This is a genomic window from Mitsuokella sp. oral taxon 131 str. W9106, assembly GCF_000469545.1.
Taxonomy (GTDB): domain Bacteria; phylum Bacillota; class Negativicutes; order Selenomonadales; family Selenomonadaceae; genus AWVT01.
Genome location: NZ_KI273066.1, coordinates 5859 through 63529, shown reverse-complemented (window position 1 = coordinate 63529; position 57671 = coordinate 5859). Strand labels below are relative to the sequence as shown.

At 58.9% G+C, this 57671-nt stretch carries 47 protein-coding genes and 1 tRNA gene (1 of these 48 only partly in view); 42 read left to right on the top strand and 6 right to left on the bottom strand.

Features of this window, described 5'->3' with window-relative positions:
* Both HMPREF1985_RS09085 and HMPREF1985_RS09080 read right to left on the bottom strand, forming a co-directional pair.
* Window positions 1–425 carry the 5' end (the start) of a sensor histidine kinase gene (locus HMPREF1985_RS09085; RefSeq protein WP_021772308.1) on the bottom strand. 913 nt of this gene lie to the left of the window's left edge, so 425 of the gene's 1338 nt are visible here — the first part of the coding sequence; the start codon lies at window positions 423–425; its stop codon lies beyond the left edge, outside the window.
* Window positions 426–559: 134 nt separating this feature from the next.
* Window positions 560–1255 (bottom strand): aspartate/glutamate racemase family protein, encoded by a 696-nt coding sequence (locus HMPREF1985_RS09080; protein ID WP_021772307.1) that lies wholly within the window; start codon window positions 1253–1255, stop codon window positions 560–562.
* Between the two features lie 148 nt (window positions 1256–1403).
* Here HMPREF1985_RS09080 and HMPREF1985_RS09075 point away from each other — a divergent pair, with 148 nt between their 5' ends.
* The 4 genes from HMPREF1985_RS09075 (at window position 1404) to HMPREF1985_RS09060 (ending at window position 6591) form a co-directional block, all read left to right on the top strand.
* Window positions 1404–2369, top strand: coding sequence for a LysR family transcriptional regulator (locus tag HMPREF1985_RS09075; RefSeq protein ID WP_040637555.1), 966 nt, complete (start codon window positions 1404–1406; stop codon window positions 2367–2369).
* Between the two features lie 119 nt (window positions 2370–2488).
* The gene (locus HMPREF1985_RS09070; protein ID WP_051349102.1) at window positions 2489–3919 is read left to right on the top strand and encodes a DASS family sodium-coupled anion symporter; all 1431 of its coding nucleotides are present in this window, start codon (window positions 2489–2491) and stop codon (window positions 3917–3919) included.
* Between the two features lie 158 nt (window positions 3920–4077).
* Entirely contained in the window at window positions 4078–5466 is a 1389-nt protein-coding gene (locus HMPREF1985_RS09065) for an aspartate ammonia-lyase (protein ID WP_021772304.1), read from the top strand.
* Between the two features lie 522 nt (window positions 5467–5988).
* Window positions 5989–6591, top strand: a complete 603-nt coding sequence (locus tag HMPREF1985_RS09060) for a peptidoglycan-binding protein (protein WP_021772301.1) — start codon at window positions 5989–5991, stop codon at window positions 6589–6591.
* Between the two features lie 71 nt (window positions 6592–6662).
* Here the strand turns inward: HMPREF1985_RS09060 and rfbC are convergent, their stop codons facing one another.
* Window positions 6663–7223, bottom strand: a complete 561-nt coding sequence (rfbC, locus tag HMPREF1985_RS09055) for a dTDP-4-dehydrorhamnose 3,5-epimerase (protein ID WP_040637554.1) — start codon at window positions 7221–7223, stop codon at window positions 6663–6665.
* A 140-nt stretch (window positions 7224–7363) separates the two neighbouring features.
* On the opposite strand from rfbC, the gene HMPREF1985_RS09050 reads away from it, so the two are divergent.
* The 3 genes from HMPREF1985_RS09050 (at window position 7364) to HMPREF1985_RS09040 (ending at window position 11415) form a co-directional block, all read left to right on the top strand.
* On the top strand, window positions 7364–8581 hold the full coding sequence (locus HMPREF1985_RS09050; protein WP_051349101.1) for a multidrug effflux MFS transporter: 1218 nt from the start codon (window positions 7364–7366) through the stop codon (window positions 8579–8581).
* A gap of 175 nt (window positions 8582–8756) precedes the next feature.
* Window positions 8757–11021, top strand: coding sequence for an anaerobic ribonucleoside triphosphate reductase (locus HMPREF1985_RS09045; protein WP_040637553.1), 2265 nt, complete (start codon window positions 8757–8759; stop codon window positions 11019–11021).
* A gap of 19 nt (window positions 11022–11040) precedes the next feature.
* On the top strand, window positions 11041–11415 hold the full coding sequence (locus HMPREF1985_RS09040; RefSeq protein ID WP_021772297.1) for a RidA family protein: 375 nt from the start codon (window positions 11041–11043) through the stop codon (window positions 11413–11415).
* A 62-nt stretch (window positions 11416–11477) separates the two neighbouring features.
* On the opposite strand, the gene HMPREF1985_RS09035 is transcribed toward HMPREF1985_RS09040, so the two are convergent.
* On the bottom strand, window positions 11478–11804 hold the full coding sequence (locus HMPREF1985_RS09035) for a hypothetical protein (protein WP_021772296.1): 327 nt from the start codon (window positions 11802–11804) through the stop codon (window positions 11478–11480).
* Window positions 11805–11964: 160 nt separating this feature from the next.
* Between HMPREF1985_RS09035 and HMPREF1985_RS09030 the strand changes: the two genes are divergently transcribed.
* Genes HMPREF1985_RS09030 through ftsW form a run of 3 tightly spaced genes read left to right on the top strand, consistent with a single transcriptional unit; the run spans window position 11965 to window position 15752 of the window.
* The gene (locus HMPREF1985_RS09030; RefSeq protein ID WP_021772295.1) at window positions 11965–13896 is read left to right on the top strand and encodes a sigma-54-dependent Fis family transcriptional regulator; all 1932 of its coding nucleotides are present in this window, start codon (window positions 11965–11967) and stop codon (window positions 13894–13896) included.
* Entirely contained in the window at window positions 13887–14537 is a 651-nt protein-coding gene (trmB, locus tag HMPREF1985_RS09025; protein ID WP_021772294.1) for a tRNA (guanosine(46)-N7)-methyltransferase TrmB, read from the top strand. Before HMPREF1985_RS09030 ends, trmB begins: the two co-directional genes overlap by 10 nt.
* 12 nt (window positions 14538–14549) lie before the next feature.
* Window positions 14550–15752 (top strand): putative lipid II flippase FtsW, encoded by a 1203-nt coding sequence (gene ftsW / locus HMPREF1985_RS09020; RefSeq protein ID WP_021772293.1) that lies wholly within the window; start codon window positions 14550–14552, stop codon window positions 15750–15752.
* Window positions 15753–15797: 45 nt separating this feature from the next.
* On the opposite strand, the gene HMPREF1985_RS09015 is transcribed toward ftsW, so the two are convergent.
* Window positions 15798–16250 carry a nitrous oxide-stimulated promoter family protein gene (locus HMPREF1985_RS09015; protein WP_021772292.1) on the bottom strand — a complete coding sequence of 151 codons (453 nt, stop codon included), beginning with the start codon at window positions 16248–16250 and terminating at the stop codon, window positions 15798–15800.
* Window positions 16251–16406: 156 nt separating this feature from the next.
* On the opposite strand from HMPREF1985_RS09015, the gene HMPREF1985_RS09010 reads away from it, so the two are divergent.
* From HMPREF1985_RS09010 to HMPREF1985_RS08910, 21 genes are all read left to right on the top strand, one after another.
* Complete coding sequence (locus HMPREF1985_RS09010; protein WP_051349100.1) at window positions 16407–18197, top strand: DNA cytosine methyltransferase; 1791 nt, start codon at window positions 16407–16409, stop codon at window positions 18195–18197.
* Entirely contained in the window at window positions 18163–19143 is a 981-nt protein-coding gene (locus tag HMPREF1985_RS09005; RefSeq protein WP_021772290.1) for an HNH endonuclease, read from the top strand. Before HMPREF1985_RS09010 ends, HMPREF1985_RS09005 begins: the two co-directional genes overlap by 35 nt.
* 29 nt (window positions 19144–19172) lie before the next feature.
* Window positions 19173–19382, top strand: a complete 210-nt coding sequence (locus tag HMPREF1985_RS09000) for a hypothetical protein (RefSeq protein ID WP_021772289.1) — start codon at window positions 19173–19175, stop codon at window positions 19380–19382.
* Between the two features lie 16 nt (window positions 19383–19398).
* Window positions 19399–20700, top strand: a complete 1302-nt coding sequence (locus HMPREF1985_RS08995) for a sensor histidine kinase (RefSeq protein ID WP_021772288.1) — start codon at window positions 19399–19401, stop codon at window positions 20698–20700.
* Window positions 20697–22181: an aminotransferase class I/II-fold pyridoxal phosphate-dependent enzyme gene (locus HMPREF1985_RS08990; protein WP_021772287.1), complete on the top strand. Its 1485-nt coding sequence runs from the start codon at window positions 20697–20699 to the stop codon at window positions 22179–22181. Before HMPREF1985_RS08995 ends, HMPREF1985_RS08990 begins: the two co-directional genes overlap by 4 nt.
* Window positions 22182–22193: 12 nt before the next feature.
* A complete protein-coding gene (locus HMPREF1985_RS08985) occupies window positions 22194–22925 on the top strand; it encodes a dTMP kinase (protein WP_021772286.1) in 732 nt (243 codons plus the stop codon).
* Window positions 22922–23476 (top strand): ribonuclease M5, encoded by a 555-nt coding sequence (gene rnmV / locus HMPREF1985_RS08980; protein WP_021772285.1) that lies wholly within the window; start codon window positions 22922–22924, stop codon window positions 23474–23476. Before HMPREF1985_RS08985 ends, rnmV begins: the two co-directional genes overlap by 4 nt.
* The gene (rsmA, locus tag HMPREF1985_RS08975) at window positions 23466–24323 is read left to right on the top strand and encodes a 16S rRNA (adenine(1518)-N(6)/adenine(1519)-N(6))-dimethyltransferase RsmA (protein WP_021772284.1); all 858 of its coding nucleotides are present in this window, start codon (window positions 23466–23468) and stop codon (window positions 24321–24323) included. Before rnmV ends, rsmA begins: the two co-directional genes overlap by 11 nt.
* Window positions 24324–24385: 62 nt before the next feature.
* On the top strand, window positions 24386–25921 hold the full coding sequence (locus HMPREF1985_RS08970) for a Na+/H+ antiporter NhaC family protein (protein ID WP_021772283.1): 1536 nt from the start codon (window positions 24386–24388) through the stop codon (window positions 25919–25921).
* Window positions 25911–26687 carry a histidinol-phosphatase HisJ family protein gene (locus HMPREF1985_RS08965; protein WP_021772282.1) on the top strand — a complete coding sequence of 259 codons (777 nt, stop codon included), beginning with the start codon at window positions 25911–25913 and terminating at the stop codon, window positions 26685–26687. Before HMPREF1985_RS08970 ends, HMPREF1985_RS08965 begins: the two co-directional genes overlap by 11 nt.
* Before the next feature lie 17 nt (window positions 26688–26704).
* Window positions 26705–27703, top strand: a complete 999-nt coding sequence (gene cas1, locus HMPREF1985_RS08960; protein ID WP_021772281.1) for a CRISPR-associated endonuclease Cas1 — start codon at window positions 26705–26707, stop codon at window positions 27701–27703.
* A gap of 5 nt (window positions 27704–27708) precedes the next feature.
* On the top strand, window positions 27709–28023 hold the full coding sequence (cas2, locus tag HMPREF1985_RS08955; protein ID WP_021772280.1) for a CRISPR-associated endonuclease Cas2: 315 nt from the start codon (window positions 27709–27711) through the stop codon (window positions 28021–28023).
* A gap of 507 nt (window positions 28024–28530) precedes the next feature.
* Window positions 28531–30990 carry a type III-A CRISPR-associated protein Cas10/Csm1 gene (cas10, locus tag HMPREF1985_RS08950; protein ID WP_040637552.1) on the top strand — a complete coding sequence of 820 codons (2460 nt, stop codon included), beginning with the start codon at window positions 28531–28533 and terminating at the stop codon, window positions 30988–30990.
* Window positions 30987–31403, top strand: coding sequence for a type III-A CRISPR-associated protein Csm2 (gene csm2 / locus HMPREF1985_RS08945; protein ID WP_021772278.1), 417 nt, complete (start codon window positions 30987–30989; stop codon window positions 31401–31403). Before cas10 ends, csm2 begins: the two co-directional genes overlap by 4 nt.
* A 5-nt stretch (window positions 31404–31408) precedes the next feature.
* The gene (gene csm3, locus HMPREF1985_RS08940) at window positions 31409–32122 is read left to right on the top strand and encodes a type III-A CRISPR-associated RAMP protein Csm3 (protein WP_040637561.1); all 714 of its coding nucleotides are present in this window, start codon (window positions 31409–31411) and stop codon (window positions 32120–32122) included.
* Window positions 32119–33129: a type III-A CRISPR-associated RAMP protein Csm4 gene (locus tag HMPREF1985_RS08935; RefSeq protein WP_021772276.1), complete on the top strand. Its 1011-nt coding sequence runs from the start codon at window positions 32119–32121 to the stop codon at window positions 33127–33129. Before csm3 ends, HMPREF1985_RS08935 begins: the two co-directional genes overlap by 4 nt.
* Window positions 33126–34340, top strand: coding sequence for a type III-A CRISPR-associated RAMP protein Csm5 (csm5, locus tag HMPREF1985_RS08930; RefSeq protein ID WP_021772275.1), 1215 nt, complete (start codon window positions 33126–33128; stop codon window positions 34338–34340). The genes HMPREF1985_RS08935 and csm5 overlap by 4 nt, the downstream gene beginning before the upstream one ends.
* A complete protein-coding gene (gene cas6 / locus HMPREF1985_RS08925; RefSeq protein WP_021772274.1) occupies window positions 34334–35128 on the top strand; it encodes a CRISPR system precrRNA processing endoribonuclease RAMP protein Cas6 in 795 nt (264 codons plus the stop codon). The genes csm5 and cas6 overlap by 7 nt, the downstream gene beginning before the upstream one ends.
* Window positions 35129–35148: 20 nt before the next feature.
* Complete coding sequence (glf, locus tag HMPREF1985_RS08920) at window positions 35149–36255, top strand: UDP-galactopyranose mutase (protein WP_369758573.1); 1107 nt, start codon at window positions 35149–35151, stop codon at window positions 36253–36255.
* Window positions 36256–36346: 91 nt separating this feature from the next.
* On the top strand, window positions 36347–36706 hold the full coding sequence (locus HMPREF1985_RS08915; RefSeq protein WP_021772272.1) for a PTS glucitol/sorbitol transporter subunit IIA: 360 nt from the start codon (window positions 36347–36349) through the stop codon (window positions 36704–36706).
* A 72-nt stretch (window positions 36707–36778) separates the two neighbouring features.
* Window positions 36779–36854 (top strand) — tRNA-Gln (locus HMPREF1985_RS08910).
* Between the two features lie 227 nt (window positions 36855–37081).
* On the opposite strand, the gene HMPREF1985_RS11630 is transcribed toward HMPREF1985_RS08910, so the two are convergent.
* Window positions 37082–39004: a nicotinate-nucleotide--dimethylbenzimidazole phosphoribosyltransferase gene (locus HMPREF1985_RS11630; RefSeq protein ID WP_021772270.1), complete on the bottom strand. Its 1923-nt coding sequence runs from the start codon at window positions 39002–39004 to the stop codon at window positions 37082–37084.
* 233 nt (window positions 39005–39237) lie between these two features.
* Here HMPREF1985_RS11630 and HMPREF1985_RS08900 point away from each other — a divergent pair, with 233 nt between their 5' ends.
* The 11 genes from HMPREF1985_RS08900 to HMPREF1985_RS08845 form a co-directional block, all read left to right on the top strand.
* On the top strand, window positions 39238–39672 hold the full coding sequence (locus tag HMPREF1985_RS08900) for a Fur family transcriptional regulator (RefSeq protein WP_051349103.1): 435 nt from the start codon (window positions 39238–39240) through the stop codon (window positions 39670–39672).
* A gap of 200 nt (window positions 39673–39872) precedes the next feature.
* The gene (locus tag HMPREF1985_RS08895; RefSeq protein ID WP_021772267.1) at window positions 39873–40628 is read left to right on the top strand and encodes an MBL fold metallo-hydrolase; all 756 of its coding nucleotides are present in this window, start codon (window positions 39873–39875) and stop codon (window positions 40626–40628) included.
* A 47-nt stretch (window positions 40629–40675) separates the two neighbouring features.
* Window positions 40676–41809, top strand: coding sequence for a S1C family serine protease (locus HMPREF1985_RS08890; protein ID WP_051349099.1), 1134 nt, complete (start codon window positions 40676–40678; stop codon window positions 41807–41809).
* Window positions 41810–41812: 3 nt separating this feature from the next.
* On the top strand, window positions 41813–42292 hold the full coding sequence (gene rlmH, locus HMPREF1985_RS08885) for a 23S rRNA (pseudouridine(1915)-N(3))-methyltransferase RlmH (RefSeq protein WP_021772265.1): 480 nt from the start codon (window positions 41813–41815) through the stop codon (window positions 42290–42292).
* 124 nt (window positions 42293–42416) lie between these two features.
* The gene (locus tag HMPREF1985_RS08880; protein ID WP_040637558.1) at window positions 42417–44396 is read left to right on the top strand and encodes a penicillin-binding protein; all 1980 of its coding nucleotides are present in this window, start codon (window positions 42417–42419) and stop codon (window positions 44394–44396) included.
* A gap of 136 nt (window positions 44397–44532) precedes the next feature.
* Window positions 44533–44760, top strand: coding sequence for a preprotein translocase subunit SecG (gene secG, locus HMPREF1985_RS08875; RefSeq protein WP_021772263.1), 228 nt, complete (start codon window positions 44533–44535; stop codon window positions 44758–44760).
* Between the two features lie 154 nt (window positions 44761–44914).
* Window positions 44915–45661 carry an alpha/beta hydrolase gene (locus HMPREF1985_RS08870; protein WP_021772262.1) on the top strand — a complete coding sequence of 249 codons (747 nt, stop codon included), beginning with the start codon at window positions 44915–44917 and terminating at the stop codon, window positions 45659–45661.
* 208 nt (window positions 45662–45869) lie between these two features.
* The gene (gene rnr, locus HMPREF1985_RS08865; protein ID WP_196805389.1) at window positions 45870–48521 is read left to right on the top strand and encodes a ribonuclease R; all 2652 of its coding nucleotides are present in this window, start codon (window positions 45870–45872) and stop codon (window positions 48519–48521) included.
* A gap of 127 nt (window positions 48522–48648) precedes the next feature.
* Window positions 48649–49122 carry an SsrA-binding protein SmpB gene (gene smpB / locus HMPREF1985_RS08860; RefSeq protein ID WP_021772260.1) on the top strand — a complete coding sequence of 158 codons (474 nt, stop codon included), beginning with the start codon at window positions 48649–48651 and terminating at the stop codon, window positions 49120–49122.
* A 189-nt stretch (window positions 49123–49311) separates the two neighbouring features.
* Complete coding sequence (locus HMPREF1985_RS08850) at window positions 49312–50637, top strand: flagellin N-terminal helical domain-containing protein (protein ID WP_040637549.1); 1326 nt, start codon at window positions 49312–49314, stop codon at window positions 50635–50637.
* 257 nt (window positions 50638–50894) lie between these two features.
* On the top strand, window positions 50895–57671 hold a 6777-nt coding region (locus HMPREF1985_RS08845; protein ID WP_196805388.1), incomplete at its 3' end, for a YDG domain-containing protein.

Here is a 57671-nt window from a genome sequence, read left to right as displayed (position 1 = left end):
ACGGTGAGCTCGGAAAAGCTCGCGAGGATCTCGGCCAGGATCGCCCAAAACGCGACCGCGAGCGCCTGCTCGTAGACGTGCATGCCCGTGAGGCGCGGCGCGGCAAAGAAGAGCGCATAACATGCATAGTAGAAAAACGTCGCGCTGCGAAGGGAAAAAGCATCCGCCACCGGAATCCCTCGCATGGTATCCAGCGCCATGCGGAAGAGGACGACGGCAATGCCTGCCGCGCAGCCGAGAAGCACGCGCGGAAAGGAGCGGAGAAGCAGCAGGAACAGCAGGAAGAGCGGCGATCCGAAGCTCACGCGAAAGCTTGCGAAGTCGCCTCCAAACGGGTGGATCTTCGGTTCGCCCGCCAGCGGAATGAGAAGGAGCATGAGCAGGAATAGAAACCAATCCTGCCGCGAGGGGCGCGTGATCTGCATGATCGTTCCTTTCTGCTCTGCCGATGCATCGTAACACTATCGTGTTCCTGCTATGTCACTACGGTATATTGTATACATAATACAATATTATGAGGAAAATTACAAGCTTATGCCGCGAGGACAGGGAAGGGGCGTCATGCGCGAATCGCTGCACCCGCCAAACGAATGGCTTCTTTTGCCAGCACGTCGGTCGCGTCGATGAAATTGCCCTTTATATGGTACATGCGCACGGCGACGGGGATTTCGGTGCAGCCGAGCAGGAATGCTTCCGCTCCATCCGCCTTGATGGAGGCAAGAGCGCATTCGACCGCTGCCGTATCGTAGTTCTCTTTTCCCGCCTTGACCCCTTCGTAAATCATGTTGTGGATGGCAGATTCCTGTTCCCTGCCCGGCATGAGAACGGAAATGCCGGCTTTTTGGAGCGCCTTTTGATAGATGCCGCTCTTGCAGGTGCCGGCAGATGCAAGCAGGCCGATTTTGTGAAAGCCCTGGGATTGGCAGAACCGGACTGCCGTATCGATTATGCTCAGGAACGGGACAGTCAGATGGGGCAGCATGGCGGGCAGGAAATAGTGCGCCGTGTTGCAGCCCATGATGAGGAAGTCGGCGCCGGCCTCCGTGAGACGCTTGGCGGAGCGCAGCAGCTCAGGGACGGGGCTTTCGCCCTGCCCGAGAATGGCGGCGGTCCGATCGGGAATACGTGTGTTGTTGTCGACGAGGATGGGGATATGCTCCTGATCCTCATGGGCGTCGGTTTCCTGTATGATTTTTTCCATGAGGTCCACGGTCGCCATAGGACCCATTCCGCCGATGATGCCAATTGTTTTCATGGTCGCTCCTCCTGTTTTCTCCAAATGGTTTGATAGGCGAGGGAATTGCTTCTGTCCTATACGATAGCATGATGGCATGCTATAATCCAATACAGATAACTTTTTGATCTAGATAAAATTATCTTATCACATATTGGAGGAGATATTCATGTTAAAGGAGATGGAATACGTTTTGGCCGTATGGGAGGCGCGCAGCTTTTCCGCGGCAGCGCGGCAGCTTTTCGTATCCCAGCCCGCCTTGTCCGCTGCCGTGAAAAAGGTGGAAAGCGAGCTCGGCGTGCCGCTTTTTGACCGCGCCCGGAGTCCCTTGGGGCTTACCGATGCAGGGCGGGCGTACATGGAGGCGGCAGAGCGTGTGATACGGATCCGGCGGGATCTGAAACGGTATTGCGATGATCTTGCGGGGCTGCAGAGCGGCACGCTTGCCCTAGGCGGGACAAATTTTTTTGCCTCCTGCTTCCTGCCTCCTATGATTGAAGCATTCAGTCGAAAGTATCCGCAGATTCGCTTGTCGGTCATCGAGTCGGATTCGGCCGATCTCTACAATCGGCTCGCGGAGGGAAAACTGGATGTGATTGTGGACAGCGGCGTATACGATGCCACGCGCTGTGACAGCACGCCCTTTTATACGGATCATCTTCTGCTTGCCGTTCCTGCCGGCGCGCCGATCCATGCACGGTTTTCCGATGCGTGCATGACGCGGCAGGATGTGCTCGCGGGCCGCCATCTTTCCGCCGCGACGCCTGCCGTTTCGCTCGCGGCGTTTGCCGGGATGGATTTCCTGCTGCTCGGGCCGGGAAATGATATGTATCGGCGGGCAAAGGGCCTGTTTCAGACGGCAGGCTATGCGCCGCGCGTGCGCCTGTATCTGAATCAGCTCATGACGGCGTTCCATATGGCACGCCAGGGGCTTGGCGCGACCTTCCTGACGGATACGCTCGTGAGCCTGTCGCTTCCGACCAATGCGCTCTTTTTCTATCGGCTGGAGGGGGCGCTTGCGACGCGCAAGACATTCCTTGCCATGCAGCACAAGGGCTATCGGACAAGGGCTATCGAAGGATTTGTGCAGGTGGTGCTGGAGCTGTACCACATGGAAGATAAAAATTTTTTATGATAAAATTTGCGTAATAAATGGATCGGATCGTATAGAATCCTGTAGTCACACCTGTATATTGCATACAGGAAAGCAGACAGGCATGGACATGCCTGTTGTGAGAAATGGAGGAATGCTATATGTCCGAAAAAAAGAAAGGCCAGGGGCTGCCGCCTGTCGTGCGCGGTCTCATCTGCGTAGCGATCGGCATAGTCCTGTGGTTCATTCCTGCGCCTGCCGGCGTCTCGGCGCCGGCATGGGGGCTGCTCGCCGTGTTCGTCGCGACGATTGCGGGCTTCATCCTGCAGCCGATGCCGATCGGCGCCATCGCAATTCTCGCCTGTACGCTCCTGCCGCTCCTCGGCATCATGAAGGCGGGCGAAGCGCTCGCAGGGTTTTCCAACACGACGATTTGGCTCATCGTTTCCGCGTTCATGTTTGCGGAGGGCTTCATCAAGACGGGGCTTGGGAAGCGTATTTCCTACGCATTGCTCGCACGCTTCGGCAGCAGCACCTTGCGTGTCGCTTACGTAATGAGCGCGGCGGATTTCTGCATTGCGCCGTTTACGCCGTCGAACACGGCACGCGGCGGCGGCATCATCTACCCGATCGTCCGAAGCGTCGTCAATGCGGTCGGTGCAGAGCCGGAAAAGGAAGAGAACCGACGCACGGGCGCGTTCCTGATGTTTAGTGCCTATGCAGCAGTCATCACGTCGGCATGCATCTTCCTGACGGGCGCGTCGAACAATGTTCTCTGCAACACGCTTGCACAGGAGATATTCGGCACGTCGATCAGCTGGGGCTCGTGGTTCGCCGCCTGCATCGTGCCGGGGCTTTTGCTTACGATTGCGACGCCGTATTTGCTCTATCGGCTCATCGATCCCGAGCAGAAGAAGATGCCCGAGACGCAGCAGCTCGCGCGCAGGGAACTGCATGAGATGGGACCCATGTCGGGCAAAGAAAAGATTCTCTGTACGATCTTCGTCTTGGCGCTCATCCTTTGGGCGACGGGATCCATCCACCATATTGACTCGGCGTTTGTCGCGCTCATGGGGCTTTCCGCCATGCTCGTGACGCGCGTGCTCGACTGGTCGGACATTACGCGCCAGCACGGCGCATGGGATGTGCTCGTTTGGATGGGCGTGCTCGTCAATATGGCGGCATACCTTTCAAAGCTCGGCCTTATGAAGTGGTTTGCCGACGTGATGGCAGCGAAGTTCGGCGGCATGGAGTGGATGACGATGCTCGTCGTGCTTTGCCTCGTCTACACCTTTGCGCATTATCTGCTCGCGAGCAACAGCGCGCATATCATGGCGCTCTTCGCTGCTTTCGCGACCATCCTCGTCGCGGCCGGCGCGCCCGTGCTCGGCGTGCTCATCCTGCTCGGCGCGCTCTGCAACAGCGCCTCGTTTCTCACGCACTACGGCTGTGGCGTCACGCCGATCTTCTTCGGTGCGGGCTTCATGGGGCAGGGGCAATGGTGGAAGATCGGGTTTTTGGTCACGGTCATGCACGTCATCGTTTGGCTCGGCATTGGTTTGCCGTGGATGAAACTCCTCGGAATGTTTTGATCGGATTGGAGCCTGGATATGCGATGCGGTTTTGCAAAAAGGTTCGTGACGAGCGAACTTTTTGATAAAGATGTACTTGAATGTATTTTGTATACATGATACAATTCAAGTCAAGAAAGAGATCTTTCCGGACGAGTCAAAGAAAGGAATGAGGGAAAATGCGTACAGAACACGATTTCTTAGGGGAGCTTCAGGTGCCGGACGACGTTTACTACGGCGTTCAGACGATGCGTGCCATCGAGAACTTCAAGATTACGGGACAGAAGCTCGACCCGGATTTCATCAAGGCGATTGCGCAGGTCAAGAAAGCAGCTGCAACGGCAAACATGGAAACGGGACGTCTCGACAAGAAGATAGGCGAGCTCCTCGTGAAGGCAGCAGACGAGATCATTTCCGGCAAGTGGATGGACCAGTTCCCGGTCGACCCGATTCAAGGCGGGGCAGGCACATCGATCAACATGAACATGAACGAAGTGCTCTGCAACCGCGCGCTTGAGCTCAGCGGACAGCCGAAGGGACGCTACGACATCATCTCCCCGAACAATCACGCAAACATGGCGCAGTCGACGAACGACTCGTTCCCGACGGGCATCAAGGTATGCCTCATCCACAAGGCGAACAAGCTCACGACGGCGCTCGATTCCCTTGCGACGGAGCTTGAACGCAAGGCGGATGCGTACAAGGACGTCCTCAAGATGGGGCGCACGCATTTGCAGGACGCTGTCCCCATCACGCTCGGGCAGGAAATGGGCTCGTATGCGTCGGCTGTCCGCCGCGCGATCATCCGCATCAACCAGGCGGCGGAAACGCTCCACGTGATCAACATGGGCGGCACGGCGGTCGGCACGGGGCTGAACGCAGAGCCTGCCTACATCGACAAGGTCGCGGACGCGATGACGCAGGAGCTCGGCGAGCGGTACCGCACGGCGCCGAACATCATCGATGCGACGAACAACACGGATGGGTTTTCCGACATGTCGAGCGCGATGAAGACGACGGCGCTCGTCCTCATCAAGATGGCAAACGACTTCCGCCTCATGGCATCGGGTCCGCGCTGCGGCCTCAACGAGCTCAAGCTTCCGCAGCGCCAGCCGGGTTCCTCCATCATGCCGGGCAAGGTCAACCCGGTCATCGCCGAAGTGCTCGATCAGGCCTGCTATCAGGTCATCGGCAATGATCTCGCCATTTCGCTCGGCGTCGAAAATGGACAGTTCGAGCTCAATGTCATGGAGCCGGTCATTGCGTTCAACCTGTTCAACTCGATGCGGTTCCTGACGAATGCGATCAACACGTTTGTTGACAAGCTTCTCGTCGGTCTCGAGCCGAACCGCGAGCAGTGCGCGAAGTGGCTCGAGGGCAGCGTCGGGGTCGTCACGGCGCTCCTGCCGCACATCGGCTATGAGAATTCCGCGATGCTTGCCAAGGAAGCCTACACGACGGGCAAGCCGATCCGTCAGGTCGTCCTCGAAAAGGGGCTCCTCTCGAAGGAGAAGATGGAGCACATCCTTTCCCCGGAGCAGATGACGACGCCGGGCATTGCCGAATAAATCGCCAGATTCCGATATCGCTCCACAGCACTCCATAGCGCTCCATAGCACTGTTGAAGCCATTCTTACGAAAAGGGCTGGTCTTGCGACCGGTCCTTTTTCTGTATCTTATGCGTTTGCCGGTGCGGCTTCTTCGAGCTTGCCCATAAGGTCGTGGTCCGTCATCGCGCAGACGGCGACGAACCCAAGAATCACCGAATCATCTGCTTCGCTTGCCCTTGCCGATGCGTTCGGAGCGCTTCGCTGCGTGCGCTCTCAACGTCCTTGTTCTGAGCCATGGGAAACCCTTCTTTCTTGAAATTGAAAGTCCTATATGATTACTATGTCGGCATATTGTATGGCGCAGAAAACATTTTGTCAAGCATGCCGTCGGCTTTTTGCTGCACCAAAAGCGTTTTTGGCGAGGTGATCGAGGTGATTTTGACTTTTGGCGATGCTTTATGATATTATAGTGGATAGTATTAGACTCCGCTGAGTGGATATCGCGCTATGCGCATAACCGAGTAGGAAGGAGAGGCTTTTATGACGAAACGAGTTCATATTTCGGCAGCAGGTTTGATTTTGATCTTGCTCATCGCGCTAAGCGCAAATGCGTTCGCCGGCTCGATCCTCGTCAAGCAGGGTTCGCGCGGCGAAGCGGTGCGGCGCGTGCAGACGCTCCTCATCGAGCAGGGATGGCTTGTCGATTCGGCAGACGGGATATGCGGTGCGAAGACAGTCGATGCGATACGGCGTTTTCAACAGAACAACGGGCTTACGGTTGACGGGATATGCGGCGACGGCACGTACGCCGCGCTCACGGGCGGCGAGACGTATCAGCCGTCCGAGCTCGCGAGCCGCGGCGGCGGACGCGTCGTATATATGGAAGCGACGGCGTACAGTGCATTCGATCCCGGAAACGGCAGCCGCACGGCATCCGGCACACTCGTGCGCCACGGCGTCATCGCCGTCGATCCTGCGGTCATCCCGCTCGGCACGCACGTCTTCATCCCCGGCTACGGCGAGGCCGTGGCGGAGGACATCGGCTGGGGGATTCAGGGCAACCGCATCGATGTCGCATTCGATACGCATGAAGAGGCGCTCGCCTTCGGACGACAGGATTTGGAAGTCTATATCTTGGAGTAATGGATCCGCAGCAATAAAACGAGGCTCATGCAGCAGGAAAACCTGTTCATGGGTCTCGTTTTGTGCGCGCATCATTTGTCGTAGGTGAAGTTTAGCTCCGTGCGCTCGGCAAGGAGCGGCGCGGCCTTATCCTTGTCCGAGAGGATGACGGGAGCGATCGGCCAATGGATGCCGATTGCGGGATCGTCCCAGCGGATATTGCCGTCGCATTCGGGCGCGTAGTAGTTATCTGCCTTGTACTGTACCTCGACGTCGTCCGTCAGCGTGATGAAGCCGTGCGCAAAGCCGCGCGGGATGAAGAGCTGGCGCTTGTTCTCTGCCGTGAGTTCAGCGCTGGCCCATTTGCCGTACTGCGGGCTGCCCTTTCGTATATCGACGGCGACGTCGAAGATCCTGCCGCGCGTACAGCGCAGGAGCTTTGCCTGCGCCATGGGGTTCAGTTGGTAGTGGAGGCCGCGCAGCGTGCCTTTCTGTGCGGAAAAGCTCTGATTGTCCTGCAGGAATTCGACAGGAAATCCTGCGTCCTCGAACTTGCGCTTCGACCAGCTTTCCATGAACCAGCCGCGCGCGTCGCCGAAGACTTGCGGCTCGATGAGGAATACGCCCTTCAGGCGTGTTTCCATTGCCTTCATATTCATTACCACCTTGATTTTCCGTCCATTGTCTACTATGATGAGTCTATTCGATCCGTCTATTCCATATATTATATCGTTTGGCTGCGCCCGAATCAAGGCGGCAGCGGCATAGCGGCACATAGGGAGGAAGTGGTCTCGTGTCTGTTCCCAGGAAGAACCGCATTTGGCTCATGATTTTTCTCGGCGTGATGTCGGCGATGGCGCCGCTCTCGACCGATATGTACCTGCCCGCGCTCCCCGCCGTGCAGGCGGATCTGGGGGCGACGGCCTCGCTCGTGCAGCTCACGCTGACGATGACGATGCTCGGCATGGCGATCGGACAGCTCGTGATGGGACCGGTGAGTGACCGATACGGGCGCAGGCTTCCGCTGCTCGCCGGGATGCTCGTCTTTGCGGCGGCATCGGCGCTCTGCGCGAATGCGACGGATATCGCGCTCTTTCTCGCCTTTCGCTTCGTGCAAGGCTTTGCGGGGGCGAGCGGCATTGTCATCGCGCGGGCGATTGCGCGCGACGTCTGCGAGGGAACGGAACTCACGCGCTTTTTCTCGCTGCTCATGATGGTCAACGGCCTTGCGCCCGTCCTCGCGCCCGTCATCGGCGGGCAGATCCTGCTCGTCGCCTCATGGCGCGCTGTCTTCTGGCTGCTCGTCTTGGTCGGCGCGGTGCAGTTCCTCGCGACGGCGAGATTCCGCGAGACGCTTCCCGAAGAGGCGCGGGCAGGCGGCATGGCAGCAAGCCTGAAAAAGTTTCCGCAGCTCCTGCATGACCGCTATTTCTTTGGGCATTGCCTGCTCCAAATGTTCGTGTTCGGCGGCTTTTTTGCCTACCTCGGCGGCTCGTCGTTCGTGTTTCAGAATGTTTATGCCGTCTCGGCACAGGCCTACAGCCTGATTTTCGCGGGCATTGGCGCAGGGCTTATGGCGGTCGGGCTGCTCCCCGCGCGGCTGGCGGGGCGCGTGCCGGATGTCACGATGCTGAAAGCCGCGGTTCTCGTGCAGTTTGGCGGGAGCCTTGTGCTGCTCGCTTCGCTTTTTGCCGGCGCGCCGCTTGCCGTCATCGTCGTCGTTCTCTTTGTGACCATTGTGCCGCTCTCGGTGATCGGCGCTGCGAGCTTTTCGCTCGCGCTCGCGCGCCAAGGAAAGAACGCGGGCAGCGCGTCGGCGCTCGCGGGGCTTTTCCAGATGGTGCTCGGCGGTGCGCTGATGCCGCTCATCGGGCTTGCAGGCGAGGGGACGGCGCTCCCGATGGCGCTCGTCATGGCCGCGTGTTTTGCCCTCAGCACACGTTGCTTCTTTACGCAAATCGCGCCGTTCCATCGAAACGGAACCGTCGCAGCAAAACATAATCAAAAATAATTTTTGGTTGGCAGGAGATCGCAGGCATTTAGGCAGAATGGGGTTTCCCGCCGTTTCAGATGGTTCCTGCGCCGTCTTCTATCGTTGCAAGCCGACACAATATATGCTAGAATGTCTAGCATATTCATAAAATAAACCACAAGATATGGTGGAAGCAAAGGAGATATGTGGAGCCATGGAGAAGATGATCACGAAGCGCTCAGGGCATACGGTAGCGTACGACCGCATGAAAATATACAACGCGATTGCCGCGGCAAACCGCGACGGCGTTGCGCCCGTCATGACGGATGCAGAGGTTGACGCGGTGACGGAAAACGTCGAGCGCGAGCTCATGGATCGCGAGAATATCACGGTCGAAGAGATTCAGGATATCGTCGAACGCGAGCTCATGAAGCACGGTTTCTACGACATTGCGAAGAAGTACATCACATATCGTCAGAAGCACGCGGAGCGCCGTGCCGCGCAGAAGCATCTCATGGAATCGTATCACGATATTTTCTTTGCCGACAGCGTCGACAGCGATCTCAAGCGCGACAATGCGAACATCAACACGGATGCGTCGATGGGCATCATGCTGAAGCTCGGCGCGGAGGGCGCGAAACACTTCGTCGACAACTACGTGCTGGACGAGGCGTACGCAAAGGCCGACCGCGAGAACTGGATCCATATCCATGACAAGGACTTCTCGCTCATCACGTTCAACTGCTGCCAGATCGATCTCCTGAAGCTCTTTCGCGGCGGCTTCTCGACGGGGCATGGTTTTTTGCGCGAGCCGAATTCGATCCGTGCTTACGCATCGCTTGCGTGCATTGCGATCCAGTCGAATCAGAACGACATGTTCGGCGGGCAGAGCATCAATGCGTTCGACTACGCGATGGCGGAGGGCGTCAGGAAGTCGTTCCGCAAGGCGGTGCTCGACGAGGCGTACAAGGCGATGGTCTACCGCTTCGGTGCGGAGGCAGTCGGAGACCGCGAGGCATTTTGCAAGGACCTCGACATGCATATCGACTTTGCGGCATGCCGGTTCACCGAGACGGACCATGATCCGATGGACGCGGCGAGCCGTGCGGAGATCGCGCGTGCGATGGAGGCGATCCTCGCGCAGGACTACGCGGGACGGACGGCTGAGACGGAGCTCGACGCGGATAACGTCTACCATCTTGCCTGCGCCGACGTCGTTGAGGAGACGCATCAGGCGATGGAGGCGCTCATCCACAATTTCAACACGCTTCACAGCCGGGCGGGCGCGCAGGTGCCGTTTTCCTCCATCAACTACGGGCTCGATACCTCTCCTGAGGGACGCCTCGCGACGCGCGAGGTCTTGCATGCGATCTGGTCAGGCCTCGGCAACGGTGAGACGCCGATCTTCCCCATCTCCGTCTTCCAGCTCAAGGCGGGTGTCAACTACAACGAGGGCGATCCGAATTACGACCTCTTCCTGCGCGCCTGCGAGGTCAGCGCGAAGCGCCTCTTTCCGAACTTCGTCAACATCGACGCGCCGTACAATCTTCAATATTACAAGAAGGGGGATTACAACAGCGCCGTCGCGACGATGGGCTGCCGCACGCGCGTCATGGGGAACGTCAATGGCCCAGAGGAGTCCGGCTCGCGCGGCAATTTCTCCTTTACGACGATCAACCTGCCGAAACTTGCGATCGAGGCGCACGGCGACTTGGAGAAGTTTTGGGATCTCTATGATCACTACATCACGCTCTGTCACGACTATCTCTTGGATCGCCTGAGCGTCATCGAGCAGAAGCACGTCTACAACTACCCGTTCCTCATGGGACAGGGCGTTTGGATGGACAGCGAAAAGCTCAAGCTCACCGACACGATCGAGGGCGTCTTGAAGCACGCCTCGTATTCGATCGGCTTCTGCGGCCTTGCCGAGTGCCTGAAAGCGCTCATCGGCAAGCATCACGGGGAGAGCGAGGAAGCGCAGACGCTCGGGCTCAAGATCGTCGCGCACCTTCGCAAGCGCACGGACGACTACACGCGCGCGGAGCACCGCAACTGGTCGACGTTCGGCACGCCGGCGGAGAGCACGGCAGGGCAGTTCCAGCGCGCGAACCGAAAGAAGTACGGCATCATCGAAGGCGTGACCGACCGCGGCTACATGACGAACAGCTCGCACGTTCCCGTCTATTATCCGATCAAGGCGATCGACAAGATCCGCATCGAGGCGCCGTACCATGCGCTCGAAAACGCCGGCCACATCGCCTACATCGAGATGGACGGCGACCCGTCGAAGAACATCAAGGCGTTTGAGTCCGTCGTGCGCGCCATGCACGATGCCGATATGGGCTACTTTTCGATCAACCATCCCGTCGACCGCGACCCGGTCTGTGGCTACACGGGACTCATCGAGAACGAATGCCCGCACTGCCACCGCAAGGAAGTGGAGACGGGACGCATGGTTGTCGACCGCGTGCTCTTCTGATTTTGAAAGGAGGATTCCCATGAATGTCATTCATACGAACGATGCACCCGCAGCCGTCGGGCCGTACAGTCAGGCAATCGAGGCAAATGGCGTGCTCTACTGCTCGGGGCAGATCGCGATCCAGCCAAAGGCGGGCAGGATCGTCGCCAAGACCATTGAGGAACAGGCGGAGCAGTGCTGCCAAAACGTCGAGGCCGTGCTCAAGGAGGCGGGCTGCTCGATGGAACATGTCGTGAAGACGACGTGCTTTATTGCGGACATCGCGGATTTTTCCGCATTCAACCGCATCTACGCGAAGCACTTCGTCTCGAAGCCGGCACGCAGCTGCGTCGCGGTGAAGGCGCTTCCTGCCGGCGCACTCTGCGAAATAGAGGTTACGGCGGTTCGCGGATGACCGAACACCGAACAAGAGGCTGTGGACGAAATGGGAAGGCATTTGTCCACAGCCTCAAATTTTTAGCTCGTAAACCGTTCGTAGACCGTGATGACGAACATCGCGATCGCAAGGCCGATCGCCGCGAGGCTGACGCGGCTCACGACGAGAAACTGGCTCTCGGAGAGCTTCGCGTGGCGCTGGACGTAGGTGAGCGTGAGCGAAGCACATAGGAACGCGTACATCGCACGGTTCCAGTTGTCGAACGTCGTCCAGCCAAACGCGGTGACGACGACCGTGAACGCAAGGACGGCGAGGAGCAGGTAGTCCTTGCCGGGCGGCTTCCGCGGTGCTTCTTTTGGCTCGTTTGGATACAGCTTCTTTTGCAGTTTCTTATATTGCTTTGCCATGATCGATTCTCCTGTTCGTTACACTTTGATATGGGACATTATACCGTTTTGTAAACTTTTTTGCAAAAAGAATTGCAGGTGGGAGCGATGCTTGCTACAATAAAAAAGGAACTGGAAATCGAGCGGGCAATCGTCCAGGAAGATAGTAGGGGGCTACGCTATGATCAGAGAGCATCGAAGCAGGGCAAAGCTCGAAGCGTACTATAAGAAATTCATCGAAGACGGCACGATCGACGCGAATGTGCATCCGTGGGTCGCGCAGTCGTGGCAGAAGACGCGCCGTCTCTCGGTGCGCCGCGATAAGCTCAATACGAAGGACCGGCTTTCCCCTGAGGCGTTTGCCGCTTTGCAGGAGACGCACCGCGTGGCGATCGACTATCTCGCGGGGCTTGCCGATCCGATCCGCGAGTTCTTTCAGGAGAACAATCTGTCGCTGCTCCTCATGGATTCGGACTGCCGCGTGCTGAAGAGTTATTCGCTTCCGTACTATCAGCGCACGCCGGGCGAGATTGAGGGCGTGCGCGTCGGGCTCGAAAACGTCGGCACGTCGAGCATCAGCATCGCGCATGCACATCAGGCGCCTTTTTTCCTTTTCGGCCCTGAGATGTGGGTCGAGGAGTGCCAGTGCGGCGATGCCTGCTCCGCACCTGTTTGCATCGGAGGCGCGTGCCGGTACATCGTCTCGCTCGTATCCGTCAGCGCGTCGGATCTTCCGCCGGATGCAATCATCTCGCTTCTCCTCACCTTGAAACATTCCCTTGAACGCCATCTGTCGGGTACGATGCATCTTGCCGCGGGAGAGGCGATCCTCGATGCGGCGCCGTTCGCTGTCTACCACGTCCTGCCGGGCGGCGAGGTCACCTACGCGAACAAGCTCGGCCACACGCGGCTTGCGGATATCGGCGCGACGGAGACGGGCAAGGCGAATCTCAGCGAGGTCATCCTGAACTACGCGCATACGCCGATCCACAAGGGATTCGATGGCGTGCCGTCCTATAATAAGGAAGTCACGTGGATCACGCCGACGAAGACGTACGAGGATATCACGACGGTCGTGCCGCTCGGCTGCGAGATGGAGGCGGGCGGCACGATGCCGGGGATGCCGGGATCCGTCGTCGTCGTCTCGATGCCCATCGAGGACCTGCGGAAGCTCGTCGCACATGCGGCAGGCTATACGGCGAAATACAGTCTCGCCTCGATGGTCGGCGAGGGCGAAGCGTTCGCCGCTGCCCGTGACCGCGCGGCTCGCCTCGCACGCGGCACGCGGCACATCCTGCTGCAAGGGGAGCCTGGCACGGGAAAGCAGCGCATGGCGCACGGCATCCATCAGGCGAGCGCGCGCGCACAAGGCCCGCTCATCTCGCTTCGTTGCAGTGATACGACGCAGGAGATATTGGAGCAGGAGCTTTTTGGCATTCAGCGCACGCCCGAAGCAAGCCATCCAGGTCGGCTTGAGCTCGCCTCGGGCGGCACGCTCTTTCTCGATGAGATCGAGAAGATGCCGAAAGTCGTTGCTGACGAGCTCGCCGAAGCGCTTCGTGCAAAGAAGGTGCGCCGACTCGGCGAATCGGTGGAGCGCGACATTGACGTGCGCATCATCGCGGCGTGCGACAGCGATCTGCGCCGCCTGACGGAGCGCGGTCTTTTCTCCCGCACGCTCTGCAAGATGATCGCGCGCGGCGTCGTGCGCCTTCCCGCCCTCCGCAGCCGCCGCGAGGACATCCCGAATCTCGCGAGGCAAATCATTGAAGAACTCGCCGAGCAGCATCAGATGAAGCCGAAGAAGATCCTTCCTGAGACCGAAGAGAAGCTCATGGGATACGACTGGCCCGGCAATATCAAGCAGCTTCAGACCGTTCTGGAACAGGCATTTTTCAGCGCAAAAGGAGAGGCGATCGGGGCGGCGGACATCAGCCTGATGGGGGACGTGCGCCCCGACAGCACCTGGAAGGAAGACCGCGATGTCTTCATCAAGGCGTGGCAGGCGGCGGGCGGCAACGTGAGCCGTCTCGCCAACCTCCTCGGCGTCAGCCGCGTGACGCTCTACCGCTACCTAAAAAAATATCATTTGGAGAAGAAACCATGCGTTTGAGAAGGAAGCCGTGGATTGATGAAGCGATCCATGCGTACGATGCGTTCGTCGTCAGCAAGGACAGGACGATCGGCGAGGAGCGAAAGGGCAAGTGGGCAGAGGAATTTCACCGCGCTGCGCCGCTTCACGTCGAGCTCGGCACGGGCAAAGGCGACTTTATCAGCCAGCTTGCCGCACGCCACACGGCGATCAATTACATCGGCATCGAGATGCAGCAGGACGTCTTGTACGCGGCGGCGAAAAAGGTCGCGGCGGCGAATCTGCCGAACGTGCGCCTGCTCGTATTCGACATCCATCACATCGAGGATATCTTTGCGCCCGGCGAAGTCGCACGCTTTTACCTCAATTTCTGTGATCCGTGGCCGAAGAAGCGCCACGCGAAGCGCCGCCTGACGTATCGGGACTTCCTCGAAACGTATCGGCGGCTGCTTGAAAAAGGCGGAACGCTCCATTTCAAGACCGACAACCGCCCGCTCTTCGATTTTTCCCTCGAAGAGTTCGAGGCGGCCGGGCTCGCCGTGCGCGACATCTCGTACGACCTTCATGCAGAGCATCGTGCGGACAACATCGAGACGGAGTACGAGCGGAAGTTCAGTGGGCTTGGCGAGAAGATCAACCGCTGCGAGGTCGTGTTCGCGTGAGGAGGCGCTGCAATGCGGATTCGTAAGACGATTTGGAGCAGCGATGCAGAGCCGATCGTCGTCATCATGGCCGTGCTGCTCATGATCGGGACGATCAACGTGTTCAGTTCAAGCTTCGTGCTCGCGACGACGGATTTCAACAATCCCTACTATTTCTTGATCCGCCATGTGATTTGGCTCGTGCTTGGCATCCTCATCTGCTTTTTGATCAGCCGCACGAACTACCATCGATGGCAGAGCCCGATGGCGACGCTGGGGTTCTTCCTCATCGTCGCCGCGCTGCTCGTGCTCGTCCTCGTTGCCGGCGTGACGGTCAATGGCGCACGGCGCTGGATTTCGTTCGGCGGATTCAGCCTGCAGCCGGCGGAGTTCGCGAAGCTCGTCGGCATCGTCTTTGCGGCAAAGTATTTGACGATCCGCATGAAGCTCGAACAGAAGGCGACGATCCTGCGCGGGAGGGCATACTGGCTGCTCTTTGTGCTCTTTGCGCTCATCGAGCTCGAGCCGGACATGGGCACGGCGTGCATCGTCATCGGCATCCCGATTCTCATGGCGGTCATCGTCGGCATGAACGGGCTGGAGATCAAAGGGCTCGCAGTCCTCATGGCCGCAGGCGCGAGCTTCATGATCACCATGCAGCCGTACCGCCTGCAGCGCATAAAGACGATGCTCGATCCGTGGGCGGATGCGCAGGGGACTGGCTATCAGACGGTGCAGTCGCTCTCGACGATCGGATCGGGCGGGCTGTTCGGCATGGGGCTAGGCGATGGCGTCAGCAAGTACGAATACCTGCCGGAAGCGCATACGGACTTTGCGTTCGCGATCTTTTCGCAGGAACACGGCTACGTCGGCGCGCTCATGGTCTTTTTGCTCTTCGTCCTGCTCGTGCTGTGCTGTGCGCGCGTGGCGGCGCGCGCGAAGGATGTCTATGGGCAGGTGCTCGCGATGGGCATCATGCTCCTCGTCGCAGGGCAGGCGGCCGCCAATCTCCTTATGGTCGCGGGCATCGGACCCGTCGTCGGCGTGCCGCTTCCGTTTATCAGCTACGGCGGCTCATCGCTCATCGTCACGATGATGGCGATGGGGATCCTCATCAACATCTGCAGGCAGGGAACGGAACATCAGAAGTTCCGCAGGATCGAGGAGGAGAAAGACCGCCTCGCACGCGAAAAAGCCGCGCAGGAAGAACCTGTACGGCTGTATCGCGTCAAATGATGCTTCGATGATGTCCCCTTGCGCGCGCTCGGCTGGCAGGGGATGTCATTTTTTCTTGCGCGCTTTCTTGCGCTCCTTGGAAGCCTTTTCTTTTGCCTTGATCTTGCCGTCGAGCTTTTTCTGCTGCTGGTACTTCGCGTACTCGACGCCCATGCTCATGAGCTTGTGCTTGAATGCCATGACGGGGTGGCGCAGGAACATGCGCGTCGACATGCGGTTCATGATGGCAAGGAAATCCTTTGTCTGCTGCGGGCCGAAGCATGGGCGGTCGCAGCGGTCGCAGATGGGCTTCGTGATGCCGTAAGGACAGCGATTCATTTTCGTCATGACGGTTGCGAGGAGCGCCGTGCACTTCGGGCAGAGCTTGTCGCCGGACGTGCCGTGATGCTTGTGGCAGTACATGCCGAACGCCTTTCGGATGTACGCTTTTTCCTTCGGAATGTTGTTTTGGATCTCTACCGGCTTTCGTTTCGGCAGAAAACGCGAAAAAATACTCATGTTGCTCACCTTTCTTGGGGAAGTGTGCAAACTCCCCGAATATACCGTATCTATTGTAACGATATTTTTGCGGATTTGCAAGACAAGCTGCTTTTTAGTATGATGATGTGGATAGGACGTTGAAGATCAAGAGGCATTTTGATAGGAGCTATTTGCGTGATTCGACTGGCAACTTGTTTTTCTGGGATCGGAGCGATTGAGCACGCCTTGAAGCGGATGGGGCTTCCTTATGAGATTGTATTCGCTTGCGACAATGGCGAAGTGGATGTGCTGACGAAACACATTCCTGTCGATGCGGAGGAAATTTCTTCCGAACTTCGTACGCTTGACAGGCTCATCGCTGAACTTCAGTTTGATGATGGCGTAGAAGACCTTTATAAGGAACAACTTGCCAATATGCTAAGGGAAGCGGATCGAGAGGCCCAAAATGTCATGCAGGCAATGAAAAGACTGCCGCCTTTGGATATGGATCGTGCGGTTCATTTCGTAGATATGGTGCTGCGCTGCACCATTTTGCCAAAGGCCAGGGAACGGGAGTACCGTGCTTTTCGTGCCAAAATGCAGGCAGGGAAAGGGATGTCATCGAAGCTGGCGTTTCTTCAGTTGGCCGAAAAGCTGCAGCATGACCGCAAAAAGATTTTTTCGGGTGTTGACGAAAAGGATGCTGCCTTTGTTCAGACCGCAATGAAGGAAATGGCAGCCTATGTTGAAGGCGTATGTGGCAAGAGGCTTCTTCGCACCATGCAAGACCTTGCCCAGCGGACAAGCCAACTGCATGAAAAGATAAACTATATGAAGGTGCAGCGTGAACTCGATGCGATGGGGGAGGACTGGGCAAAGCGCAAAGCGTATGTGGATGCGCTGTATCAAGGACTTGAATCGCGCAACCGAGTAAGGACGTCTTATTTTGCGAATTACGCCATTTCGGAACAGGACTACCATTGGAATATAGCGTTTTTGGATGGAAGGCAGTATCGTGGCAAAGTAGATCTTTTCGTTGGAGGAAGCCCTTGCCAAAGTTTTAGCCTTGTTGGAAAGCAGCGCGGACTGGAGGATACGCGAGGCACGCTTTTTTATGAGTATGCCCGTTTGATTGATGAGGTGCGCCCGAAAGCATTCCTCTATGAAAATGTCAAGGCCGTTCTTTCGCATGACAGAGGCAGGACGTGGGCGAAGATGCAGGAAGTGTTTGCCTCACTGGGATATCGTTATAGCTGGCGTGTACTGAATGCAAAGGATTATGGCATACCGCAGAATCGGGAACGGCTTTTCGTCGTAGGGTTTCGAAACGACATTCCCGAAGAGCGGGTATTTTCTTTTCCTGCGCCTGTCCCCCTTGAACGGCACATGAAAGATTTTTTGCTCGATGCGGTGCCAGGCGGATATTTTCTGCCGCGAAAAGGCGTGGACTTTGTGACAGATGAAAAAAATTTAACAAAGAAATTTACGCAGATTGATGGGAAAATCCAGCTCTGCCAAAAGAAAAATCAAGAGTTTAACTGGCATGGGGATTTTGTCTTTCAGTCCGAGAAAGAGGCAGAAGAGAAGCAGATTCCTGACCTAGAAAAGTATTTCCTTTCCGAAAAGGTGAGAAAATATGTTCTTGCGCCTGGTACAAAAAATTTTTACAGCAGGCCGAAAACCGATTTGGATATTGCGCGCCCCCTGCTTACGACGATGCACAAAATGCACCGGGCGGGCGTGGACAATTACGTTACGACAGATGGTCGCCTGCGCAAGCTCACGCCGCGTGAATGTTTGCGGCTGATGGGATTTTCGGATTCGTTTCAGATTGTCGTATCGGATACCGCCATGTATCAACAGGCGGGAAACTCGATTGTGGTCGATGTCCTGATTCATATCGTGGAATGTATGCTTGAGGCTTGTCCCGCAATTGAGAGGGGGCTTGGGGATGCCGAAGATTTCCCTGGCAGGAAAATCGTATGAGGTTCTCGAAACACTGAACAACGTCACGCTTGCGGATAGTTTTGTAAAAAACAAGATCGGGAGCGGTCACGGTGAGGCGAAACTGTATGTTGGCAATGAAGGCGACCGTGTCAACACGTTTTTTGATGACTTGAGACGGACCTTCTTCTTCCTTTTGGACGATTTTAAAAAATATATGATGGACGCACGGGAGGAGTATTTGAATCCACAGCAGGAATATGTGAGAAAAGAAAGCATGCCGCAATTATTCGAGTCGCTTCAATCGCGTATTGGTACGTGCGCGGGGAGGATTCTGCGCTTCTCGATGACGCGTGTTTCTGTGAATCCGCCGCGCGTGTATCTAAAATCGGATTCGCCATATTATGATCTTGTGCGGGCTGTAGGGCTGCCGAATATCAGCTATCTTTCTTTTATGAAAATAAAAGATGCGAAGAATAAAATTTTTTATTATTGCCGTATTTTTGTCGACTATAAGAGCGATATTCTGGCATACGATTCCCTTTTTGCACGGAAAGAAGAAGCGCGCATTCAGGCATCGGCACTTTCCGATAAGAAAAAAGCAGCACTTTCGGAAGCCCGTCAAGGACAGGGAGAATATCGAAGAAAGCTGCTGGACGATGTGGGCTGTTGTCCGTTTACATTGGTAAACGATGAACGCCTGCTCATTGCTTCGCATATCAAACCGTGGGCGAAGTCCACTGATTCGGAAAAAACGGATCCCAAAAATGGATTCGCCCTGACGCCGACGTATGATCGCCTGTTTGATCAAGGCTACATTACATTCCAGGCAGATGGAAAAGTAAAGGTGTCTCCATGGATTAGTCCCATGAACCAAAAGCGGCTTCATATCTATGACGGAATGGATCTGCCGAAGCTGCATTCACAGCTTGATGGGAAAAGGGAGCAATATTTGCAATATCATCGTACCTATGTTTATAAAGGCTGAACGATATCGATTGGTATGAAATCGAAAGAGTGGAGGGGATTCCCATCGGATTCATCAAAGCGCATGCGCGCGGTCTATCGAATCGGCTCCTCGCCCTCCTCGTCGTTGCGGCGATTGCCGCAACGGTGCAGGGAGAGGAACTGGAGCATTTGGTTAAGATCGAGGATCCCTGCCTCTTGGGTGGTGCGTTCCTCGCCCTCTTGCTGCTGCGGATGGTTGGCAGGGGACGCAGGAAATGAGAAAGAAGGCGGTTCGATGAACAAGAAAAAGGATAAGGGAAGCGGACAGCAAGCCGATGTGGGCGGAATGCGCCAAGGGTCTCTTCGCCATATCCTCAACAACACCATCGAGGGAATTGAGACGAGCAAAGCGCAGATCTTTGAGATTTACGAGGCAGTGAACAGCGAGCTGGACGAGGCACGGAAGCGCCTATCGGAAGTGCGCGCCGAAATCCAGATCACGATCGCCGACGTTGATCGTCTCTCTGGCGAGGAGCAGAAGGAAAAGCAGAACCTTGTCAAGGTCAGCGGCAACTTCACCACCTACTCCGAAGCGGAGATTCGCGCGTGCTACGAGCAGGTCACGAACGTGCAGATTGCGCTCGGCTATGCGCGCGAGCACGAGAACAAGCTGCGCGAGGAACGCGATAAGCTCGAACGCCGCCTGCGGGGGCTCAATCGGATGCTTCAGCAAGCGGAGCATCTCGCACTCGCCGTCGGCTCGGTGCTGTCCTACCTTTCGACACAGCTTACGGGCGTCGTTTGGAAGATCGAGACGGTGCAGCAGAAGCAATTCGTCGGCGCACGCATCATCAAGGCGCAGGAAGACGAGCGCTATCGGATCTCGCGCGACCTCCACGATGGACCGGCACAGGACATGGCACATCTCATGCTGCAGACGTCCGTCATCGAAAAGCTCATCGATCTCGATCCTGAAGAGGCGAAGAAGACGGCGGTGGAACTCCGCCATGGCATCGGGGATTGCCTGCGCGACGTGCGGCAAGTCATTTTCGACATGCGCCCCATGGCACTCGATGATCTCGGACTCACGGCGGCGATCCAGCAGCTCATCAGCAAGATGGCGGCACGCGAGATCGTCTATGCGACGTTCGGCGTCGACGGCAGGGAGTACGATGTTCCGAAGCACGTCGGCATCGCGATTTTCCGCATCGTGCAGGAAGCGCTCAACAACATCGCTGCCCATTCGGGAACCGATCAGGCGAGCGTGCGCATGCTCTACGCGGAGCAGGCGCTTTCCGTGCTCATCGAGGACTTTGGCAATGGATTTGATCCCGATGCGCAGGAAGAAAAGGCCAAGGCGGAAATCGAGGCAGAGGAGCGGGACCCGCTTGAGGAGCCGCGCGGTCATTTCGGCATGCTCGGCATGAAGGAGCGCGCGCGCATCATCGGGGCAGAGATTCTCATCAAGAGCGTGCCGGGCAAGGGAACGCGCGTCCATCTGCGCGTCCCGAACCGCACGCCGCGCGATGAAGGATCGGGACGCGCAGCGGGCAGGAAAAAGGGCGCGAAGACAGCACCGCGCAAAGGGCGACGATGAACAAGGCGAGGGGAAAGACGAATCCATCGTGCGGCCAGCGCCGCGCGCCGATCGCCGAAGCCATGCGCCGCTATGCGGCAGACGGCGCAGCCCCGTACCATACGCCGGGGCATAAGCAGGGGCTTGGCGCACATCCGCTCCTTTCTGCGCTCATCACGGAGGAGGGGCTTCGTGAAGACGTCTCGCTCATGGAGGAACTCGACGACCTGCATGCACCGCACGCTTCGATTGCCGAGGCGGAGCATCTCGCCGCAGAACTATACGGCGCCGATGCGGCATACTTCATGATCAACGGTACGACGGGCGCGATTCACGCGATGCTCATGGCCGCGCTGGTCCCTGGCGATACGGTGCTCGTGCCGCGCAATGCGCATCGCTCGGTGACGGGTGCCCTCGTGCTCGCGGGCGCCCGTCCCATCTATCTCGCGCCGGAGGTCGACGCGAGGCTCGGCATTGCGATGGGGGTCGCGCCTGAGACCGTGCGGCATGCCATCGAGCGGCATCCGAAGGCGCGCGCCGTGCTGCTCGTCAACCCGACGTACTACGGCGTGACGACCGATCTCGCCGCGATTGCGGATATCGCCCATGCGCACGATATGGCGCTGCTCGTCGATGAGGCGCACGGCCCGCATCTCCGCTTTTCCGAGGCACTTCCCGCGCAGGCGATCGAGGCGGGCGCCGACATGGCGGCACAGAGCACGCACAAGATCCTCGGCGCGATGACGCAGGGCTCCCTGCTTTTGGCGCGCGGCTCGCGCGTCGCGCCGGAACGCGTGCGGCAGGCGTCCAGCCTCCTGCAGTCGACGAGCCCGAATCAGCTCCTGCTCGCCTCCATTGACATTGCGCGGCTTCAAATGGCGGAGTGCGGAAAGGCGCGCGTCGGCGCGGCAGTCCGCCTCGCGGAGCATCTGCGCAGCGCGATCAACGAAATCGACGGGCTTTGGTGCTTCGGACGTGCGTACTTGGAGGCGAAAGGCCGGTACGATCTCGATGTCACGAAGCTCACCGTGAACGTCGCGGGGCTCGGGCTGACGGGCGTCGAAGCGGGATCCATCCTGCGCCACCAGTACAAGATCGAATGCGAATTGTCCGATGCGCGCAACGTGCTCTTTATTCTCTCCTATGCCGACGGCGAGTGCGAGGCGAAGAAGCTCCTTCGTGCGCTTTGCGCCCTTGCGACGCATCGAAGGGAGACCCATGCGATTCCTGCACCGCCGCCGCTTCCCCCCATCCCCGCACAGGCCATGGCGCCGCGCACGGCGTTTTTTGCCCAAAAGGAAGCCGTCCCGTTTTGGGCGGCAAAAGGGCGCACGGCAGCAGAGCAGGTCATGTTCTACCCGCCGGGCATTCCCGTACTCGTGCCCGGCGATGTCGTGGACGAGGCGAGCCTTTGCTATATCGCGGCGGGCAAGCAGCTCGGACTGAACGTCAGCGGCGCGGAAGATGCGGCACTGGAGCGCTTGCTCGTCGTGCAGGAATAAAGGGAAGAGAAAATGAAACAAGGAAAACTCATTACGATCGAGGCGGGGGACGGCTCCGGAAAGGCGACGCAGACGAAACTGCTCTGCGACCGGCTGCAGGCAGAGGGGCGCCGCGTGCGCCGCATCGCATTCCCCGTCTACGAGTCGGATTCTTCGGCGCTCGTCAGGATGTACCTCGCGGGCGATTTCGGTGCGCATGCGGACGATGTCAGCGCCTATGCGGCATCGACGTTCTTTGCCGTCGATCGCTACGCCTCGTACCGCACGGCGTGGAAGGCAGACTACGAGGCGGGCGCGGTCATCCTGGCCGACCGCTATACGACCTCGAACATGGTGCATCAGGCCGTCAAGATCCAGGATGCCAAAGAACGCGATTCGTTCCTCGACTGGCTTTGGGATTTTGAGTTCGCAAAGCTCGGCCTCCCCGTGCCCGACAGGGTCATTTTCCTCGATATGGCGCCCGATGTCGCCGACCGCCTCATCGAGGCGCGCGCAAAGAAGGAACACATGGCAAAAGACATCCACGAGAAAGATCGGGATTATCTGCGTCGCTGCCATGCGGCGTACTGCATGCTTGCCGGCAAGTACGGCTGGCAGCGCATCGCCTGCAGCGAGGGCGGCGCGCCGCGCGCCCGCGCGGCGATCCATGCAGACGTCTACGCGGCCGTGCAGGCCGTACTGGATTCCCATGCGGCAGGCGGACGTGTGCAACAGAAGAAGAGAACGAAGGAAGGAACGCTATGATCAAGGAAGTGCTCATCGTCGAAGGCAAGATGGACGTCGTTGCCATTGGCAAAGCCGTCGAGGCGGACTGCATCATCACGGAGGGCTTCAACCTGAAGCCCCGCACGCTCAAGAATATCGAAGAGGCGGCCAAACGGCGCGGCATCATCATCCTGACCGATCCCGACTCAGCGGGCGAGCGCATCCGGAAATTCCTCGCGAAGCGATTCCCCACCGCAAAGCACGCATTCGTGCCGCGCGAGGAAGCGACGGCTGCGGGCGACATCGGCATCGAGCAGGCGAGTCCCGAATCGATCCGCCGCGCACTCGAAACGGTGCGCACGCTCGGATGGGCATCGTCCGAGCGGTTCACGAGCAAGGATCTCATACAAAACGGTCTCTCGGGCGGAGCGAATGCATCGGCAAGGCGCGCGCACCTCGGCGCGCGCCTTGGGCTTGGCTTTGCGAACGCGAAGACGTTCCTCCTGCGCCTCAACCACTACGGCGTGACGCGCGAGGAGTTCGAGCAGGCACTTACAGAAATGGAAATGGAGGAAGAGGATGGACGCTGAAGCGAAGGGAATCCGTCCGAAAATCGCGAGCCGTGAGGTCACGCAGCATATCCTGAAGGCATTCGGCCTTCGCACGGTCCGGAGCTTTGGACAGAATTTCCTCATCGACGCGGGCGTCGTGCGCGGCATCGTCGAAGCGGCAGACCTCCGTGAAGGCGACCATGTGCTTGAGGTAGGCCCCGGCATCGGCACGCTGACGCAGGCGCTCGCCGAGACGGGGGCGCAGGTAACGGCGGTCGAGATCGATAAAAAACTGCCTGCCGTGCTCGCCGAGACGCTCGCGGGATACGACAACGTCACCATCGTGCCGGGCGATATCCTAAAGGCCGACATCCCTGCCATCATGGGAGAGGGCGCATTCAAGGTCGTCGCGAACCTCCCGTACTACATCACGACGCCGACCCTCATGACGCTCCTCGAACGCCGCCTGCCGATTACGGATATCGTCACGATGGTGCAGAAGGAAGTCGCTGCGCGCATGGTCGCGCGGCCGGGCGGCAAGGACTACGGCGCGCTTTCCATCGCCGTCCAGTACTACACCGAACCGCGCGTCGTCATGGACGTGCCGCCGCGCTCCTTTCTGCCCGCGCCTGAGGTCACGAGCTGCGTCACGCACTGCCGTGTGCGTATGGCGCCCGCTGTCCCCGTGCAGGACGAGCCATGCTTCTTCCGCGTCGTCCGCGCCGCATTCGGCCAGCGACGCAAGACACTCGCCAATGCCCTGAAGGGCGGCGGCTTTCCGAAAGAAGCGATCCGCGATGCCTTGGAGCGCGCAGGGATCGATCCGACGCGGCGCGGCGAGACGCTCTCTCTTGCGGAGTTCGCACGTCTCACAGATGCGTTCTGAGAGCATTTGCGAGGCGTGCTTCATGTGCATTTCTTTTATGATTCTAGGAAAGTTGGTATAGTATGGCAGAAACCGCATGGTCCATCCTGCCGCCGATCATCACGATCGTTTTGGCGCTATGGACGAAGGAAGTCTACATGTCGCTCATCATCGGCATATTCTCCGGCGCAATGCTCTTCACGGGCGGCAGCGTCCTGGGGTCGATCCTCACGATGTTTGCCGTCATGGCGGACAAGGTCGGGAGCAACGTCAACATCCTCGTGTTCCTCGTCATTCTCGGCATCTTGGTCGCAGCGATTTCGCGCTCGGGCGCGACACGCGCCTATGGCGAGTGGGCGGTACGCACGATAAAAGGGCGCCGCAGCGCTTCGCTCGTCACGGCACTTCTTGGCATCGTCATATTCATCGATGATTACTTCAACTGCCTTACGGTCGGCACGGTCATGCGCCCCGTGACGGACCGGTTCCAGATCGCGCGCACGAAGCTTGCCTACATCATCGACGCGATGGCAGCGCCGATCTGCATCATTGCGCCCATTTCGAGCTGGGCGGCGGCCGTCGGCTCATCGCTGCCAAAAGATTCCACGATTGACGGGTTCTCGCTCTTTTTGCAGACGATACCGTTCAACCTCTACGCATGGCTTACGATTCTCTTCATGCTTTTCATGATATGGACGGGACGGGACTTCTCCGCCATGGGGCGCAGCATCGCGGCGAACAATGAAAAATTTGAGATCCCGAAAGAGTATCAGGACACTGCGGAAGCATCCGTGAGCCACGATGAGGGACACGGCACGATGATCGACCTCATCCTGCCGCTCATCGTGCTCATCGCCGCCTGCGTCTACGGCATGCTCTATACGGGCGGCATCCACGAGGGCAAGGGCATCGCAGACGCATTCGCGAACTGCGATTCATCGAAGTCGCTCGTGCTCGGCTCGTTCATCGCTTTCGTGTTTACGGGGTTTTTATACCTGCTGCGCCGCATCGTCACGTTCAACTCGTTCTGCGACAGCTTCGGCTGGGGCTTTAAGGCGATGACGCCCGCCATCTTCATCCTGTGCCTCGCTTGGACGCTCTCGGGGATCTGCAGCAAGGAGTACCTCAATCTCGGCGGCTACGTCGGCACCGTCGTTGCGGCGAATGCGTCCATCATGACCTTCCTGCCGCCGATCTTCTTCCTCGTCGCCGCATGTCTCGCCTTCGCGACGGGCACATCGTGGGGCACGTTCGGCATCCTGATCCCGATCGCGATTGCCGTGCTCGGCGTGGAGACGCCGGCGCTCCTCACGATCTGCGTCGCTGCGATCCTGTCAGGGGCCGTCTGCGGCGACCACGCCTCGCCGATTTCGGATACGACGATCCTCGCTTCGGCAGGTGCGCAGTGCCATCACCTCGACCACGTCCGCACGCAGATCCCCTACGTCGTCGTCGTGGCGTCCTGCAGCCTTGTCGGCTATATCGTCGACGGCATCGTAACGAACGGCTGGGTTGGTCTTATCGTGGGCATCATCTGCCTCGTCATCGTGATGATCGGCATCACGATGCGTGTTCCATCGCTCGACTGTGAAAAGGGAGGCGATTCACATGCTGTTTGACAGCCATATGCACACGCGGTTCTCGGCGGACTCGGAAATGAAGGCGAAAGACGCCGTCGAAAAAGCGGCTTCGGAAGGAATCGGGATCGTCTTTACCGAGCACCTCGACTACGATTTTCCGAGCGAAGCGGACTTTACGTTCGACCCTGAAGCGTATTGGAAGGAATACGAACCGATTCGGAGCCACACGCTGCGGCTCGGCGTCGAAGTCGGCATGCGCGCATCCACGGAAAAGCGCAGCCGTGCCTTCATCGCGCGCGTGCCGTTCGACCTCATCATCGGCTCGCTCCATATCTTGGGGGGCAGGGATCTCTACGATGCGGAGGCATACGAAGGAAAGGAACGCGCGGATGTTTATCGTCAGTACCTTGCCAAAATGGAGGCGGGCATCCGTTACCATGATTTCATCAACGTGCTCGGGCATATCGACTATATTGCGCGCTATGCGCCGTATGAAAACCCCGATCTCACGTATGGCGAGTTCCGTCCCGAAATCGATCAGGTCCTTCGCGCCGTCATCCAGACGGGAATCGTCCTCGAACTCAATACACGGCGTCTCGGCGACCGCCATGCGATCAAAGAACTCGTGCCCATCTATCAGCGCTACTACGACCTCGGCGGGCGCTACGTGACGTTCGGCGCAGATGCGCATCGTGCCATGGATGTCGGCAAATACTTCCGCGAGGCGGAGGAGATCGCCGATCAGACCAATCTTCAGATCGTGACCTACGTCGAACGTCGCATGGAACGCTGCTGGCGTCCATAAGCGAGGAGGAGAGCACATTGAGTTTTGCCTATATCACCGAGGAAGGAGCATGCATTCAAAAGCGTGGCGGCGTCTTTGTCGTAGGGCGCAATAGGGAGACCATCATGGAAATCCCGGAAGAAGTATTGGAGGGGCTTGTGCTCGTGGGAAATGTGCAGGTCTCCTCGCGGGCGATGACCGAACTTCTGCGTCTCGGCATACCCGTCACATGGCTATCGCATACGGGACGATTCTTTGGACGGCTTGAATCGACGCAGCATGTCCAAGTCTTTCGGCAGGAAAAGCAGGTCTTGCAGCGAGGATCGGCATTTGCCCTTTCGCTCGCGAAGAAATGCATTGCGGGCAAAGTGCACAATCAGTTGACGATCTTGCGGCGCTACATTCGTTACAATGAATCGCCGGAAATTCAAAAAGCGGTACGCCAGATTTTGGCGCTCCGCAAGCACATCTTTCAGTCGGAAACGAGCGAGCAGCTCATGGGATATGAAGGAATCATGGCACGCGAGTACTTTCAGGCACTTGGGCGTATGGTGCCGCCCGCGTTCGCCTTTTCGGTGCGAAGCAAGCAGCCGCCGCTCGATGCATTCAATGCGATGCTCAGCCTAGGCTATACGCTTCTTCTATACGAAATCTACACTGCGCTTGGCAATGAAGGCCTTCATCCATACTTCGGCTTTTTCCATGCGCTCAAAAATCGCCATCCTGCGCTCGCGTCAGACCTCCTGGAAGAATGGCGCGCCGTTATCGTGGATTCCATGGTGCTGAGTCTCGTCCATCGTCATGAAATCAAGCCGGAGCACTTTGAAAAGAACGAAGATGGAACGCCTGGCGTATTCCTTACGCGTGAAGGGCGTGCGATATTCTTCCGCGCCTACGAAAAGAAAATGCGGACAAAGAACAAGTATATGGAAGGCAGTCACTCCTACCGTCATACGATTGGCCGCCAAGTCGCACAGTACGCACAGGCGATGATGGCGCAGAACCTTGAGATGTATGAACCGATTTTTCTAAGGTGAGCACGATGATGGATTATGAAGAAAATGAATTTATTGCAGAAGATACGCGTCGTTACATCATCCTCGTCATCTATGACATTGTAGAAAACAAACGGCGCAACAAAATGGTCAAGTGTCTTGAAAAATATGCCGTGCGCGTCCAAAAATCTGCATTTGAAGCATTTCTTACAAAAAAGAAATATGATAAAATGGTAGAAGAAACGTGTAAGCTTATCGATGCGGATACGGACTCCCTGCGAATCTATCTGCTCGCGAATCATACCATGGTGCGTTCGTGGGGGATAGGCGATCGCCATGTGGAAGATGTGATTATTTTTTGAATCACTCCCGCGCCAGCCTGCAAAAGGGAAGAGCATGCATCGGAGGCAAAACCGAGGTCAAAGCTTCCCCGACAAAGCCTCACTCCCGCAAACAACGAAAAAGCGGTTGGCGCACAAGGCGTCACGAGGATAGGATTTTCAAAACATTGCCCCGAAAGGGGACGGAAACGCAAATCTTGCAGGATGCGTTGAACTTCGGATGCAAAATAATTTTCAAAACATTGCCCCGAAAGGGGACGGAGAATGTTGTCGTTGCATTTTGTTTCCGTTGCTATCATGAAGCATTGAAAGTATCGAAGATTTCGATTTTCGCAAGGAATAGACCTTTCTAGGCGTGAAATCATTCGGTACGTTTTTTTGTTCGCTATAGCAGGAAACCTAGGCAATAAATAATAGATGATATAAAATTAAATTAGAAAGAGGAAATATTGTATGATGAAAAGAATATAAAAGAATATAAGGAAAATCAAAGATTTTATTATGAATCTTGTTAAAGGAGATGAGGCCATGGATGTTTTGCGCGAGAAAATCTTGCGAGCGGCTTTATTGCACGATATTGGCAAACTGGTGCTTCGTGCAAAACCTGAGCAGCGAACGCATTCGTCCGTTGGCGTGGATTTTCTGAGAGGCTTTGCCACGGAGGAGGATACAGACATCCTTCGTGCAATCGGGCATCATCATGCGGCGGATTTACGATCCTTGAAGGCTGACTATTGCGACATCAGTTATCTCATTTACGAAGCAGACAATCTTGCGGCAGGAACGGACCGACGTACACGCTCCAATGGTGAAAGCGGGTTTTCGGCAGCGATGCCATTAGCGAGTGTGTTCAATGTGTTCGGCGATGGGGATGCTGCGGAGAACGCCTTCTATCTGCGCGGACTGCGTGATGAAGGGGCAAGGCTTTATCCAGAGCCTAAGGAAGCAATTCGCGCGACACAGAGCGCGTATCTCGCACTCTATCGTGATTTGGAGGATAATTTCCGGCAGAAATCTCCATTTCGTATGTCGATCCATGAGCTTTTGCGGGTGCTGGAGGGTATTTTGAGCTATGTGCCATCGAGCACGGCACGCGGCGAGGCGGCGGATATTTCACTCTATGATCATCTGCGCTTGACCGCGGCTTATGCATTGGCGATGTATCACTACTGTGAGTCGGAGGGGGTACAGGATTATCAAGAGGCGTTCGTTTCGCATGCGGATCGTTGGCGGGCGAAGCCGATGTACTTGCTCGCGTCGGGGGATTTGTCGGGCATACAGGATTTTCTTTACACCATCCCATCCAAGGGAGCGTTGAAGAGCCTGCGCGGACGGTCCTTTTATTTGGAAATCCTTTTGGAGCACATCGCCGATGAGATCCTGGAGACAGCGGAGCTTGCGCGGCCATCGCTTCTCTATACAGGCGGCGGGCACTTTTACATGCTGCTTCCCAATACAGTGGACATGACGGACCGGATTGACGCCGCCCGCGAAACGGTGAACGATTGGATGCTCACGCATTTTGGGACGCGCCTGTCCTTTGCGATGGCGTCCGTTCCTTGCTCAGCACAGGATTTCCTTTCGGCGGGCACGCAAAACGCATTCGCGCGTGTCGGTGAAGCACTTCAAAAGGAGAAGACGAGCCGCTACTCACTGCCGCAGCTCAAGGCGCTGTTCTCGCCGACAAGTGCATACAACCATGTGCGGGATGCGGCACGCGAATGTGCGATATGCCATACGTCTGCGGCGGTGCTTTCTCCGTATCCTGCGGATGAGGCGGGGGCAGAGGCGTGCCCGATGTGTGGTGGATTGTATCGCTTCGGGCAGCGTATCTTACAGGCGGAGGTCTTTTGCGTCTTGTCGGAACCGGAAGAGGACGCATTGCCTCTTCCGAGCATGGCAGGCACGCGCTGCCTTGCGGCAAAGTCGCTGGCGGAGGTGCAAAAAGGCATGGTTTCGGCGCGCCGCCTGTATGTCAAGAATCAAGTGCTCACGGGAAAGCGTCTCGCGACGCATCTTTGGATGGGCGATTATGTCGCGAGAGGTAAACGCGGTGAAGTGCTTGAGTTTGAGGATTTGGCGCAGCGCGCGGGCGGATTGCATGACGGGCTCGGAATTCCGCGCATCGGTGTGATTCGCGCTGACGTCGACAATCTCGGTGCAGCGTTTCGTGCGGGCTTTTCTGCGCAGTATGCGACATTGACGCGCACGGCGGCGCTTTCCCGTCAGTTGTCGCTCTTCTTCAAGCATTACATCAACGCGCTCTGTGCGGGCGAGGTCAATGGCATCGGGGAGAGCGAGCATGAGAAGTTCTCCCTTTTCGGCGCGCCGAAAGAGACGCAGCGAAAGGTGCATATCATTTATTCGGGTGGGGACGATCTCTTCCTCGTTGGGGCATGGGATGAAATCATTGAGTTCGCCGTGGATCTCTATCGGGCGTTTTCCCGTTTCACGGGAGGCAGGCTTCACTTCTCGGCAGGCATTGGGCTCTTTCGCGCGGCCTATCCCATTTCGGACATAGCACGACGCGTGGGCGAGCTTGAGGATGCGGCAAAAGCGCTCCCCGGAAAAGACGGCGTCGCGCTTTTCGGCATAGAGCAGGAAGCGGGGCAGAAGCCGCGCGTTCAGGCGTACCATTGGCGCGATTTCATCGAGGGCGTATGCGGAGAGAAGCTTACTTTTCTGCGCGAGCATATTGCTTTTGAGCGGATGGATGCGCGTCGCATTACGATGGGAAAGAGCGCACTCTACCGTCTGCTCGCGCTTCTTGCAGCAGACGGCGTGTCGATCTCCCTCGCTCGCTTCGTCTATGTGCTCGCACGGCTTGAACCGCGCGCGTCAGAGGGGGCGGAAAAGAAGGCGGCGTATCGTAAAGTGCGCGAAACGTTCTACCGCTGGTATCGAAAGGAAAAAGACCGGCATGAGCTTCTGACAGCAGTCCAGCTCGTGATTTACGGCTTGCGTGAGAAGGGGGAGAAGGCAGGATGATGAAGGCGCAGACAGAAAAGGTGCACATTCCCGATATTGCGGGGGAAGCGGAGCAGGTCATTTTGGGCTTGGAACGGGACAATGAGGGCAAGCCGAAAATCACCAAGAGCCAAATACGGAAATTTCTTGCTGCTGTCAATACGCTGACAAACAAGGTGGAAGACTACCGCGCCAAGAACGGAGGCGCGAAGGAACTCAGCCCTGCGCTCGGCGAACAGGTCAAATACCTCAAGGTGAAGTTCGCCTATCAAGCGGGAAGGGACAGCACCGGCACCGTGCGCGAATTAGGCGAAAAGGGAAAGATACAGGAACGAATCGATGGGATCGGTCTCAGCGTAGAGCGGTATGAACGCTTCGCGCGATTCATCGAGGCGCTCGTCGCATACCATAAATTTCACGGCGGAAAGGACTAATGGTCATGGCAGAGCAAAGCACACTCAAGGGAAAGATTCAGATCCAAGCGATCCTGCGATTGGAGACGGGGCTTCATATTGGTGCATCGTCGGATTTTGCGCCCATCGGTGCGGTGGACAGCCCCTTCGTACGCGACCCGCTGACGCGCGAGCCGGTGATACCGGGCAGCTCCCTGAAAGGAAAGATCCGCACCTTGCTCGCCAGGAGCTATACCAATGGCTGCGAGATGAAGAAGGTCAGCGAGGACGTGCCGCGCATCGCCCGCCTTTTCGGCTCAGCCGCAGAAGGAAACGAGGGCGGCGTGCCGTCGCGCCTGCAGTTTTTCGATATTCGTCTGACAAAGGAAACGCGCAAGCGTTTTGCGCAAATGGATCTCGATACGTATTTCGGCGAGGTCAAGTGGGAGAATGCAATCGACCGCATCACGGCGGGCGCAAATCCGCGCCAGATCGAGCGCGTGCCTGCGGGGCTGGAGTTTGCGTTCCGGCTCACGTACAATGTCGAGCGCGAGGCAGAGCTCATGGAGGACATGGAGACGCTCCGCGATGGGCTCAAGCTCCTGCAGCTCGATTATCTGGGCGGGCATGGCTCTCGTGGCTACGGCAGGGTGTCGCTTCGTGATTTTTCCGTGGCGCAGTTCTCGCTTAGCGGAGCGAAGCATGAGGAAGAAATGGAAACGGTCGCACAGATGCTGGAGGAAGGCGGGGGACTGGCATGAGCTATGTCCTCTATCCGCTGACGTTTGATGCTCCCGTCCACTTTGGTGCGGCGGGCGAGGGCGGCGGTCTCACGCGAACGGAGATGGCATTTCCTGCGGATTCGCTATTTTCGGCGCTCTGCGCGGAGCTTGCCGCATCCGACGAAATGGAAGCCTTGGATTCGCTGCTGGAAAAGGCGAAGGCAGGGAAGCTTCGTCTTTCCAATCTTCTGCCATGGCAGGCGCTGGATGGCGAAGAGATGGCGTTTTATTTGCCGCGCCCCCTTTTGGTGCAAGGGGAGGCACTGCCATGCGGCGCATCGTATACGGAGTCGTGCGAGAAGGCGACGGCGTACAAGCGGCAGAAAAAACTGCGCTATCTTCGTGCGAGTCGCCTGCAGGCCTATATGACGGCACGATCCAGTGGAAACGCATTTCCAGATGAAGCCGTGCGGCTTGGCAGCGCTTCGCTGCGCCAGCGCGTGAATTGCCGTGAGGCGATGACGCTTCCTTATTTCGTTGGGCAGTTCGATTTTGCGCCCGGCGCAGGACTCTACCTTGTCGCGTATCTTGCAGACGAGGCGGATGCGGATTGGCTGCGGGAGATTTTGACACTTGTCGGTGTGAGCGGCATCGGCGGCAAGCGCAGCAGTGGATACGGTGCGTTTCATTTGGCGGATGATCCGATTTTTTTAGAGGAAAACGGCATCTATGAAGACGACACGGCGCTCTATGCGCTGCTCATGGCAGAGGCTGCACCGCAGCAGATGGCAATCGCATCCGTTTTGCCGAAAGAGGATGAGATACGGCTCGTGCAGCAGGGCTCGTATCGCCTGCGCAAGAGCGGCGGATTTATCGGAGGCGTTCGCCTTGCCGCAAAGAAGGATTCCGTCTGCATGGTCGAGGCAGGCTCGTGCTTTGCACAGCGCATGGAAGGTCGTATTGTGAGCCTTGGCGAGGCGGAGGGACATCCGATTTATCGGTATGGCTGCGGGTTTTTTGTGGGGATAACGGGGGAAAACAGATGAAACTGGTAGGACAGGCATTGGATCTGGTATGCATCGCCCCCGTTCATGTCGGGAACGGCACGACGCTGAAGGCATACGAATATCTGTTTGACAAACGTCGGAAAGAGGCGCTTTTCCTGCGCGAGCCTGCGTGGATCTCATTTCTCGCAAAACACGGGCTGACGGATGACTTCGCGCAGTACATTGAGGATACGGCGCGGAAACTCAATGGAAAGGGCAATTTCAAGGGACTGTATTTATGGGACTACCTGCACACGAAGCGGATCGCTGAGCGAGAGATTCGCGCGCTTGCCATTCGCCGTGCGCAAGTGTTGGTCGAGAAGGATAAAGGCTCGGCAAATGACATCGCCCTGCAGGCTGCGCTTGCCGATGGGCGTCCCTATATTCCCGGCAGCGCGGTGAAGGGCGCCCTGCGGACGGGGCTGCTCTATCGTTATCTGAAGCAGCACGAAGCGGTGCGCGAGCGGTATTGGAACGAACTTTTGCGTAAAGTGCAGTGGGAGAAGAATAAGGAGATTGACAGGACGTGCAGCGCTGTCATCCAATCCCTCGAGACGGAAGCCTTCCATTGCCTCGGGGCGAATCCGAAAAGCCGCGATGATGCGGTCAACAGCGTCCTGCGCGGGCTGCGCATCAGCGATGCCGCAGTGCCGGAGAAGGAAAAAGACACGGTCATTTTGCAGAAGACGGACGCGACGCAGAAGACGAGCCGTGACGGCAGGCAGGCGCGTACGATATCGCTCTTCCGCGAGTGCATTCCGGCAGGCAGGCGGCTTCGGTTTTCCATCACGGCGGATTTTTCCATGCTGGAGAAGATTGGCATTTCATCCATTGCGGAGATTGTGCAATGGACGCGCGCCTATACGCAGGATGGGCTTTCGTGGCAGCGCAAGTTCTTTGGCGGAGCGTATGGCTACGTATTCGATGAGGCGGAAGAGGCGGATCTCTTGCTGGGCGGCGGCACGGGATTCCTGTCGAAGACGATTGTGCGTGCGCTCGCGCCAAGCGAGAAGGAGGCGCGGGATTTTACGGCAAGACTCCTCGACAAGAAATTTACGGGCCCCGATAAAAAGACAGGAAAATGGGGGCCCGCCCACAAGCACGTGATACAGGACGGCGCGCTTTCGCCGCGCACGCTGAAGCTCGCAGCGTACGGGCAGGATACATGGGCATTGGGCCTTTGCCGCCTTGAGGAGGCAAAGGGATGCTGAGGCGCTTCGGGATCCCGCTTGCGTTTCCGAAAGGCGAACGCGTCGCGGCATCGATGGGGTCGGTTCTCCATGGCGCACTCATGGAGCGCATTCCCTGCAGCATGGCGGAGCATCTTCATGTGCAGGGCATGCGCCCCTATAGCCAAAGCCTCCTGTTTTCAAAGGAACGCGGACAGGCATATTGGCGCTTCGGCGTGCTCGATGACTGCGTCGCAGAGGCGTTTTGCGCTGCCCTTTCCCGCGATGCGGAGCTAAACTTGCGGCAAAAGGGGTATTCTGTCTGCATGGGCGCGATAGAAATGCAGGAAGAAATCTCGTTCGAGGACCTTGCGGATTCTTTTATGGAGGCGAAAGAAGCACCGCGCGGTGTGACGCTGTCCTTTCTGACGCCGACGAGTTTCAAGCGGAAAGGAGCGTACTGCATGATGCCGGAGGCGCAGCTCATCGTGCAAAGCCTTGTCATGCGATGGAATCTCTTTTCTAGGACGATTCGTTTGGAGGAGGAAAATATGGCGGAGCGTCTTGCGGGCTGCTGCAAGGTCTCGTGCTACGCACTGCATTCGGAGAATTTTTCGCTTGAAGGCCGTCGTATTACGGGATTTCGCGGCATGCTTTCCTGCCGCTTTGGCGGGACGGAGCTCGCACGGTGCGTCCTTGGGCTTCTCGGTGCCTTTGCGCCGTTTGCCGGAATCGGCATCAAGACGGCGCTTGGCATGGGGGCAGTCGCTGCGAGGGCATGGGAGACTCGGGCGAAAAACGAGAGGATCGTCGAGGAGACGGATTCATAAGCAGAAAGAGGAGAATGCACGTGGGAAGCTATGATTACCTGATTGTCGGTGCGGGGCTTTTCGGCGCGGTATTCGCGCATGAGATGAAGGCGCGCGGGAAGCGCTGCCTCGTCCTTGAGCGAAGGGCGGCGATCGGCGGCAACGTCCGCACGGAGGAGCGCGATGGGATTCAGATCCATTGCTACGGCGCGCATATCTTCCATACGAATGACCGCCATGTTTGGGCGTATGTCCATCGCTTCGCCTCATTCAATCAATTCGTCAATTCGCCGCTCGCGAATTTCGGCGGGATGCTCTATCACCTGCCTTTCAATATGAACACGTTTCGCGAGATGTGGGGCGTGCGCACGCCGGATGAGGCGCGCGAGCGGATCATGGCGCAGCGGGCAGAGGTCAAAGGCAAGCCGCGGAATTTGGAGGAGCAGGCAATCTCGCTCGTCGGACGCGATATTTACGAGAAGCTCATCAAGAGCTATACCGAAAAACAGTGGGGGCGGCCGTGCAGCGAGCTCCCCGCCTTCATCATCCGCCGCCTGCCCGTGCGCTATACCTACGACAACAATTACTTCAACGCACGCTATCAGGGGATCCCGATTGGCGGTTACACGCGGCTTGTCGCCAGGCTGCTGGAGGGGATCGAAGTGCGGACGGGCGTCGACTACAACATGGCCCGCGCGCAGTACGAGGGGCGGTTTGGGCATCTCGTCTACACGGGCGCACTCGATGCGTACTTTGGATACAGGCTCGGCGCGCTCGCGTACCGCGGACTTCGCTTTGAGACGGAGCGCCTTGAGATGGAGAACTATCAAGGCGTCGCCGTCATGAATTACACGGAAGCGGACATCCCCTACACGCGCGTCATCGAGCACAAGCATTTCGAGTTCGGCAAGCAGCCCGTGACGTGGGTCACGCATGAGTACCCGGCGGAGTGGAAGCGTGGGGATGAGGCGTACTACCCGATCAACGATGCGGGAAATCAAGCGCTTTACCAGAAGTACGCGGCACTCGCCGCGAAAGAAGAGAATCTCATCCTAGGCGGCAGGCTCGCGCGTTACCGTTACTGCGATATGGATCAAGTCGTGGCATCGGCGCTTGCGGCGGCGAACGAGCAGGAAAAAGTCGATTGATTTTTCTGTCATGTATGTTATACTATACACAAGTGGCTTTTTAATCGTAATGCCATCTGTCACGCAGCATGCTTGGTAGGAGGAAAGGGACATGGAAACGAAGTACGACGTCCAGATCACAGCAATCGGAAACTTGGCTCGATCGTTCTTGGAGAACAACAACAGTGCGATTTTGCTCGACGAAGGAATCCGCCCAAATCTCTCGGACATGGTCATCGAGCATACGCAGGGCGAACTCAAGGCAGACGTCAAGGCCGGCGACACGCTGCTGATGGGCGACATCAAATTCCGCGTCGAAAAGGTCGGCGACGATGTGAATGCGAATCTGCGCGAAGAGGGGCACTGCACGCTCGTTTTTAATGCGGTCGGATCGATGCCGGGACAGATTTTGCTGAAGGGCCCGTCGCTTCCCGTTCTGACGGTCGGCGCACATGTCACGATCACAAAATGAGGCCCCGGGGAAAAAGGGGTTGCCATGCAGGTCGTTTTCCTGTATAATAGCTGTTGTCCGACACTTAGGCACAGGGGTATCGCCAAGTTGGTAAGGCACGGGTCTCTGAATCCCGCATGCGTTGGTTCGAGTCCAGCTACCCCTGCCATTGGAAATCCGAGCACCGTTTTAGGCGGTGCTTTTTTTGTTGGTGCAATCCTGCGTGCAGGGAAAATCATGGAATGGCGGGTTATCCACAGCATCCATGGAACGGAAGAGGGAAAGGGTGGTGAAAAGGAAGCAGAAAGGGCGGCTTATCCACAATATCAACAGGTTCGTCTGTGCATTCTGTGGATAAGTCGCCCTTTTGCATTGGCAAAATCCTTGTATAACAGGTTACTTCGCTTCGTGCTGTTTGCCCGCGCCCGGCCCATCGGCAGCGACGCTTACCTTGGCATCGGCGAAGGTCTTCATTTCGTTCAGCATCATGAGGCTCGCCTCTACGAGCGTCGTTGCGATGCAGGCGGAGAAGCCACCGGGAATGGTCTCTTTGGCTCTGAGGAGCGTGCCGCGCGCGTGCAGCAGGTAGGGGCGCACGGCGGGGCAGAGGCGTTCGGCATAGCGCGCGACGATGTCGGTCACCGCATCGTCGAGGACGAGGAGGCTGCAGTTGTGTGCAGCGGCGATGATCGCGCCCATGAGGGCGGAAATGACGCCTTGATAAGGGGGCGGCACGTGGCGCAGGAAGTCGTCGGCATCGTAGCGCAGCGCACCGTCCGCCGTGAGGAGGGCTGCGGAAAGCTCGCCTGCCATCGTGCCGAGCGGCGTGTCTGCGCTTTGCTCGCTGGCGGCGAGCGCGAGGATCGGATAGGAGACCGATAGAGCTTCGCCGCGCTCGCGTCCGAAGTGGAAGGTGGCGCGCGGTGAAGCACCCTGCTTTAGGTGCGCGATTTCGACGGTCACGCCGGCGGCATCGGCAGCGCCCTGTGTCAGGGCTTCCTGCACGGCATAGAGGCGGCGTGCCGAGAAGCAGAGCAGTGCCGTTTCCTGCCCTGCGGCGGGACGTTCCTCGCCGATGATGCCCGCGAGCTCGACGGCGATCGGTTCGAGTGCGCCAAGGCTGTAGATGGGCTTGGCGAGGTTGTCGATGTAGCTTTGGCAGGCGCGCATGGAGGCACCGTCGAGTTCCTGCATGGTGTGCAGGTAGAAATCGAAGGTCTTGTCGGTGAGCGTGGGATCGTCCTTTGGCATGTAGGTGTGCGAAAAGCGCGTCTCGGCGCGGCTTTCATGCGGCGTGTCGAGCACTTCCCATGTGCGGAGCAGGATCTCGATGATGCGACAGATGATGGAGGATCCGCCCGCCTCGCCGAGACAGAGCCCGAGCTTCATATAGGTGGGCAGGCCGAGCTTTTCCAGGCTGTGGCGGTGCGACTGTTCGCCGCCGCGATGGGACGCGATGAGCGCATCGGTCGAGGCGGGCGCGATGGACTGCGCGATGAGCGCAGCGGCGGCGCAGTTCGCGCCGTCGAGGATGACGGCTGCGCCTTCTGCTGCCGCTCCGAGGATGAGTCCCGCGATGCAGCCAAATTCAAATCCGCCGACTTTGGCGAGGACATCGATGCCGTCCGCCGGATCGGGCGCATTGTGTTCAAGCGCGCGGCGCACGACGGCGATTTTCGCCGCGAGTCGCGCGTCGGAGATGTTCGTGCCGCGTCCCGTCGCCGCATCGGCGGAAAGACCGCAGATGGCGGCGCAGATGGCGGCGCTCGCCGTCGTGTTCGCAATGCCCATCTCGCCGGGGAGCAGGCAGGTGCAGCCCGCCGCGATGAGTTTCTGCGCGAGCGCGATGCCCGCTTCGATGGAGGCGGTCGCCTGCGCGCGCGTCATCGCGGGCTCCTGTGCCATGTCCTTCGTGCCGCAGGCGATGCGGCAGTCGAGGAGGCCGGGAAGGTCGGCTTTCACCTTCATGCCCATGTCGACGACGACGAGCCCTGCGCCTGCGAGAGCCGCAAACGCGTTTGCGGCGCCGCCGCGGCTCACGAGGTAATTGCGTGCCATCTGCACTGTCGTCTCAGGCGGGTAGGCACTGACGGATTCCGCCGCGACGCCGTGGTCGGCGCAGGCGATGACGACGCAGGGGCTAGGTGCGGCGGGGTGCAGATCGCCTGTGATGCGGATGTAGCGCAGGAGGAGATCGCGCCATGCGCCGAGCGCAGCATCGTCGCCCTCCATGCGTTCGGCGAGGAGCGCGGCCGTTTTTTCGGCCGGCCGCGCATCGCGCGGTGTGATGCGCACGATGGTTTCATCCAGCAGGCTCATGCCCGTGCCTCCTTCTGCTCGTCATCGTCATGGGGAATTTGCTCGAGCGACAGCTCGATGCGGCTGCGCTTTTCATCGATGGATAGTTGGGCTTATTATACCATAGAATGAACGTAGAATGAACGTGCGAGTAAGTTTCATTTTTATGATTGACAGGCAATCATTTTTAGGTTAGAATGACATAAAGAAGATAATTGTTCTTACCTAATAATCTGAGACGAGGTGATTTTATGATGCTGACGACGGAGCAGGTGGCGGAGCGCCTGCGAGGACAGGGCTTCAAGGTCACGCCGCAGCGCCTCGCCGTGTATCAGGCACTCGCGCGCACGAAGGCACATCCGAATGCGGAGACGCTCTTTAAGGAGCTGCGCCCCCTCTATCCGACGATGAGCCTCGCGACCGTCTACAAGTCCTTGTCGATTCTCTGTGCGATCGGACTTGCGCAGGAGCTGAGTCTTGGCGAGGATTCGTTCCGCTACGATGCGGACACGAGCCACCACCCGCACATTCGCTGCACGGTCTGCGGACGGGTCGACGATGTGCCCGCGATGGAGACGGAAGCGTTTACGAAGCGGGTCGCCAATGAGACGGGATACAGCCTGACGGACTACCAGGTCTATTTTTTCGGGCGCTGCCCCGTATGCCGCAAGGCAAATCCGGTGCATTGACGTGCGCTTTTCGGCGCGTGCATAGCACGAAAAGACAGTGGCCCAGCCATTTGGAGCCGCTGCTTTTTCATTTTGGGATGGGCAGCATTGCATGGCGGGAAAATTACGGCAAAATTACATTGAATTTACAGATATTGGATTTATGATAGCAGGGGAGGCGAGGGGAAATCGCACTCGCTTTACGGGGGAGGAACAGGCAGATGCAGGTTGTCGTGCTCGCGAGCGGAAGCAAGGGAAACGCTGTTTTCGTCGAAATGGGCGGTGCGCGCATCCTCATCGACGCGGGCATCAGCGCGCGGCGCATCAAGAGCGGCCTTGCCGCCGAGGGCGTCGATGTGCGCTCGCTTAGCGGCGTGCTCCTCACGCATGAGCACCGCGATCACGTCGCGGGACTTCGGACGCTCCTGCGCCAGTACCGCTTGCCCGTCTTTTCGCGGCAGGCGACGCTTGAGCAGATCGGAGCGGGCGGGATGCTCCCAGAGGATTGCTTTCACGCCGTCACCGAGGCGTTTTCACTCGCGGGCGTCTCCATCGCGCCGTTTGCGATCCCGCACGATGCGGCCGATCCTGTCGGCTGGCGCATTGCGGGCGCGGAGCGCTTTGCGCTTGCGACCGATGTCGGATTCGTGACGCAGGAGGTTCAGTCCGCCATTGAGGGCGCCGATATGCTCGTCCTCGAGGCGAACCACGACACGCAGATGCTAAAGTGTGGCTCGTACCCTTGGCCGTTGAAGCGGCGCATCCTCTCGAACCGCGGCCATCTCGCGAACGCGGACGCGGCGTGGGCGCTCGTGCGCATGCGGAAACGCCCGAAGCGCGTCGTCCTCGCACACCTCTCCAAGGAGAACAACCGCCCCGCGCTCGTGCAGGAGACCGTCGGGGACGTCCTGCACCGACAGGGCGTCAGCATCCCGCTCACACTGGCGTCGCAGGATGAAGCGGTCCGCATCTCATAGTCTTGTATCGCATATATTATTCATATATTATTATGGAGGGATTTCCTATGCACACCATCCATTCTTATCATAAGGTCAGCACAAAGAAGCGCGTGAAAATCCTTGCTGCGCTCGTCTTTGCCTTTTCCGCAATCGTTTTTTCGGGCTGTTCGGCAAGCACGGCTGGCACGAATTCGGGCAGCGGAGCGGCAAGCACTCCCGCCGCACAGGCCCAGCAGGCGACCGAAAAGCTCTCTGCCGCAAGGAATACGCCGGTCGTCCGCGCGGCGCAGGCAGTCGGGCCGACCGTCGTCGGCATCACGAATAAGGCGGTCGCGCGCGACTGGTTCAACAACCCCGTCGAGACGGAGGGCGTCGGCTCCGGCGTCATCTTCAAGAGCGACGGCTACATCGTCACGAACAACCACGTCGTGAGCGGCGCGAAGGAGATCATCGTCTCGCTTGCGGACGGGCGCAGCCTGAAGGGCAAGGTCGTCGGCGCCGACGAGGTCACCGATCTCGCCGTCGTCAAAGTCGATGCGCATGACCTTCCGACGGCGAAGTTCGGCGACTCGGACCAGATCGTCGTCGGCGAGCCTGCGATCGCGATCGGCAACCCGATGGGGCTGGAGTTCCAGGGCAGCGTGACGGCAGGCGTCATCAGCGCGCTCAACCGCACGCTTGACATCAGCGACCGCCGCGTGAAGCTCCTGCAGACGGACGCGGCGATCAGCCCCGGCAATTCGGGCGGCGCGCTCGTCAATGCCGACGGCGAAGTCATCGGCATCAACAGCGCGAAAGTCGCGGCGAGCGGGGTCGAGGGAATGGGCTTTTCGATCCCGATCAACACGGTTCAGGAGATCATAAGCGAGCTCATGGACAAGGGCTACGTCGCGCGCCCATACCTCGGCGTCTCGGTGTTCGACCCGCAGACGGCGGCGCGCTACGGCTACCAGCTCAACATCGACAAAGGCGTATACGTCTTCCAGATCACGGCGGGCGGCCCGTCGGCCAAGGCAGGGCTGTCGCGCGGCGACATCATCCTGAAGATTGACGGCGCAGAGGTCAACAGCGTCAGCGACCTCCGCGCGAAGGTCGGCGAGCACAAGGTCGGCGATACCGTCGACGTCGTCATCGACCGAAACGGCAGCCAAAAGACTGTGGGCATCACGCTCGATGAGATCCCGCGGGACGAGCGCTGAGCCGTGAGGATCACGATCGTATGTGCAGGCAGGATCAAGGAACGCTACCTCGAAGAGGGCATCGCCGTGTTTATGAAGCGCCTCGCACCCTTCGCTGACGTGGAGATTCGCGAAGTGCGCGAAGAAAAGATGCCGGATGCGCCCACGCCCGCCGAAAAGGCGCAGGTGCTCGCGCGCGAGGGCGAGAAGCTCCTGCGCCTCGTGCCGGAGGGAAGCTGCCTCGTCGTGCTCGACGTCTTCGGAGAGGAAATGGCGTCCGAGGCGCTCGCGGAAAAACTGGATGCGCTCGCACTCGCGGGCAGAAGCCGCGTGACGTTTCTCATCGGCAGCGCGTTCGGGATTTCCGACGCCGTGCGCCGAGCCGCTGACTTCCGCCTCTCCTTCTCGCGCATGACGTTCACGCATCAGATGGTGCGCCTGCTGCTCGTCGAGCAGATATACCGCGCATTCAAGATCAGCCGCGGCGAGAAATACCATTGGTAAGAAAAAGCTCTCAGCTTGCATGCTGGGAGCTTTTTTTCTTGTGCCATGTAATGCGAAGCAGAAATATTTTTGTTATAATAGGAAAGATCGGCAAGCGGACAAGCGGAAAGGAGGGATGGGCATGATGAAAAAAAGGACGGCGCGGCGCCGTGTGCAGCGCAATATCGGCTATGCGGTGATCGCGCTGACCGGCCTTTTCCTGCTCGTGGCCCTCCGCTACGGGTGGCTGCAGATCGTGCAGGGCGACGCGCTCGGCGAGCGCATGCGAAACCAGGTCGGCGAAGAATTCGCGATCCAGTCGCTGCGCGGCACGATCACCGACCGCAGCGGGCGCGAGCTCGCCGTTTCGACGATGACGAAGTCGCTCTACGTCGATCCCGCGCACGTCCAGGATGCGGACGCAGTCGCCGCCGACATCGCGCCGCCGCTCGGCATGACGCCGGAGGAGATCCAGAAGGACATCGCCGTCGGCGGCGGGTTCGTCTGGGTCAAGCGACGTCTTGAGCACGATGAGTACGAGGCGGTGCGCCAGGTCATCCGCGAAAAGGGCTATGCGGATTGTCTCGGATTCCGCGATGAGGCGAAGCGCTACTACCCGAACGACGTTCTCGCGGCAAACGTGCTCGGCTTCGTCGGTACGGATGACAAGGGCCTGGACGGCGTCGAGCAGGCCCTCGACGGACTGCTGAAGGGCGAGGTCAAGGAAGCCTACATCACGACGGACCGCCGCAGCCGTCCGATCCTCGACTCGATCTTTGAAAGCCGGCGCCACTACCAAGGCGAGTACTGCAAGAGCGTCGAGCTCACGCTCGACAGCGCCGTGCAGTTCATCGTCGAACAGGAGCTGGACCGCACCGTCGTCGAGACGCGCCCCAAGGCCATCACCTGCATCGTCATGGATCCGAAGACGGGCGAGGTACTCGCGATGGCATCGCGTCCCTCGTACAATCCGAACAAATTCTGGGACTACCGCCCGGAGGTTTGGAAAAATCGCAGCACCTCGTTCATCTACGAACCCGGCTCGACGTTCAAATCCATCGTCGCAGGCGCGGCGCTTCAGGAGAAGGTCGTCTCGCCGAATCAGGTCTTTGTCGACCCCGGCTACGTCATGGTGTCGGGGCGCCGCATCCAAAACTGGAACGGCGAGAGCTTCGGCACGGTCACGTTTACGGACGTCGTCAAGAACTCGCTCAACACGGGATTTGCACAGGTCGGTCTTCGCCTCGGCGCCGAGCGCCTCACGGATTATGCGAAAAAATTCGGCTTCGGCGAGCGGACGGGCATCGACCTCCCCGGCGAGGAGCAGGGCATCCTGTTCGATCCCCATGCCATGCGCGATTCCGATATGGCGACGATGGCGATCGGACAGAGCATTGCGGTGACGCCGCTGCAGCTCGTCACCGCCGTCTCGGCGATCGCGAACGACGGCGTGCTTTTGCAGCCGCATATCGTGCGCAAGATCACGAATGTCGACGGCTCCGTCTACGAGGAGCGCGGCCCGAAGGAAGTGCGCCGCGTGCTTGAGTCGGCGACGGACAAGACGCTCATCGGCCTGCTGGAGCAGGTCGTCGCTTCGGGCGGCGGGAAGAAGGCGGCGGTCAAGGGCTACCGCATCGCCGGCAAGACGGGCACGGCGCAGAAGATTCGCGAGAATGGCGCGGGCTACATGGACGGGCACTACATCGCCTCGTTCTGCGGCTTTGCACCCGTCGAGGATCCGCGCATCACGGTTCTCGTGATGATCGACGATCCGAGCCTCGGCGACTTCTACGGCGGGCAGATCGCAGCCCCCGTCGCGGGGCGCATCTTCGCCCAACTCTTCCGCCACCTCCACATCGAGCCGTCGAGCGATCCGTTTGCGGGGATGGACGCAACGGGGAAAAAGGCGGAGCCAAAGCCGAAGTTTGCGGGGGAAGTTCCAGAAGGCGAAGCCGTCGTGCCGGACTTTACGGGCAAGAGCCTGCGGGAGGCGGCGCGCCTTGCGGCGGAGCGCGGCATCACCTTTGAGAGCGAAGGCTCCGGCGTTGCGGCAGGGCAGTCGATCGCACCGAATACGCTCGTCGAAAACGGGCGGCGCGTGACGGTCTTCTTCCATTCCGAATGAACGGAAGCTCGCGTGCGGTGCGAGCGATTTCGCTCCGTTTGTTCGTTTGGGAGAAGATTTCTTGTCAATGGCGCGAAACCTATGGTATGATAGACTAGAATACGTAGCGATACAGCGACTGGAGGATAAATCATAGATGCTTACCGTTTTGATGGTTCTTGACGCGATCGTCTGCATCGGGCTCATTGCGTCCGTGCTTGGACAAGAAGCGAAGTCAGCCGGCATGGGCGGCATGGGCGGCGATGCGGATACCGTTTTTTCGAGCAAGGCACGTGGCATGGATGCGCTGCTCGCGCGCGTGACGGTCGTGCTCGCGGTGCTCTTCGCGCTCATCACCGTGATCATTGCACGCATGACGAACTGATCGGCGCGCCGGTGCCCCTGCTTTTGGAAAATCGGGAGGTTTTCTTGGCGGGGGTGCGTTTTCGTGCAGAAAGACACGGCGGGGAATCGCGCGAGAAGCATGCGCCAAGAAGTGGAAAAGCACATTGTGCCAGGTGGAAAGAGGAGGATGCCCCATGATCCTAGCGGGAGCAGAGCCGTTTTTCATGCCCGGCGGCAAGCGGGGTGTCTTGCTCGTGCACGGCTTTACGGGGCTTCCGGCGGAGCTTTTGCTTATGGGCCGCGATTTGAATGCGCGCGGCTATAGCGTCCTTGGCGTGCGCCTCGCGGGACATGCGACACGGGCAGAGGATCTCGCCTGCACGACGGGAGAGGACTGGCTCGACTCCGTGCGCGACGGCTACGCGCTGCTGTCGGGGGCGTGCGGCCGCATCGCCGTCTGCGGCCATTCGATGGGGGGCTTGCTCGCGCTTTTGCTCGCAGCAGAGAAACGCGTCACGAGCGTCATCTCGATGGCGGCGCCGATCTACATCGCGGCGGAGCAGCGCATCGGGGAGCTGCCGCCGCGCGCGGCGTGCATCGGACGCTATGTGCCGAAGGCGAGGCGGAAACTGAAAGGCGTGCCGGAGGCGGCAAACCAAACGTATCGGCGCATGCCGCTCGTCTCCGTGCACGAAATGCTCGGCGTATTGGCGCGCGCGAAGGCGGCTCTCCCTGCCGTGACCGTCCCCGCGCTCATCCTGCATGGGATCCATGACCGGACCGCAGATGCGGGCAGCGCGCTCTACATTCGCGACCATATCGGGAGCGCAGAAAAGTCGGTCTTTTGGCTGCATCGTTCCGGGCACCTGCTCCCGATGAATGGGGAGCGGGATCTCGTATTTGAACAGGCAGCGGCATTCTTGGATCACACGATGAAATAAACGGACTTGCAATGTTAGGAATCGCGGATGACGCGGATAAAATAAAGTTCGTCCGATTGGCGCAGCGGTTTCGTCCGAACGAGGTGGAAACCTAGACGCAGCGCGGCGCTCTGCGGCGGATGTTCCGCCGAAGCGCGGGAAAAAAGATGCGTCAGGATGGCGCATCGGAATGGATCCGTGCTTCCTTTGCTTGAATTTGGAGAATGACATGGACTTAAAAGAACGGATTTTGGCGTATATGCATGAGGAAGCGTATCGCCCGCTCCTCGCGGAAGATCTCGCGGAGGAAATGCACTTGGAAGGGGAAGACCTCGTCGGCTTCGGCACGGCGCTTGAGGCACTCGAAGCCGACGGCGCGATCATCAAGAACCGCAGCGACCTCTACGGCGTGCCGAGCCGCATGCACCTCGTCGTCGGCAAGCTCTCGATGACGGCGAAGGGATTCGGGTTCATCGTTCCCGACGTGCGCGAGTCGGAGGAAGAGACGGACGTATTCGTGCCTGCTTCGGATCTGGCGACGGCGATGCACGGCGACCGCGTCGTCGCGCGCGTCCATGCGGCAGAGGAGGAGGGACGCTCGCGCGAGGGCGAGATCATCCGCATCCTCAAGCGTGCCAATGAGAAGATCGTCGGCACGTTCGAGAGCAGCAAGACGTTCGGCTTCGTGACGCCTGACAATACGAAGCTCACGCAGGACGTCTTCGTGCCGAAGAAAGAAGCGCACGGCGCCAAGACGGGCAGCAAGGTCGTCGTCGCCATCACGAAGTGGCCCGACCGCCGCCGCAACGCGGAAGGCCGCGTCATCGAAGTGCTCGGCAAGATCGGCGATCCCGGTGTCGACGTGCTCTCCGTCATGCGACAGTACGACCTCTCGGAGTCGTTCCCCGAAGACGTGCAGCAGGCAGCGGACGCCTGCGAAAAAGAGCCATCGCCGGAGGAGTACCGCGGGCGCCGCGATCGGCGGGACTTTCCCATCGTCACCGTCGACGGCGACGACTCGAAGGATCTCGATGACGGCGTCTACGCGAAGCGCCATGCGGACGGCAGCTTCTTCCTCGGCGTCTACATCGCCGACGTGAGCTGGTACGTGCGCGAGAACCAGCCGCTTGACCGCGAGGCGCGCGCGCGCGGCACGAGCGTCTACCTCGTCGACCGCGTCATTCCGATGCTGCCGAAGGAACTCAGCAACGGGATATGCAGCCTCAATGCGGGCGTCGACCGCCTCGCGATGGCGTGCGAGATGGAGGTGCGCGCCGACGGCGAAATCACGAGCTACGAGATCGTGCCGGCGGTCATCCACGTCTACCGCCGTCTGACGTACAACATCGTCAACAAAGTGCTCGTCGATAAGGAAGAGCCGTTTTGCAGCGACAACGAGGACATCCGCGCGATGCTCGAGACGCTCAAAGATCTGCGCGGCGCACTCAAGGACAAGCGCCGTCGCCGCGGCTCGATTGATTTTGACCTCACGGAGATCAAGGTCAAGCTCGACGAGAAGGGACATCCCGTCGCGCTCGTCAAGCGCGCGGGCACGCTCGCGGAGAGCATCATCGAGGAGTGCATGCTCGCGGCGAATGAGACGGTCGCGCGCCACATGGATACGCGCAATCAGCCCTTTATGTACCGCGTCCACGAGCAGCCGACAGGTGAGAAAATCGAACGCCTCAACAGCCTCCTCTCGACGTTCGGGCTTTTCGTGCACCAGAGCGAGAGCGGCGAAATTGAGCCGATGGACGTACGGAAGGTGCTGGAAAAGGTGTCGGGAAGACCCGAAGAACGCATCATCAGCGCCGTTGCACTGCGCTCGATGCAGCAGGCGCGCTACAGCGAGATGAGCCTCGGCCATTTCGGCCTCGCCGCGCGTTACTACACGCACTTTACCTCGCCGATCCGCCGGTACCCGGACCTCATGGTCCATCGCCTTTTGCGCGAGGCGGCAGAAGCGGGCGGCAAGATCCCAGCGGCTCGCGCAGAGCAGCTTCGCGTGCTGCTGCCTGAGATCGCCGAACATTCCTCGGCGCGTGAGCGCCTTGCGACCGAAGCCGAGCGCGAGACGACGGATATGAAGAAGATCGAGTACATGGCGCAGTTCGTCGGCGAGGAATTCGACGGCATCATCAGCGGCGTCACGCAGTTTGGCATCTTCGTCGAGCTCGACAACGGCGTGGAAGGGCTCGTGCACGTCTCGACGATGGTCAACGACTTCTACGAGTATCGCGAAGACCTCTATGCGATGGTCGGCGAGCGCACGAATGCGCAGTACCGTCTCGGCGATCCCGTGCAGATCCTGCTCGTCCGCGCAAACGTCGAGGAGCGCAGCCTCGACTTCGTGCTCAAAGACAACGGCGCCTACGACCCGACGGCGATGAAGAACGCCGTGCGCGGCGGGCGCAAAGGCGGAAAGAGCAGCCTGGACACCGGGGACGGAAACAGCAAAAAGAAGGAAGCTGCAGGCGGCAACCCAAAGCGCAGGCATCGCGGCGGCGGCAAAAAGCGCGGCGCATCGGACGAAAAGCTCCCGCAGGAAAATCGCTCGCAGGAGGCGAAGAAATCGAAATCCGGGCGCGGCGGGAAGAAAGGCGGGAAGCTTTCGCGCGGCGAGAAGAACCTCATGCGGATGGCGCGCGGCAAGGAGCGCAGCTCCTACCGCGATCTCGGCGTCAGCACACGGGAACGCGGCGACTACCACCGCGTCCGGGTCACGGGGCTGAATAGTGCCGTTTGGCCCGATCCGCCGGGGTACCACGGCGGAGAGAGCCGTCGCGAAGATGCGGAGCGCATGGAAAAGGCGAAGTCTGCCCCGCGCCGCCGCCCGCGTCCGCACCGCAAGACCGAAAACGGAACGGGAAACGCGAAGTAAGGAAGCAAGATTCAACGCCAGATTGCCGGATTCGGCACAGCCGCCTGCAAAGCGAGGCGTCTTCGCACGGCATGCATGCCCGTGCCATTTTGCCATTTGATGCAGACGTGGATTCAAGGGGAGGACTATGGGAAAACAAAACGCAGGCATCAAGATCGCCTGCGAGAACCGCAAGGCGCGCCACGATTACTTCATTCACGAGACGTATGAAGCGGGCATCGCGCTGCAGGGAACGGAAGTCAAATCCCTTCGCGCGGGCAAGGCGAACCTGAAGGACAGCTATGCGGTCATAGAGGGCGGCGAAGTCTTTGTCGAGAACATGCACGTGAGCCCATACGAGCAGGGCAATATTTTCAACCACGACCCGCTGCGAAGGCGCAAGCTCCTCCTGCATAAGGCCGAGATCGGCAGGCTTTTCGGCAAGACGCGCGAAAGGGGCTTTACGCTCGTGCCGCTCAAGATATACTTCAAGCGCGGCAGGGCGAAAGTAGAGCTCGCGCTTGCGAGCGGCAAGCACAACTACGACAAGCGGCAGGCGCTTCACGAAAAAGCGGCCAAGCGCGACGTCGAGCGGGCACTCAAGGATCGGCAGCGCTACTGAATGAAATGGATCAAATGACCCTTTTTTGTTTTGCAGATCGTATATTCGTGGAGGAAACCGAAATCCGTCTGAGAAAAATGCTTAAGGATAAATGGCATATCTACGATAGATAACATAGAGACAAAACGATTTATACGCAAAATGCGAAATGGCAGGGCAGCTATCAAGTGGTACAAGGAGGCACTTCCCATGGCAATGATCATCAAAAACAATATGCCAGCAAAGAACACACTCAATCAGCTCGACAAGAACGACAAGGCGCTTGCGAAGTCGTTGAAGAAGGTCGCTTCTGGCATGAAGATCAACAGCGCGGCAGATGACGCGTCGGGCTATGCCATATCCGAGAAGATGCGCGTCCAGATACAGGGACTCGACCAGGACTACGACAACACGCAGACGGGCGCGAGCCTGCTCAAGGTCGCATCGGGCGGTCTCCAAAGCTCCGTCGATGTCCTGCGCACGCTGAAGCAGAAGGCGATCGATGCGGCGAACGATACGAATACGGATGCAGACCGCGCGACGATTCAGAAAGAAATTGATCAAGCCATTGACCAGCTCGATGAAAATGCGGAAGTCACCTATAATGGCAAGACCTTGATCGATGGCTCGCACAATAATGAGGTGTACCAGCCGGGCACGCGCACTACGTTCACGAACGAAAGCCTCGATCCCGCGACGAGTTCGCTCGATGCGATTACGGATCTGAAGGATTTTGCGGGACGCAGCCTTGGCATCATGAGCGACAGCAAGATTGAGATTTCCACGGTCTACCAGGGCAGGACGGTCACGCGCACACTGGATCCCGTGGGGACGGAAGTGCTGGCGGACATGATCAACCATGCTCGCCCAGTTCCCGCGACGCCGCCCGCCATGGTCTCCATTATAGGCGGGAACGACTACATTGGCTTGGATCGGGTCAACAATGAGGTCAGGACGGCCAGCGGCAATGTCGCGATGAACATAACTGCCGCAGATGCGGGCGTGGATCACCAGCTTTCGGGCGTCACGTTCAAGGTCGTGAATTCGAACGGCACGCTCAACCGCACGGCAAACGATGTGCTCAACAATTTTTCCGAGACCATCCGCGCCCAGGATCCATCCCCGGACAACGCGTTTGTCTTCCATATCGGCACCAAGGCGAACCAGTCCCTCAAGATAGGCTTTGAGGACATGCGCAGCTATGCGCTCGGACTTCGCACGGCAGCCGGAAAGACCATCAGCGTCTTGACGCAGCAGGACGCAAGTGCGGCGATCAACGTATTCGACAACGCACTCGCGAAGGTGCTCAACCAGCAGACGGAAGTCGGTTCGGTGCTTTCCCGCATGGACTACACGGGCGACAATATCACGACGGCGAGCGAGAACACGCAGGCCTCCGAGTCCGTCATTCGCGATGCGGACATGGCGAAGGAAATGACGGCATACACGAAGAACAACGTCCTGAAGCAGGCTTCCCAGTCCATGCTCGCGCAGGCGAACCAAAACAGCAGCAGCGTGCTGAGCCTGCTGCAGTAATGCAATCAAAAGAGCGTATCTCTGCTTTCGGTGGGGATGCGCTTTTTTGCTGTATCGTTATGGGTGTTCCATTCGTATCTCTATCCTTGACAGGATGTGCAATGGGAAAGGCAGGCTGCCGCTTAAACCGATCGTCGTTTGCCTTGTGGTTTGCCTTAAGGATATCGACAAAAATTCGATATCATTGTATAATGATAGCCTAGGAAAATTGTCACGTTTTAGGGGAATGCAATACGCCGCAGATGGGAGAGGTCACGATGGGCAAGGATAGACGGAGAGAACGGGTTGCGAGGAGCGTAGGACTCGCGCTGACCGCCGGGATGTTCAGCATCGTCCCGACGGCTTTTGGCGCGCCGATACAGGACACGTCCGTCGCGACGACGGCAGCCATCGCGCAGGGAGCGAGTGCGGCGCCCGGAGCGGGCATCGATACGACGATCACGAGCACGGTGCAGAACAACGTCATCGGCTGGAAGGACTTCTCCGTCAAAAAAGACGAAACGGTTGCGTTTGATAACAAGAATTACATGAACATCGTCACGGGTGCAAATACGTCGGAAATCAACGGCATCGTACAGGGCGGCGGCGATGTCTATGTCGTGAACCCGAACGGCATCATCTTCGGCAAGGACGCGCAGGTGAATGTCGGCAATCTCTACGCCTCGACGCGCTACGTGGATAGGGCGGCTGCCGAAATGGCTAGGGCGGCGGGCAATCTCCAGAGCGTGCTCGCGATGCCGTCTGCCGGCGTCGCGGCAGACGTCGTGAACCTCGGCAAGATTTCGGCGACGAAGGTCGAGGTCGAGGGCGCGAACATCCGCTTCGTGAGCGACCACGTCTCAGCGACGGGCGCGAATGTGACGCTCAAGGCGGACGGAGCAAACGGCGGCTACATCCACGTCGGCAATGCAACCGCTGCCAGCCCATCCTACACCATGCAGAACCTTGATGGCTCAACGGCGGCGGCGACGTCCGTGACGGACAACTACCAGACCGTCGACGGCTCGAACTGGACGACGAAGTTTGCGGCAAATTCATCGGGCAACTTCATGCTGGTCGACGACATCGACGCGACGACGGCGACGGGCTTTGCGCCGGTCGCTTCGTTCTCCGGCAAGTTCGACGGCATGTTCCACAAGGTCAGGAACATGACGAGTACGACGGGCGGCGGTCTGTTCCGCACGACCGCGAACGCCACGATCCAGAACGTTGGCATCGTCGATGCCACGATCACAGGCGTTTCCGCCGCTAGCCCCGGAGGCGCGCTGATCGGGAAGGCCACCGGGGTGACGACAGTCGACCACGTCTACTCGGACGGCACGACGAGTGTTTCGGGCGTCCAAACACATGCTGGCGCCCTCATCGGCACTGCAGGCACCTCCATGAGCGACAAGACGAATATTTCGTACAGCTATACGACGCGCGCCAATGAGGCCGCCAGCAAGGCGATGATTGGCAACCTGACAGGCGAGGGGGCGGTCGACCATAGCTACGTCATCGCGAATTATCCTGCGGGCAGCACGACGAATTACGGCTTCTTACACTACGTGGCTGTCCCAAACTCGAAGTTCAACGTGCAGAACAGCTATTTCAGCACGCCGCTTTCCACTGCCGACTCGACCATGTCGGGTGCAACTGCGCCGACACCGCCTGTGGTGGATTCCATCATCATCCGCAAGTATGCGGCGGCCAAGCTGTACAATCATGCGGGGGCGGCAACGGATATTCCTACGGTCACGCAGGACGATGTCCAAAGCATCAGGATGTACAACACGCCGCAAAGCGATACGCCGGGCGCGTCGAATATCGGCTGGCTGGGCGACATCTCCGATACCGGCGGCGTCCACATCGACACGGCGACCGGCAAGGTCACGCGTCCCTCCTGGCGCATCTACGAGGGGCGCGCGCTTCCGATTCTCACCTCGATGACGCGCGGCATCAAGACGGTGGACTATCGCTATGCCTACTACAAGAAAGGCACGGGCGGCACGTATACGGAGCAGGACACGGCGGCGACGCGCTACAACGGCGGCAAAAACGGCGGCAGGGACATCCCTGCAAGCGGGACGAATCCAGCAGACGGGCTTCTTTACAATGCCCGCTTCCTGAAGATCGTGGACGAGGACGGCAAGGAGCTTCAGGACACGACCTCGACGGCAGGCGGCGTTGCGGCCGACGGCAATATCGCGCAGAATAAAGCCATCGCATTCTCGGGGGATCGGGGGACGCACATCTTCTACGGGCAGGATGAGGGGAAATACGGGCAACTGCACGCGACCTATGACGGGGCGCAGCAGTCGCGGGCGCTCCTTTGGTCCGACCAGGCGGGCTACGACCTCGTCGGCGGCAACATCTCCATCGCGCCGCGCACGGTTTCCGTCCCGCAGAAGGATCTCAAGGAAGTCGTGTTCAAAAAGGAGTACGACGGCACGGCAAATGTCGATGCGTCCAAAATTGCGGCGCTCTACGAGGGGACGAGCACCAACGTTCACGGTATCCTGGATGAGGATAAGGCGGCAGGCCTCGTCGTCAATACGAGCGGAATCACGGGCAAGTACGTCAACCCGGATACGACGAAGGCACAGTCCGCCGCAGAGGACTGGGACCGCCCGACTTCGTACACGAATGCGGACGACAAACAAGACGTGGGGGCGAAGAAGTATGTCCATTTGGGCGGCACGCTCACGCTGACGTCGAACGGCAGCGCCTATACGGGGCATGACTACGTCATCAATCCGGCGGACGCCGCCATCGACACCTTTTCCAAGGGGCTGATCTATCAGCGGACGCTAGCACTCAGCACGCTTCCTGCGGCGAGCCAAAAGATTTACGACGGCACGGCAGACGTCATGACGGCAGGAAACGGCCTTTCCACGGATACCGCCCGAAACTTCACGACGGCCGATTTCAGCATGGACAGGACGAATGTCCATGGCGCGGACGATGTCGTGCTCAGTGTCAGCGGCAAGGCGAAGTACGTCGACAAGCAGACGGACGGCACGTACCAGGAGACGAAAAAGGTTGGCACGCACGACATCGCGTATACGGGCATCAAGCTCACGGGCGCGACGGCGGGCAATTACACGCTCGTCTACGGCAGCGAAGCCATCTACAGCAAAAAGGGCAGGCTGACGAAAGACAGCAACTGGAACGCTGCCGTGGCACCCGTTCCATCGGATGCATCGACGGGCGGCACGGGCGTCCTCCATCAGGCGGGCGGCAAGATCACGCCGCGCACGATCAGCCGCACGGACTACGCATGGTACAAGAACGTATCCGGGATCCTGACGGAGCAGGATGCGACGCGCCAGTACAACGGACACACGTCGTACACCGACCCCGTCGGCCCCACGGATGGCCGCACGGTAAGGCTTTCCTCCACGGCGACGCCGACCGCGCTGGGTCTCGTCGGAACGGATGACATCCAGTTTACCGCTACGGCGGCAGACTTCACGACCGCGCAGGGCACGGGCAGCCCGCTGACGAAGAACGTGTACAACGCCGCGCTCGGCGCGACGGACGGCGCGCAGGCCGTCCGCTACAAGGTCACGGTCACAGGCTCGGATGCGGAAAACTATGCGTTCCTTGACGCGCCGACTGTCGCGCTCAAGACGGACGGCACGCAGTACGACGTCTACGGCAAGGGCACGATCACGCCGCGTGAGCTGAAGGTCAAGGCAGGCGCGGCGAAGGCCGTCAAGCCGTACGATGGCGATGCGAAGGTCAAGCGCGGCGGCACGGGAACCGAGAACCTCGAATTCGGCACGGACGACTACATCGTCTACGACGACGACCCCGCGAAGACGGAAGCGGAGAATGAAAGGTACCACCTCGTCGCAGGCGACACGGACAAGATTGCCTATACGGGCATCTACAAGCAGACCGGCACGGAGGCGGCAAAGGACGTCAACTGGGATGCGGCGAATCATGTCGTCCTCGACAAGGATGTGACCTACACGGTCACGGTCAAAAACGGTGCGAGCCCCTCGGCAAACTACACGTTTGTCGGGGCTGCTTCGGCTGCGCCGAATCAGGTCTCCCTCGACGCAGGAAAGGGCGGGCGCATCGAGCAGAGAGAACTCACGGGCTTCAGGATGGGCGATGTCGAGAAGTTCTACGACACGACGGCGGAGCTCAACGGCGGCACGGACAATATCGTCAGCGGGAAGAACACGAATACGGTAGACCGGGCGCTGAAGGATGCGACGGCGACGGGGCTCGTCGGCACGGACAAGATTTGGGATGTGTTCGACGCGTCGAAGATCCAGGGCGCGTACGGGAGAACGGCGGCTGGCACATTCACGGAGAACGAGCACGTCAACCGCGACGCGGCGCAAAATGTCATCAAGACGGCCGTGCGCTACGCGGGGACGAACGGTGCGGCGAGCCTCGCGGACGCCATGAAGGATCACAACTACACGCTCGCGGCAGGAACGCTGCAGGGTGACGGAAGCTTCGTGCAGGAGAAGGGCGGCAAGATCAAGCCCGTGACTCTCCAGCATGTGACGGTCACGGCGGACCATGCGGAAAAGGTGTACGACGGCAACCAGAACGTCATCGCGCCGGCGGGGCACGAATCCGAGGGGGCGGCGTATTTCCTGACCCATCATACGGGGACGGATGCGGGGAAGCTCCATGCCATGACGGGCACATCGAACGGACATACAGTGCATGTCGACTACCATGTCGTGAGCGGCGCGTACGCATCGAAGGACAGCCATAACGGCGCGCTGCAAAACGTCACCTACAAGCTCAAGGCCGTCGAGAAAGGCGACTACACGCTCGACGCCTCGCTGAAGGATGCGTCGGGCAACTACAGCTACACGGCCGTAAACGGCGGCACGATCACGCCGAAGACGGTCTACGCGAGCGCCAAGCGCGACCCGCTGACGAAAGTCTACGACGCAAAGCGCGCGGCGGGCGTCGCGGGCGATGCTGCCGTAACGCTTGAAGGCCTCATCGATGGGACGAACGAGAGCACGGCAGCCTACTACGATAAGAACGTCGGCACGGGCAAGACGGTCACGTACGAGGTCAAGCTCGACCCCGCGACGCAGGCGCTCGGCAACTACTACATCGTCGACCGCAGCTATACGGGGAACGACCCCGCGAACCATCGGATCACGCAGCTCCAGACGATGGACAACGCGATCACGCCGGCTTCGCTCACAGTCACGTTCGGCACGCCGACGAAGGAATACGACGGCAATACGAATATCCAGAACCCCGCGCAGATCAACGCGCAGATCACGGGGCTTTTGACGGGCGACAGCGGCGTGCAGGATCAGGTGACGCTCAATCCGGCACTCCTCAGCCAGGCGAAGTATAACGACGCGAATGTCGGCATGGGAAAGCCGATCGACTACACGCTTGAGCTGCAGGGCACGGATGCGGGCAACTATAGGCTCGCATCTGCGACGCAGAAAGAGAATCCGACGACGCACGCGCAGGAATGGCATCAGACGGGCTATGGCGTGATCACGAAGAAGCAGGTCGCGCCGGGTGGAAATCCGTTCAGCGTGACGCTCGCGCCCATCACAAAGGCCTACGACGGCACGGACGCCGTCGCCTACGACCATACGGGCTGGCAGTACGGGCAGGGCGGCGCAGGCGCGAAAAAGACGGCGGGCGACTACGTGAACGCGTTTACGCTTGCAGGCATCCCGCTTCAGGCGGCAAACGGCGACTATTCCATCACCTCGGCGAAGTACGATTCGCCGAACGTGGGCGCATCGTCGGCAGAGTACACGTTCAAGATCTCCGATACCATCGCGAAGAACTACGATTTTTCGGCGCTCTCCCCCGGCGTCTTCGATAACGGCGTCTACCATTATACGGCAAGCGGTGCATCCATCACGCCGCAGCGCGTGGTAATGACGCTCACGGCACCAGAGACGACGAAGGTCTACAATGGCCTGCGTGATGTCGTGACGAACGCGCAGACGAATGTCACGGGCACGCCGGTCGATCTCACGCCGCTCGTCGCCGTCAGCAAGGCGGATCAAAAACATGACCTCGCGCTCACGGCGAACGACCTCTCGGCGCAGTATGCGTCAAAAGACGTGCAGTTTGACGGAGCGGGCAACGTCGTGGCGCAAAACGTCACCTACAAGGTCAATCTCCAGACGAACCCGCAGAACTACGAACTGTACGTTGATGCCACCGCAGCGACGTCCGGCGCGGGCGGAACTATCGGCGCGATCGACCTCATCGGCAAGGGCAAGATCCTGCAAAAGGAAATCCGAACCATCACATTTGGCGACGAAGTCGAGAAAACCTACGACGGAACGGCGCGCGTCACGGAAAACGCGAGCGGAACCGAACCCAAGGACACCATGAATCAGGCCGCATCGACGGCGCAGAGCGCGGACTTCGTAAACGGCGAGACGTTCGGGCAGATTTTTGATGCGACGAAGCTCAAGGGCTACTACGGCACGGGCACGAATGCGGCAAGCTTCCAAAAGGACGCGAACGTCCTGCGCGAGGGCGGCGCCGTATCGAAAAAGACGATGCAGTACATGGGCAGGACGGCATCGGGCGCGGACGCCGACATCGCGACGGCCATCACGAACCGTAACTACAAGATGGCAGACGGCGTGACCTCCATCGTGCAGGAAAAAGCAGGAAAAATCAAACCGAAACAGATGAACTTTGACGATGCCGTCAAGGTTGATTTTGGTGCGATCCAAAAGGTATACGACGGGAGCACGGACGTCAGCTACAACCATTCCGCGTGGAACCGCCAGGACACGGGACGCATGGATGCGAAGGACTATATTCACTCCGTTCGCATCGGGCCGTCCGCTGCGAGCATGACGACGCTTGACCCAGAAGAGTATGCGGCGAAGGCAGCCTATGACAGCGCAGACGCCGGTGTGCGTACCGCGCACTACACGATCACGCTTGCGCCTGCGGCAGCGCAGATGTTCAACAACTACGAACTCACGACAGCACCGAGCTCCGGCGTCTCTTACGACCCGGCGGCACATGCGATCAAGATGGCGCACGCGGGGCAGATCACGCCGCAGGAAGTC

Coding starts and splice junctions, on each gene's coding strand:
- HMPREF1985_RS08985 (WP_021772286.1), top strand. CDS start 22,194: ATGAAACAAGGAAAACTCATTACGATCGAGGCGGGGGACGGCTCCGGA.
- HMPREF1985_RS09080 (WP_021772307.1), bottom strand. CDS start 1,255: ATGAAAACAATTGGCATCATCGGCGGAATGGGTCCTATGGCGACCGTG.
- HMPREF1985_RS08995 (WP_021772288.1), top strand. CDS start 19,399: ATGAACAAGAAAAAGGATAAGGGAAGCGGACAGCAAGCCGATGTGGGC.
- HMPREF1985_RS09070 (WP_051349102.1), top strand. CDS start 2,489: ATGTCCGAAAAAAAGAAAGGCCAGGGGCTGCCGCCTGTCGTGCGCGGT.
- csm3 (WP_040637561.1), top strand. CDS start 31,409: ATGGCAGAGCAAAGCACACTCAAGGGAAAGATTCAGATCCAAGCGATC.
- csm5 (WP_021772275.1), top strand. CDS start 33,126: ATGAAACTGGTAGGACAGGCATTGGATCTGGTATGCATCGCCCCCGTT.
- HMPREF1985_RS09040 (WP_021772297.1), top strand. CDS start 11,041: ATGAATGTCATTCATACGAACGATGCACCCGCAGCCGTCGGGCCGTAC.
- HMPREF1985_RS09060 (WP_021772301.1), top strand. CDS start 5,989: ATGACGAAACGAGTTCATATTTCGGCAGCAGGTTTGATTTTGATCTTG.
- cas10 (WP_040637552.1), top strand. CDS start 28,531: ATGGATGTTTTGCGCGAGAAAATCTTGCGAGCGGCTTTATTGCACGAT.
- HMPREF1985_RS09015 (WP_021772292.1), bottom strand. CDS start 16,250: ATGAGTATTTTTTCGCGTTTTCTGCCGAAACGAAAGCCGGTAGAGATC.
- HMPREF1985_RS08880 (WP_040637558.1), top strand. CDS start 42,417: ATGAAAAAAAGGACGGCGCGGCGCCGTGTGCAGCGCAATATCGGCTAT.
- HMPREF1985_RS08935 (WP_021772276.1), top strand. CDS start 32,119: ATGAGCTATGTCCTCTATCCGCTGACGTTTGATGCTCCCGTCCACTTT.
- HMPREF1985_RS11630 (WP_021772270.1), bottom strand. CDS start 39,004: ATGAGCCTGCTGGATGAAACCATCGTGCGCATCACACCGCGCGATGCG.
- HMPREF1985_RS08990 (WP_021772287.1), top strand. CDS start 20,697: ATGAACAAGGCGAGGGGAAAGACGAATCCATCGTGCGGCCAGCGCCGC.
- csm2 (WP_021772278.1), top strand. CDS start 30,987: ATGATGAAGGCGCAGACAGAAAAGGTGCACATTCCCGATATTGCGGGG.
- smpB (WP_021772260.1), top strand. CDS start 48,649: ATGGGAAAACAAAACGCAGGCATCAAGATCGCCTGCGAGAACCGCAAG.
- rnr (WP_196805389.1), top strand. CDS start 45,870: ATGGACTTAAAAGAACGGATTTTGGCGTATATGCATGAGGAAGCGTAT.
- HMPREF1985_RS08970 (WP_021772283.1), top strand. CDS start 24,386: ATGGCAGAAACCGCATGGTCCATCCTGCCGCCGATCATCACGATCGTT.
- HMPREF1985_RS08870 (WP_021772262.1), top strand. CDS start 44,915: ATGATCCTAGCGGGAGCAGAGCCGTTTTTCATGCCCGGCGGCAAGCGG.
- HMPREF1985_RS08965 (WP_021772282.1), top strand. CDS start 25,911: ATGCTGTTTGACAGCCATATGCACACGCGGTTCTCGGCGGACTCGGAA.
- HMPREF1985_RS09005 (WP_021772290.1), top strand. CDS start 18,163: ATGCCGAAGATTTCCCTGGCAGGAAAATCGTATGAGGTTCTCGAAACA.
- cas2 (WP_021772280.1), top strand. CDS start 27,709: ATGATGGATTATGAAGAAAATGAATTTATTGCAGAAGATACGCGTCGT.
- HMPREF1985_RS08915 (WP_021772272.1), top strand. CDS start 36,347: ATGGAAACGAAGTACGACGTCCAGATCACAGCAATCGGAAACTTGGCT.
- HMPREF1985_RS08900 (WP_051349103.1), top strand. CDS start 39,238: ATGCTGACGACGGAGCAGGTGGCGGAGCGCCTGCGAGGACAGGGCTTC.
- rfbC (WP_040637554.1), bottom strand. CDS start 7,223: ATGAAGGCAATGGAAACACGCCTGAAGGGCGTATTCCTCATCGAGCCG.
- HMPREF1985_RS09075 (WP_040637555.1), top strand. CDS start 1,404: ATGTTAAAGGAGATGGAATACGTTTTGGCCGTATGGGAGGCGCGCAGC.
- HMPREF1985_RS09065 (WP_021772304.1), top strand. CDS start 4,078: ATGCGTACAGAACACGATTTCTTAGGGGAGCTTCAGGTGCCGGACGAC.
- cas6 (WP_021772274.1), top strand. CDS start 34,334: ATGCTGAGGCGCTTCGGGATCCCGCTTGCGTTTCCGAAAGGCGAACGC.
- secG (WP_021772263.1), top strand. CDS start 44,533: ATGCTTACCGTTTTGATGGTTCTTGACGCGATCGTCTGCATCGGGCTC.
- rsmA (WP_021772284.1), top strand. CDS start 23,466: ATGGACGCTGAAGCGAAGGGAATCCGTCCGAAAATCGCGAGCCGTGAG.
- rnmV (WP_021772285.1), top strand. CDS start 22,922: ATGATCAAGGAAGTGCTCATCGTCGAAGGCAAGATGGACGTCGTTGCC.
- HMPREF1985_RS09030 (WP_021772295.1), top strand. CDS start 11,965: ATGATCAGAGAGCATCGAAGCAGGGCAAAGCTCGAAGCGTACTATAAG.
- HMPREF1985_RS08850 (WP_040637549.1), top strand. CDS start 49,312: ATGGCAATGATCATCAAAAACAATATGCCAGCAAAGAACACACTCAAT.
- ftsW (WP_021772293.1), top strand. CDS start 14,550: ATGCGGATTCGTAAGACGATTTGGAGCAGCGATGCAGAGCCGATCGTC.
- HMPREF1985_RS08895 (WP_021772267.1), top strand. CDS start 39,873: ATGCAGGTTGTCGTGCTCGCGAGCGGAAGCAAGGGAAACGCTGTTTTC.
- trmB (WP_021772294.1), top strand. CDS start 13,887: ATGCGTTTGAGAAGGAAGCCGTGGATTGATGAAGCGATCCATGCGTAC.
- HMPREF1985_RS09035 (WP_021772296.1), bottom strand. CDS start 11,804: ATGGCAAAGCAATATAAGAAACTGCAAAAGAAGCTGTATCCAAACGAG.
- HMPREF1985_RS08890 (WP_051349099.1), top strand. CDS start 40,676: ATGCACACCATCCATTCTTATCATAAGGTCAGCACAAAGAAGCGCGTG.
- HMPREF1985_RS09045 (WP_040637553.1), top strand. CDS start 8,757: ATGGAGAAGATGATCACGAAGCGCTCAGGGCATACGGTAGCGTACGAC.